The 56,243-nt window shown below is 64.1% G+C and carries 54 protein-coding genes and 2 pseudogenes (3 of these 56 running past the window's edge); 30 read left to right on the top strand and 26 right to left on the bottom strand.

The features are described 5' to 3' along the window. The 9 genes from ACTHN9_RS27215 to ACTHN9_RS27175 form a co-directional block, all read left to right on the top strand. Positions 1–474 carry the 3' end of a thiamine pyrophosphate-requiring protein gene (locus ACTHN9_RS27215; protein ID WP_440539926.1) on the top strand. Its footprint begins 1,323 nt before the window's first position, so 474 of the gene's 1,797 nt are visible here — the last part of the coding sequence; its start codon lies off the left edge, out of view; its stop codon occupies positions 472–474. Positions 475–758: 284 nt separating this feature from the next. After that, the gene (locus ACTHN9_RS27210) at positions 759–2,195 is read left to right on the top strand and encodes a cytochrome ubiquinol oxidase subunit I (protein ID WP_440539925.1); all 1,437 of its coding nucleotides are present in this window, start codon (positions 759–761) and stop codon (positions 2,193–2,195) included. Beyond that, positions 2,182–3,195 carry a cytochrome d ubiquinol oxidase subunit II gene (locus tag ACTHN9_RS27205; protein ID WP_440539924.1) on the top strand — a complete coding sequence of 338 codons (1,014 nt, stop codon included), beginning with the start codon at positions 2,182–2,184 and terminating at the stop codon, positions 3,193–3,195. The genes ACTHN9_RS27210 and ACTHN9_RS27205 overlap by 14 nt, the downstream gene beginning before the upstream one ends. Before the next feature lie 189 nt (positions 3,196–3,384). After that, positions 3,385–3,867 carry a type VI secretion system tube protein TssD gene (gene tssD, locus ACTHN9_RS27200; protein ID WP_440539923.1) on the top strand — a complete coding sequence of 161 codons (483 nt, stop codon included), beginning with the start codon at positions 3,385–3,387 and terminating at the stop codon, positions 3,865–3,867. Between the two features lie 16 nt (positions 3,868–3,883). Beyond that, a complete protein-coding gene (locus ACTHN9_RS27195; protein WP_440539922.1) occupies positions 3,884–4,402 on the top strand; it encodes a DUF2778 domain-containing protein in 519 nt (172 codons plus the stop codon). After that, positions 4,383–4,664 (top strand): hypothetical protein, encoded by a 282-nt coding sequence (locus ACTHN9_RS27190; RefSeq protein ID WP_440539921.1) that lies wholly within the window; start codon positions 4,383–4,385, stop codon positions 4,662–4,664. Before ACTHN9_RS27195 ends, ACTHN9_RS27190 begins: the two co-directional genes overlap by 20 nt. A 352-nt stretch (positions 4,665–5,016) precedes the next feature. Next, positions 5,017–6,009, top strand: coding sequence for an SDR family oxidoreductase (locus tag ACTHN9_RS27185; RefSeq protein WP_440539920.1), 993 nt, complete (start codon positions 5,017–5,019; stop codon positions 6,007–6,009). Continuing rightward, entirely contained in the window at positions 5,975–6,178 is a 204-nt protein-coding gene (locus ACTHN9_RS27180) for a toxin-antitoxin system TumE family protein (protein ID WP_440539919.1), read from the top strand. The genes ACTHN9_RS27185 and ACTHN9_RS27180 overlap by 35 nt, the downstream gene beginning before the upstream one ends. Then, on the top strand, positions 6,175–6,537 hold the full coding sequence (locus ACTHN9_RS27175; protein ID WP_440539918.1) for an HVO_A0114 family putative DNA-binding protein: 363 nt from the start codon (positions 6,175–6,177) through the stop codon (positions 6,535–6,537). Before ACTHN9_RS27180 ends, ACTHN9_RS27175 begins: the two co-directional genes overlap by 4 nt. A 56-nt stretch (positions 6,538–6,593) precedes the next feature. Here the strand turns inward: ACTHN9_RS27175 and ACTHN9_RS27170 are convergent, their stop codons facing one another. The 8 genes from ACTHN9_RS27170 to ACTHN9_RS27135 all read right to left on the bottom strand — a co-directional run bounded on the left by ACTHN9_RS27170 (position 6,594) and on the right by ACTHN9_RS27135 (position 16,224). Next, positions 6,594–7,172, bottom strand: a complete 579-nt coding sequence (locus tag ACTHN9_RS27170) for a DUF3005 domain-containing protein (RefSeq protein ID WP_440539917.1) — start codon at positions 7,170–7,172, stop codon at positions 6,594–6,596. Positions 7,173–7,256: 84 nt separating this feature from the next. Then, positions 7,257–8,900 carry a GMC family oxidoreductase gene (locus ACTHN9_RS27165; protein WP_440539916.1) on the bottom strand — a complete coding sequence of 548 codons (1,644 nt, stop codon included), beginning with the start codon at positions 8,898–8,900 and terminating at the stop codon, positions 7,257–7,259. Beyond that, positions 8,890–9,612 (bottom strand): gluconate 2-dehydrogenase subunit 3 family protein, encoded by a 723-nt coding sequence (locus ACTHN9_RS27160; RefSeq protein WP_440539915.1) that lies wholly within the window; start codon positions 9,610–9,612, stop codon positions 8,890–8,892. Before ACTHN9_RS27160 ends, ACTHN9_RS27165 begins: the two co-directional genes overlap by 11 nt. Then, a complete protein-coding gene (locus ACTHN9_RS27155; protein ID WP_440539914.1) occupies positions 9,609–10,577 on the bottom strand; it encodes a hypothetical protein in 969 nt (322 codons plus the stop codon). The genes ACTHN9_RS27160 and ACTHN9_RS27155 overlap by 4 nt, the downstream gene beginning before the upstream one ends. A gap of 17 nt (positions 10,578–10,594) precedes the next feature. Continuing rightward, positions 10,595–11,731 (bottom strand): enolase C-terminal domain-like protein, encoded by a 1,137-nt coding sequence (locus ACTHN9_RS27150; protein WP_440539944.1) that lies wholly within the window; start codon positions 11,729–11,731, stop codon positions 10,595–10,597. Positions 11,732–11,825: 94 nt separating this feature from the next. After that, complete coding sequence (locus tag ACTHN9_RS27145; protein WP_440539913.1) at positions 11,826–13,460, bottom strand: efflux transporter outer membrane subunit; 1,635 nt, start codon at positions 13,458–13,460, stop codon at positions 11,826–11,828. A 1-nt stretch (position 13,461) separates the two neighbouring features. After that, entirely contained in the window at positions 13,462–15,027 is a 1,566-nt protein-coding gene (locus tag ACTHN9_RS27140) for a DHA2 family efflux MFS transporter permease subunit (protein ID WP_440539912.1), read from the bottom strand. 21 nt (positions 15,028–15,048) lie between these two features. Beyond that, complete coding sequence (locus ACTHN9_RS27135; RefSeq protein ID WP_440539911.1) at positions 15,049–16,224, bottom strand: HlyD family secretion protein; 1,176 nt, start codon at positions 16,222–16,224, stop codon at positions 15,049–15,051. Positions 16,225–16,302: 78 nt separating this feature from the next. Between ACTHN9_RS27135 and ACTHN9_RS27130 the strand changes: the two are divergent. The 7 genes and pseudogenes from ACTHN9_RS27130 to ACTHN9_RS27100 all read left to right on the top strand — a co-directional run. Then, positions 16,303–16,584, top strand: a pseudogene (locus ACTHN9_RS27130) (hypothetical protein); the annotation flags it as partial. A 138-nt stretch (positions 16,585–16,722) separates the two neighbouring features. Beyond that, on the top strand, positions 16,723–17,685 hold the full coding sequence (gene coxB, locus ACTHN9_RS27125) for a cytochrome c oxidase subunit II (RefSeq protein WP_440539910.1): 963 nt from the start codon (positions 16,723–16,725) through the stop codon (positions 17,683–17,685). Between the two features lie 10 nt (positions 17,686–17,695). Beyond that, positions 17,696–19,714 carry a cytochrome c oxidase subunit I gene (gene ctaD, locus ACTHN9_RS27120; protein ID WP_440539909.1) on the top strand — a complete coding sequence of 673 codons (2,019 nt, stop codon included), beginning with the start codon at positions 17,696–17,698 and terminating at the stop codon, positions 19,712–19,714. A 1-nt stretch (position 19,715) separates the two neighbouring features. Then, positions 19,716–20,411, top strand: coding sequence for a cytochrome c oxidase subunit 3 (locus ACTHN9_RS27115; RefSeq protein WP_440539908.1), 696 nt, complete (start codon positions 19,716–19,718; stop codon positions 20,409–20,411). Positions 20,412–20,422: 11 nt separating this feature from the next. Continuing rightward, complete coding sequence (locus tag ACTHN9_RS27110) at positions 20,423–20,839, top strand: hypothetical protein (protein WP_440539907.1); 417 nt, start codon at positions 20,423–20,425, stop codon at positions 20,837–20,839. Positions 20,840–20,865: 26 nt separating this feature from the next. Beyond that, on the top strand, positions 20,866–22,191 hold the full coding sequence (locus ACTHN9_RS27105; protein ID WP_440539906.1) for a c-type cytochrome: 1,326 nt from the start codon (positions 20,866–20,868) through the stop codon (positions 22,189–22,191). 123 nt (positions 22,192–22,314) lie between these two features. Beyond that, positions 22,315–22,647 carry a hypothetical protein gene (locus tag ACTHN9_RS27100; protein ID WP_440539905.1) on the top strand — a complete coding sequence of 111 codons (333 nt, stop codon included), beginning with the start codon at positions 22,315–22,317 and terminating at the stop codon, positions 22,645–22,647. A 98-nt stretch (positions 22,648–22,745) separates the two neighbouring features. On the opposite strand, the gene ACTHN9_RS27095 is transcribed toward ACTHN9_RS27100, so the two are convergent. Beyond that, positions 22,746–23,273, bottom strand: coding sequence for a PRC-barrel domain-containing protein (locus ACTHN9_RS27095; protein ID WP_440539904.1), 528 nt, complete (start codon positions 23,271–23,273; stop codon positions 22,746–22,748). Between the two features lie 142 nt (positions 23,274–23,415). Continuing rightward, positions 23,416–23,622 (bottom strand): hypothetical protein, encoded by a 207-nt coding sequence (locus tag ACTHN9_RS27090; RefSeq protein WP_440539903.1) that lies wholly within the window; start codon positions 23,620–23,622, stop codon positions 23,416–23,418. Between the two features lie 150 nt (positions 23,623–23,772). Between ACTHN9_RS27090 and ACTHN9_RS27085 the strand changes: the two genes are divergently transcribed. Continuing rightward, positions 23,773–24,096, top strand: a complete 324-nt coding sequence (locus tag ACTHN9_RS27085; RefSeq protein ID WP_440539902.1) for a chemotaxis protein — start codon at positions 23,773–23,775, stop codon at positions 24,094–24,096. 61 nt (positions 24,097–24,157) lie between these two features. On the opposite strand, the gene treA is transcribed toward ACTHN9_RS27085, so the two are convergent. From treA to ACTHN9_RS27070, 3 genes are all read right to left on the bottom strand, one after another. Then, on the bottom strand, positions 24,158–25,990 hold the full coding sequence (gene treA / locus ACTHN9_RS27080) for an alpha,alpha-trehalase TreA (protein WP_440539901.1): 1,833 nt from the start codon (positions 25,988–25,990) through the stop codon (positions 24,158–24,160). Positions 25,991–26,346: 356 nt separating this feature from the next. After that, positions 26,347–27,090, bottom strand: coding sequence for an acetoacetyl-CoA reductase (gene phbB / locus ACTHN9_RS27075; protein WP_440539900.1), 744 nt, complete (start codon positions 27,088–27,090; stop codon positions 26,347–26,349). 115 nt (positions 27,091–27,205) lie between these two features. Further along, positions 27,206–27,406, bottom strand: a complete 201-nt coding sequence (locus tag ACTHN9_RS27070) for a hypothetical protein (RefSeq protein ID WP_440539899.1) — start codon at positions 27,404–27,406, stop codon at positions 27,206–27,208. Between the two features lie 692 nt (positions 27,407–28,098). Here ACTHN9_RS27070 and ACTHN9_RS27065 point away from each other — a divergent pair. Next, the gene (locus ACTHN9_RS27065; RefSeq protein ID WP_440539898.1) at positions 28,099–28,269 is read left to right on the top strand and encodes a hypothetical protein; all 171 of its coding nucleotides are present in this window, start codon (positions 28,099–28,101) and stop codon (positions 28,267–28,269) included. A gap of 144 nt (positions 28,270–28,413) precedes the next feature. On the opposite strand, the gene ACTHN9_RS27060 is transcribed toward ACTHN9_RS27065, so the two are convergent. Further along, positions 28,414–28,911, bottom strand: a complete 498-nt coding sequence (locus ACTHN9_RS27060; protein ID WP_440539897.1) for a PRC-barrel domain-containing protein — start codon at positions 28,909–28,911, stop codon at positions 28,414–28,416. A gap of 104 nt (positions 28,912–29,015) precedes the next feature. Next, positions 29,016–29,249 carry a DUF2795 domain-containing protein gene (locus ACTHN9_RS27055; RefSeq protein WP_440539896.1) on the bottom strand — a complete coding sequence of 78 codons (234 nt, stop codon included), beginning with the start codon at positions 29,247–29,249 and terminating at the stop codon, positions 29,016–29,018. 224 nt (positions 29,250–29,473) lie between these two features. Here ACTHN9_RS27055 and tkt point away from each other — a divergent pair, with 224 nt between their 5' ends. Then, positions 29,474–31,567 (top strand): transketolase, encoded by a 2,094-nt coding sequence (tkt, locus tag ACTHN9_RS27050; RefSeq protein ID WP_440539895.1) that lies wholly within the window; start codon positions 29,474–29,476, stop codon positions 31,565–31,567. Positions 31,568–31,715: 148 nt separating this feature from the next. On the opposite strand, the gene ACTHN9_RS27045 is transcribed toward tkt, so the two are convergent. Next, positions 31,716–32,120: a hypothetical protein gene (locus ACTHN9_RS27045; protein WP_440539894.1), complete on the bottom strand. Its 405-nt coding sequence runs from the start codon at positions 32,118–32,120 to the stop codon at positions 31,716–31,718. Positions 32,121–32,325: 205 nt separating this feature from the next. Here ACTHN9_RS27045 and ACTHN9_RS27040 point away from each other — a divergent pair, with 205 nt between their 5' ends. The 3 genes and pseudogenes from ACTHN9_RS27040 to ACTHN9_RS27030 all read left to right on the top strand — a co-directional run. Beyond that, complete coding sequence (locus ACTHN9_RS27040; protein ID WP_440539893.1) at positions 32,326–32,715, top strand: DUF3022 domain-containing protein; 390 nt, start codon at positions 32,326–32,328, stop codon at positions 32,713–32,715. Positions 32,716–32,780: 65 nt separating this feature from the next. Further along, complete coding sequence (locus tag ACTHN9_RS27035) at positions 32,781–35,381, top strand: ATP-binding cassette domain-containing protein (protein ID WP_440539943.1); 2,601 nt, start codon at positions 32,781–32,783, stop codon at positions 35,379–35,381. 1 nt (position 35,382) lies between these two features. Then, positions 35,383–36,168 (top strand): annotated as a pseudogene (locus ACTHN9_RS27030) (zinc-binding dehydrogenase); the annotation flags it as partial. A gap of 106 nt (positions 36,169–36,274) precedes the next feature. Here the strand turns inward: ACTHN9_RS27030 and ACTHN9_RS27025 are convergent. From ACTHN9_RS27025 to ACTHN9_RS26990, 8 genes are all read right to left on the bottom strand, one after another. Further along, the gene (locus ACTHN9_RS27025) at positions 36,275–37,270 is read right to left on the bottom strand and encodes a UDP-glucuronic acid decarboxylase family protein (RefSeq protein WP_440539892.1); all 996 of its coding nucleotides are present in this window, start codon (positions 37,268–37,270) and stop codon (positions 36,275–36,277) included. 38 nt (positions 37,271–37,308) lie between these two features. Further along, a complete protein-coding gene (locus ACTHN9_RS27020) occupies positions 37,309–38,262 on the bottom strand; it encodes a glycosyltransferase family 4 protein (protein ID WP_440539891.1) in 954 nt (317 codons plus the stop codon). Beyond that, complete coding sequence (locus ACTHN9_RS27015) at positions 38,252–39,310, bottom strand: glycosyltransferase family 9 protein (RefSeq protein WP_440539942.1); 1,059 nt, start codon at positions 39,308–39,310, stop codon at positions 38,252–38,254. Before ACTHN9_RS27015 ends, ACTHN9_RS27020 begins: the two co-directional genes overlap by 11 nt. A gap of 122 nt (positions 39,311–39,432) precedes the next feature. Further along, on the bottom strand, positions 39,433–40,410 hold the full coding sequence (locus ACTHN9_RS27010; protein WP_440539941.1) for a glycosyltransferase family 2 protein: 978 nt from the start codon (positions 40,408–40,410) through the stop codon (positions 39,433–39,435). Positions 40,411–40,484: 74 nt separating this feature from the next. Then, positions 40,485–42,239 carry a carbamoyltransferase family protein gene (locus ACTHN9_RS27005; RefSeq protein WP_440539890.1) on the bottom strand — a complete coding sequence of 585 codons (1,755 nt, stop codon included), beginning with the start codon at positions 42,237–42,239 and terminating at the stop codon, positions 40,485–40,487. A gap of 19 nt (positions 42,240–42,258) precedes the next feature. Further along, positions 42,259–43,482 carry a lipopolysaccharide heptosyltransferase II gene (gene waaF / locus ACTHN9_RS27000; protein WP_440539889.1) on the bottom strand — a complete coding sequence of 408 codons (1,224 nt, stop codon included), beginning with the start codon at positions 43,480–43,482 and terminating at the stop codon, positions 42,259–42,261. Further along, on the bottom strand, positions 43,479–44,171 hold the full coding sequence (locus ACTHN9_RS26995; RefSeq protein ID WP_440539888.1) for a D-glycero-alpha-D-manno-heptose-1,7-bisphosphate 7-phosphatase: 693 nt from the start codon (positions 44,169–44,171) through the stop codon (positions 43,479–43,481). Before ACTHN9_RS26995 ends, waaF begins: the two co-directional genes overlap by 4 nt. Before the next feature lie 35 nt (positions 44,172–44,206). After that, entirely contained in the window at positions 44,207–45,526 is a 1,320-nt protein-coding gene (locus ACTHN9_RS26990) for a glycosyltransferase family 4 protein (RefSeq protein ID WP_440539887.1), read from the bottom strand. A gap of 399 nt (positions 45,527–45,925) precedes the next feature. On the opposite strand from ACTHN9_RS26990, the gene ACTHN9_RS26985 reads away from it, so the two are divergent. Beyond that, complete coding sequence (locus tag ACTHN9_RS26985) at positions 45,926–46,840, top strand: glycosyltransferase family 2 protein (RefSeq protein ID WP_440539886.1); 915 nt, start codon at positions 45,926–45,928, stop codon at positions 46,838–46,840. On the opposite strand, the gene ACTHN9_RS26980 is transcribed toward ACTHN9_RS26985, so the two are convergent. Then, complete coding sequence (locus tag ACTHN9_RS26980; protein ID WP_440539885.1) at positions 46,806–47,579, bottom strand: PIG-L family deacetylase; 774 nt, start codon at positions 47,577–47,579, stop codon at positions 46,806–46,808. The two genes, ACTHN9_RS26985 and ACTHN9_RS26980, sit on opposite strands and share 35 nt — an antisense overlap. Before the next feature lie 76 nt (positions 47,580–47,655). Here ACTHN9_RS26980 and ACTHN9_RS26975 point away from each other — a divergent pair, with 76 nt between their 5' ends. Then, entirely contained in the window at positions 47,656–48,117 is a 462-nt protein-coding gene (locus ACTHN9_RS26975) for an Lrp/AsnC family transcriptional regulator (RefSeq protein ID WP_440539884.1), read from the top strand. 111 nt (positions 48,118–48,228) lie between these two features. On the opposite strand, the gene ACTHN9_RS26970 is transcribed toward ACTHN9_RS26975, so the two are convergent. Then, positions 48,229–49,188 (bottom strand): chemotaxis protein CheV, encoded by a 960-nt coding sequence (locus ACTHN9_RS26970; protein ID WP_440539883.1) that lies wholly within the window; start codon positions 49,186–49,188, stop codon positions 48,229–48,231. A 262-nt stretch (positions 49,189–49,450) separates the two neighbouring features. On the opposite strand from ACTHN9_RS26970, the gene ACTHN9_RS26965 reads away from it, so the two are divergent. Next, a complete protein-coding gene (locus tag ACTHN9_RS26965) occupies positions 49,451–50,662 on the top strand; it encodes a sensor domain-containing phosphodiesterase (protein ID WP_440539882.1) in 1,212 nt (403 codons plus the stop codon). Positions 50,663–51,259: 597 nt separating this feature from the next. Continuing rightward, entirely contained in the window at positions 51,260–53,611 is a 2,352-nt protein-coding gene (locus ACTHN9_RS26960) for a type VI secretion system Vgr family protein (protein WP_440539881.1), read from the top strand. Continuing rightward, positions 53,611–54,609 (top strand): DUF4123 domain-containing protein, encoded by a 999-nt coding sequence (locus ACTHN9_RS26955; RefSeq protein ID WP_440539880.1) that lies wholly within the window; start codon positions 53,611–53,613, stop codon positions 54,607–54,609. Before ACTHN9_RS26960 ends, ACTHN9_RS26955 begins: the two co-directional genes overlap by 1 nt. Beyond that, positions 54,593–55,399: a hypothetical protein gene (locus ACTHN9_RS26950; RefSeq protein ID WP_440539879.1), complete on the top strand. Its 807-nt coding sequence runs from the start codon at positions 54,593–54,595 to the stop codon at positions 55,397–55,399. The genes ACTHN9_RS26955 and ACTHN9_RS26950 overlap by 17 nt, the downstream gene beginning before the upstream one ends. A 100-nt stretch (positions 55,400–55,499) precedes the next feature. Further along, a protein-coding gene (locus tag ACTHN9_RS26945) for a hypothetical protein (protein WP_440539878.1) crosses the window boundary here: on the top strand, positions 55,500–56,243 show its 5' portion. 54 nt of this gene lie beyond the right edge of the window; 744 of the gene's 798 nt are visible here — the first part of the coding sequence; its start codon is at positions 55,500–55,502; the stop codon falls past the right edge of the window. After that, positions 56,197–56,243: the start of a hypothetical protein gene (locus ACTHN9_RS26940; protein WP_440539877.1), read on the top strand. The gene runs 2,197 nt beyond the window's last position; 47 of the gene's 2,244 nt are visible here — the first part of the coding sequence; it begins with the start codon at positions 56,197–56,199; its stop codon lies beyond the right edge, outside the window. Before ACTHN9_RS26945 ends, ACTHN9_RS26940 begins: the two co-directional genes overlap by 101 nt.

Below are 56,243 nucleotides of genomic sequence, written 5' to 3'. Positions count from 1 at the left end.
GGCGACGGCGCCATGCAGATGAACAACATGGCCGAACTGATCACGGTGGCCAAGTATTGGCAGCAATGGAAGGACGGGCGCTGGATCTGCATGGTCATGAACAACGAGGATCTGAACCAGGTGACGTGGGAGCAGCGCGTCATGGAGGGCGATCCGAAGTTCGAGGCATCGCAGGATTTGCCGAACGTGCCGTTCCATCGCTTCGCGGAACTGATCGGGCTCAAGGGCATTTACGTCGACACGCCCGAGGCGATCGGCCCGGCATGGGACGAAGCATTGGCCGCGGGCCGGCCGGTGGTGCTGGAAATCAAGACCGATCCCGAGGTGCCGCCGCTGCCGCCGCATATCACGCTGGTGCAGGCGCGCAAGTTTGCGCGAACCCTCATGGAGGGCGACCCCGAAGAGGGCAGCGTGATCGTCAACACGGCCAAGCAGGTGATGGCGTCCGTGCTGCCGGGAAAGAAGGACGATTAGCTGGGTAGCCGCGGACCGCGAGCGTTGGGAACATCGCGCTCGCGGTACCGGGCGGGAAGGCGTTCCTCACCGCAGTTGACGTTGCGTTGCGCGAAATACCGCGAGCAGCCCAACCGCCAGCGCGATTCGCAACGCGGTGACGCGCACCGCGACTTCGCTTCCCGGCTAACGAACCACGCACTGGATGCAGGCGGGGAACCGGATGCGCAAGGTGAGTTCGCGGCCTTGCGAGTGGCGCCCGCATTGCCCGTCACGTGCTGTATTTTCGGTAGGTATCGCCTGTCATGAGCGCTCTTTTGCTGTCCCGCGTGCAATTCGCTTGGGTTATCGCGCTGCACATTTTGCTGCCGGCATTCACGGTGGGCCTTTCCTGCTATATCGCGACTTTGGAGGTGCTCTGGTGGGCCACGGGCCGCGACGTCTACCGGCGGCTTTCGGCGTTTTGGATTCGCATTTTCGCGGTCTCGTTCGGGATGGGGGTGGTGTCGGGCATCGTCATGCCGTTTCAATTCGGAACGAATTGGAGCCGATTCATCGCGGCAACGTCGAGCGTCATCGGTTCGCTGATGGCTTACGAAGTGCTGACCGCCTTTTTCCTCGAATCGGCGTTTCTCGGCGTGCTGCTGTTCGGCCGCAGGCTCGTCCCGCAGTGGGCGCATGTATTGTCGGCGATGCTCGTTGCGCTCGGCACGTTGATGTCGTCGTTCTGGATTCTGGCTGTCAATAGTTGGATGCAGACGCCGAGCGGCTATCGGATCGTGGCCGGCAAGTTCGTGCCGGACAGCATGCTATCGATCATTTTCAATCCCTCGTTTCCGTACCGGTTGGCGCATACGGTGACGGCTTTCCTCGTGACGACGGCTTTTGTCATTCTCGGCGTCGGTGCGCATTACCTGCTTCGCGAGCGTGTACGGGAAGAGGGACGCGTGATGGTGAAGATGGCGCTCTGGTTTCTCGCGATCATGGTGCCGGCTCAAATTGCCATCGGCGACGAGCATGGGCGCAACACGCTCGAATATCAGCCCACCAAGCTCGCGGCGATGGAAGGGCTCTGGGATACGGGCCGGCGCGTACCGGCGAACTTGTTTTCGATTCCCGACGACCGCGAGGAGCGTAACCATTTCGAGGTCTCCATCCCGGTGTTGGGCAGCATCTATTTGACGCATGATCCCAACGGGCTTGTCCATGGGCTCAAGGACTGGCCACGTGCCGATCGGCCGACTGTGCCGATCGTCTTCTTTGCCTTTCACATCATGGTTGGTGTGGCATTGCTCATGCTCGCCGTCGTGATCGGCGGGCTCGTTCTGTGGCCGAAGCGCAGGCTCTATGCGAGCCGACGATGGCTGGCGGTTTGCCGGTGGGCAAGTCCGCTCGGATTCATCGCGGTGCTAGCCGGTTGGACGACGACGGAGGCGGGGCGCCAACCGTGGACCGTATACGGATTGATGAGGACGGCCGATTCGGTCACCCCTTCGCTGACGACGGCGGACGTATCGCTGTCGCTTGCGTTGTATGTGCTCAGCTATGTGTTCATTTTCGGTTCGGGGATCGTGTTGATGGGGCGGCTGCTGCGGCTGGGTCCCGAAGCGGTCGGGACCGTCAAGCCGACGCTGAACCGGCGGGCCGCGCGTCCTTTGTCGGCGGCACAGCATGAGGATGACGACGCGTCGGCGGCGCCGGTAGTTCCGGGGGAAATGGGAGGCAACAATGACGCAGCTTGATTTGGTCCCGCTGTGGGCGGCCATTCTCGGATTCGCCGTGTTGATGTACATCCTATTGGACGGCTTCGATCTGGGTGTCGGCATTCTCTTTTTGCTGCGCAAGAGCGAGGCCGATCGCGATGTGATGATCGCTTCGGCATCGCCTGTTTGGGACTTCAACGAGACTTGGCTCGTGTTGGGCGGCGCGGGGCTGTTGGCTGTTTTCCCGGGGGCGTTCGCGATTATCGTGCCGGCCGTGTACTTTCCGGCGCTGTTGATGTTGTTAGGGCTGATTTTCCGCGGCGTGGCGTTCGAGTTCCGTGGCGTGCCGGGGGCGAACCGGCGAGCGTGGAATGGCGCGTTTGCGTGCGGATCGGTGCTTGCGAGCTTCGCTCAGGGCGTCATTCTCGGCATGTTCATCCAGGGCTTTCGCGAAGCGGGCGGACAGTTCGTCGGAACGAGTTGGGATTGGGTGCGGCCGTTTCCGATTTTCGCGGGCTTTGGGGTGATGGCGGGTTACGCCTTGCAAGGGGCCACGTGGTTGATCATGAAGACCGAGGGGCGTCTTCAGATGTGGGCGCGGCGGGTCGCGCAGCGGGTGATGGTGCTCGTGTTCGTATTCATCGGGGTGGTCAGCGTGGTGACGCCGCTGTTCAGTCCGCGCATTGCGGCGCGTTGGTTCACTTGGCCGAACCTGGCGTTCTTTGCGCCGGTGCCGCTCGTGACGCTCTTGCTGGCCGGGCTGCTCGTTCGCGGGGCGGGGCGCGGGCGCGAGGTGTTGCCGTTCGTCTGTTCGGTGGGCTTGTTCTTTTTGTCGTTCTCGGGGTTGGTGATCAGTCTCTGGCCGATGATCGCGCCGCCGTCCGTGACGCTATGGCAAGCGGCGGCGGCACCGGTGTCGCACGAATTTTTGATGATCGGCACGGCGTTCGTGCTGCCGATCCTGCTGATCTACGTGGTGTGGTCGTATTGGGTATTTCGCGGGAAGGCCGGGGAGCAGGGAGGGTATGGGCACGAGTGAGAAATGCGCGGCGGAATAGGCGGGGACTACCCTGCGGGGGGACCTTGCACCGACTAGACGACTAACGGTCTGAATATTCCGGCGTTTTCTCGTTTGCCTCCGATCGGCATGTACTGTGGCCGCTTAGCAGGTTTTTGCGATCTGCGCCTGCACACCATGGTTAACAAGTCCAGAAGGAGCAACGCCGGCATGCCGATTCCAGCATATATGTGGCTCAAAGACGATGGCGGGGCGGCCATCAGAGGTTCTGTTACCGTCCAGGAGCGCGAAGGCAGTATCGAGGTGGTCGGCTTTAGTCACGGCCTGAATCTGCCGGTGGATAGCCGCTCCGGTCAGATTGTCGGAACGCGCTTGCACGCCCCGATGTGCATCGAGAAGGCGTTCGACGCCTCCAGCCCATACTTCTATAAGGCCGTGGCTACGGGGCAGACGCTGAGATCCGCGGAATTGAAGTGGTACAAGATTAACGATGCAGGTCAGGAGCAGGTGTATTTCATCATGCTGTTGGAAGGGGTGAAAATTGCCGGGATCAATCCAGGAATGACTAACGCAAAGCTGGCTGAAATGTCGGCGCCCAATCACATCGAGTCAATTTCCATTATGTATGAGCGAATCACATGGCATTACACGGATGGAAATGTTAGGTACACCGACTCGTGGGATAACCGATAGCTTCTTGGAGGTACGAATGGCTTTGCAAGGGAAGTTCATTGTAAGCAACGCGCCATTGTCGCCGCTGTCGATATTTGGAATTGGTACATTCATGGCGATCTCCGGCAATGGAATGTATCGAAATCGCGGCGGCTGCACAGCGATCAAGGACAATGGTCCAATACCTGCGGGACGTTACTGGATAGTGGACCGTCCTACAGGGGGGATCGGATCACGCATACAGACCTGGGCGAAGGATGCAGCGAACTCAATAATTGGAACACCCACTAACCATGGGGAGTGGTTTGCGCTCTATCGGGACGATGGCAAGATCGACGATGTCACATGGGTAGACGGCGTCGAGCGGGGCAATTTCCGCCTCCATCCTATCGGCGGAAGAGGGGTGTCACTGGGCTGTATTGCTGTACAAAGCCGCTCGGACTACCAGGCGATTCGACGCGCGTTGTTGCATACCGCCACTGTGCCCGTTCGAAACGGTGATCTCCGCGCATACGGCATGATCGAGGTAATCACCTATGGCAACGCCTGTCCGTAGCTTGCTGATCGGGTTATCCAAGGCGCTGCTTTTTGTCGTCTTGTTCGTATTTTCGATGCGATTCGTCCATACGTATCCGCTGCCGATGCCACCTGACCAGCAGCAAAAATTGTTCTTGATTTCTCAGGAGCTTGAAATTCGCGATCCAGATGACCTCTATCTTTCTGCAGTCGCGATTGTGAATCTGATCGTTGCTTCGATGGAATACGTCTTAATCGCAAAGATCTGGATCTGGATAAAAGTCAAGTGGGGCGTGCGATAGTTTTTCATGCCATTGTCGCGGAACGAAGTGATTGAGAGCGATTGGCGATGACGCAATCGGACTCCATGGTCGTGCAGATATTGCCGGGAATGCGGCATGACAGCTCCCGCGCGCGGGCCGAAACGATGAGGCGTCGTTAAGCCGAAGGTTAGGCCTGCGTTCGACGTGGGCGCGCGTCTTGCGGGGCGTCGAGTCTCCGAGGATCCGGCGCAATGGTACGGAGCCCGTGTTGCTCGACGGCATTGCGATCCTTATGGTTTTGAGGGTCTTGCTGGCGTTCGATGCGATCGCTAGCACGGGCCCCGCTTATGCTCGTCGCGCAGCATGACGGACGATGTGATGGAGCGGAATCATGAAAAAAGTTGTCGTCATTACGGGAGCGGGCGCGGGCGTGGGCCGCGCGTGCGCCGACGAATTCGCCAGGCACGGCTACGATGTCGCATTGCTCTCGCGCGAGCCAGGCCGTTTGCACCGTGCGGCGAACGAAGTGCAAGCGACATACGGCGTGAAAACGCTCGCGCTGCCGACCGACGTTGCCGATGCATCCGCCGTCGAGGCCGCCGCAACGGAGGTCGAGAATAACCTGGGACCGATCGACGTCTGGGTCAATGTAGCCATGGCGACGGTCTTTGCCCCGGTCTCGAAGTTAAGCGCCGAGGAGGTCGAGCGCGGCACCAAGGTGACCTACCTCGGCCAGGTGTACGGAATGATGGCGGCGCTCGCGCGCATGCGGCTTCGGAACCGAGGGACGATCGTCAACGTCGGTTCGGCCTTAGGTTACCGCTCCGTTCCGCTGCAATCGGTCTACTGCGGCGCAAAGTTCGCCATTCGCGGTTTTACCGACGCTCTGCGTTCGGAAATCATTCACGATCGACTCAAAGTCCACTTGACCATGGTCGATTTGCCCGCGGTCAATACCCCTCAGTTCGACTGGGCAGCCAACAAGACGGGCAAGCGGGCGCGTCCCGTGGCGCCCATCTTCCAGCCCGAAGTCGCTGCGCGCGCCATCTACTTTGCGGCGACGCATCGCCGCCGGCAGATTTGGGTCGGCTTTTCCACCGTCAAGGCCATTCTCGCGAACCGCATCGCGCCGGCGCTAATCGATCGGTATCTGGCGCGCAGCGGGTATAGCGGACAGCTCACGAACGAACCGCTCGAAGCCGACGCGCCCAGGAACCTATTCGAGCCGGTACCCGGCGATTTCGGTGCGCACGGTCGATTCGACGACGAGGCCCGCCAACGATGTTGGGAGATGTTTACCGATCGGCATCGAACGCTGCTCTTGGCGATCGTCGGTATCGGCGTGCTGAGTGTTGCTGGGTCGTGGTTGCAAAGGCGAGGCTAGCCCCTTCAGCCGAAGCGTTGAAGACTCACGTATCGTCGGGTACGACAACGAGCGCCCCAAGGGGGATCATCGCCACGTCGACGGAGTCGAGGAGCCTTATTGCTTTACCGGCCCAGAAGATCTGATTAAAGCGTTTCTCGCAGAAGTGACGCGCAGGAGGTCCCCATGAAAACCGCCACCATCCGTATACGCCGCAACACAGCGTCCGCCCTCGCGGAAATGGGCGAACAGTTTGTCAAAGCTTGGCATGAAGGGAAGTCGGACACCGATACGTTCGAGTTCGAGTCGCCCAAGGCGTTGTTCGCCGTGTTGACGCCAAAGCGCTGGGAACTCATCGAGCGGTTGCAGGCACTCGGCGAAAGCAGCCTGCGCGCACTGGCGCGCAACTTGGGCCGCGACGTGAAGCGGGTGCACGAAGATGCTGCCGTATTGCTCGATTGGGGGCTGATCGAGCGGACCGCGAGCGGCAAGCTGCATGTGCCGTACGACAAGATCCATACGGAGTTCGATCTTCTCGCCGCCGCGTGACCGATCACCACGCGGCGGGCACTGCAGCCTCGGTCCATGCCAGCGTTGCCTTGCCGTCACCCGTGCGTGTACCCCTTCGCGGTGCGCTCGAGCGTGAAAACCTGCTCGGCGCGTGTCCCGTTTCGCTCCGGCACGTCCACTGTCCCGTGATACGCCACGCGCCATCCTTCTCGTGTCGCAACGATAGGGACGTTCCCGCCGGGGCGGCTATCCAGGTCGACAAGCCCATCGGGCGGCACGGGAACGTTGTTCTCCAACGTCGCATTCGAGTGGATGACGTTGTCTTGCCACATCGATGCATCGCGTCTGGCTTCCAGCCCTTTGGCATCGGTGTCGACCGTGTCGTCCGACGCGGCCATGCCCGCGTTGTCGACAGAAACGGTCCTGGCGTTCGCGCGTGCAACCGGATCTTCGCTCTCCGCATCCTTCTTCGCACCATGTTCGATCGACGGTAGCACCGCGGGCTCTTTCGCTCCGACCCAACTCGTCGGCGTCTGATGTTTGCCCTTGCCGAACTCGCGCCCTTGCGTCTTCGCGTCGGGCATGTCCCCCGCGGCCGGCGTCTTGGCCGGACTGTTCGCGGCAATTCGATTCTGCTGGGTTTGAGTCGGATTGTTCTGCGCGTTCTCTGCCATCGCTAGCCTCCGAATAGTGAAACCGATTCAGAGTATTCGACGCAACGTCCGTGCCGGATCCCACCGCGCACGGGCGGCCGAGGCTCACAACTCCCCACGCGCACGCAACGCCGCGATCCGATCCGCGGTCCGACACGCAATGGCTTGTATCGTCAACGAGGGATTGACCCCGCCCACCGTCGGAAAGACCGAGCCGTCGCAAATCCAAAGGTTGGGAATGTCCCAACTGCGGCAGTCGGCATCGACCACGCTCGTCTCCCGATCGTCGCCCATCCGTGCAGTGCCGTTGAGGTGGCAGGTGTCGTCTTCTTGACGCCATACCTCTTTGGCGCCCGCGGCTTCCAATGCGGTACTCATAAAATCGAGCGCGTGCTTGACGAGCCGTTTGTCGTTATCGCAAGGCGAGTGGGTGATGCGCGCAATCGGCAATCCGTAGGCATCTTTCTCGTCGGCAAGCGTGACACGGTTCATCTCTTGCGGAAGCGTTTCGCCAACGATCTTCAGCCCCGCTTGATGGTTGTACTTCTCCATTTCGTGATGCAATGCGTCGCCCCACAGGCCTCGGCCGGTTTGCACCGCGGCCCAAGCATTCGGCAGCGGCCCTTGGCTCATGTAGCAGTAGCCGCCGTGAAAGTCCTTGCCTTCGTCCGTATAGTTCCAATGCTCCGTCATAGCAAGCGAAGGCGGGCCCTTGTACCAGCGGATTTCTTCATCCATCAAGCCCCACACGGCCTGGTTCGCTTGCACCATCAGGTTCTTGCCCACGAGCCCCGAGCGGTTCGCGAGGCCATCGGGGAAGCGCGGCGTTGCCGACATCAACAGCAGCCGTGGGGTCTCGATGGCGTAGCCCGCCACCACCACGTTGCGCGCGCGCTGAAACTGCCAGCGGCCTTCGCGGAAATACTCGACGCCCGTCGCTCGGTCGTTTTCGTCGACGGCCACCCTGCCGACCATCGCCAAATCGCGGATTTCCGCTCCCGCTTTTACGGCGCGCGGAATCCAAGTCACTAGCGCGCTTTGCTTCGCGTTGGTCGCACACCCGGCCACGCAAAATCCACGATAGACGCAGGGATGCGCTTTGCCCCGCGGCGCGGAGATCGTGGCCAGCGGCGTCGGGCTCCAAGGGATGCCGAGCGCCTCGCAACCGCGCGCGAGCACGAGTGCCGCCGCATTCAGTTCATGGGCGCGATAGGGGTAACGAGGCCGATGCGGGCCCCAAGGATAATTGACCGGGCCCGAGATCTTCAGCGCATCTTCCACGTAGCTGTAGTAACGCCACATCTCGCGCCAATCGATCGGCCAATCCGCGCCGTAGCCGAGCGCGCTGCGCGACTTGAACCATTCGGGCCGGAAGCGCAGCGAGACCATCGCGAAGTGCACCGTGCTGCCGCCCACCGCTTTACCGCTATTGTTGCTGCCCATCTTGAGCGGTTGCTCGCCGTCGCAAATGCGTTCGTCGGTCCAATAGAGTTTTGCTTGATGCGTCTCGTCGGAAGCGAACTCTTCCAGCGGTCGCCACCATGCGCCGGCATCGAACGCCACGACGCGAAAGCCCTGTTCGGCCAGACGGCAGGCCAGTGTGCCGCCGCCCGCGCCGGTCCCGACAATCGCGAAATCCACCGCTTCGTCTTGCGGATATTCGCGCATCGGTATCCAGCCGCCCACCGTGAATACGTCAGGCGCCCGCCCGTGCTTGCCGCGCGGGGTATGCATGGCATCATCGCGCACGGCGATTCTCCTTGTGTGCGCGTGCTTCGTCTCCGGGATGCGCTTCGGCTGCCTCCCAGGGGTCGCGGCGGTTCGCCTGCATGCGCACGTAGCCGCGCGGGTTCGCCGGGCCGCCGAAGCCGATCTCGTTCCACGAGTGCGGATGCGAGTAGTAAGCGGCGACGATATCGTGCAGCGCGCGCAGTTCGAAGAAGACATCGGACGGCATGCCCTGCCACGCGGCATCTTTCAGTTCGCCGCGCTGCATGCGCTCGACGAGCGCGCGTTGGCACGCTTCGTCGATATCGGCGAAGCCTGTTTGGTGGGCGTTGCGACTTTCGACGTCGAGCGCGGCCAGGCCGATGCACCAGGCGTCGCGCAGCGGCGGCAGGCGTGCGTCGCGGTAGCCGTCGCGGCTATCGTCGGCCAGCGTCGTATCGACCAGCGCCGCGACCGGGACGAGCGGATCGGCCCAGCGCACGTTATCGCCGCCCTGATCCGAGCGCAGCGTGTCGCTGTCCGAAACAGCGTTGCACGAATGCGGCACGAGTACCGCGCATAACGCGCTCAACACACGCCATTGGGCATCGTTGAAAAAGCGCGGCATGTTGCGTTGGGCGAGCCGCGCATCGATGACATCGCGCGTCACGTCGTCCCACGATGGCGTGTCGCGTTTGAGCAGAACGTCGTAGCCGGGATACCGGGAAGCGGAGGACGATGGAGGAGGGCTCATTTCTCGGTGTCTCTCAAACGCAAGGCGGCGAGGCCGGCTGTCGCAAGTGCGGTGAAGCTCGGCGGCGCCGGCAGCGGCGGGCCGCTCAAGACGTTTTGCGACCAATTGCGCCAGCCGCCGCGTTGGCGCGCCACGCCGCGAATGTGGAAGCCGACGCCGATCGCCCCGAGTGCCGCCGTCGCGCGCAGCCAGAGCCGGGTCCACCAGTTCGGCCGGGGCGGGGCGAGCGCGGCGCGTGCAAGCAGGAGCGCCGCGATCGGCGGCACGGTCACGGGCGCGTACATCGCGCGGTGTTGAAACGCACCGCGAAAATGCAGCAAGGCGACCTCGCCGACCGTGCCGGCCATGCCTACGGCCGCAAGCAGCGCCAACGCCTTGCCGGCAGGCATGCCCAGCAACCGGGGATCGTGCGCGGGTTCGTCCCGCAACCGTTCGCCGACAGCCCCTAGCGCGCCCGAGAGCAGCAGCGCTGCCGGTGCGCCGAGGGGCGCGCCGTAAAAAAGGTTGTGCCAACTGAAACGGCCCGGACGTTTCGTCACGTTGTAGAGATGGAAACCGGTGCCGGCGATGCCCACGCCGGCGGCGGCCAGATAGATCGCATTGCGGATGCGATGACGGCTACCGAGATGATCGGCGCCGCCATGAATGCCGGCGGCGAGCGAGAGTGCGCCCACAACGAGCGGCGTGTACATCGCAGGATTTTCGAACGAGCCGCGATAGTGTTCGACAGCGGAATCCGTCAATGCCGACCAGGCGAGCAGCGCCGAGCTGCGATTGAAGGCACGCGCCGCGTGAATGTGCGCATCGACGCGAGCGCCCGGGCCGACGGATCGTAGGGCTCGAGCAGCGAGCGTACGCTTGCTGTCATGAGACGAAGCAGCCTTCAACAAGGCCGCCGCGGCTGCGGCGCCCGCCGCGACGCCCAAGGCTGCGACAATCCCGCTGGCGGTACGATTCGTCGGCATCTGTCTCGCGTCTCCCTTCAAAGTGCGTACGGCCCAGCATCGGCGCGCTTGAACTCGAGTCCACAGCCGGGGCGGGCGAGATCGGGCGCGATGGTGCCGTGCTCCGCTTTCGGCGCGCCGTCGAACAACATCGATTCGATGCGCACGTGATCGTGAAACCATTCGATATGGCGCAGACGCGGTGCTGCCGCGGCCAGATGACGATGCAATGCCGGCGCGCAGTGCGCCGAGAGCGGAATGTGCCAGGCGTCGCATAGCTGCGCCGCTTGCATGAATCCGGTTACGCCGCCGCAGCGTGTGGCGTCGGCTTGCAGCACGTCTACCGCCTGCGCTTCGAGCATTCGGCGAAAATCGTCGCCCGTGTAGGCGTACTCGCCCGCCGCGATATCCATTGTCGGCGGCGCGGCGTCGCGCACGATGCGCATGCCCGCCAAATCGTCGGATGAAACCGGCTCTTCGAACCAGACCACGCCTTGGTCGACAAAGCGCTCGGCGCATTGCAACGCGCCGTTGACCGTGAGGGCGCCGTTCGCATCGACGAATAACGCCGCGTCGCCGATCGCCGATCGGGCCGCTTGCACGCGCTGGGGATCGCGCGCCGGGTCCGCGCCGATTTTCATTTTGACGGCGGTGCAGCCGTCTACATCCACCCAATGCGCGAGCTGATCGCGCAATGTCGCATCGTCGTAGCTCGTGAAGCCGCCGCTCCCGTAGATCGGCACGCGTTCGCGCAACGGGCCGCCGATCAGCCGCACGAGCGGCACGCCGAGCAACTTCGCGTTGAGGTCCCACAGCGCGAAATCGAGTGCGGAAATGGCATTCGCGCATAGCCCGGAGCGGCCGATATTGCGCACGCGCCGCCATAAGCGTTGCGTCAGCGCCGCGAGCGATCCCGCATGTTCGTGCAGTAGGACCGGCGCGAGCGTGTCGCGGATCAGCGCCGTCGCGCTGGCGTCGGTATAGGTGTAGCCGAGCCCCGAGCAGCCGTCGGCTTCGATGTCGACGACGACCAGCGTTGTCGATGTCCATTCGAAAGTGCCGTCCGCTTCGGGCGCATCGGTCGGAATCTTGTAGGCGCGCGCGCGCACCGCCGAAATCGGCGCGGTATCGCGCGCGTCGGGCAGGTGCAAACGAGAGGTGGCAGCGGACGTCATCGTCATGTGCAACGGGTCGGACAGGCTGGGGTGGATGTGGCTTCGCCGGCGAGCGTCATGCCGGCGCCAGGCTCGACAGAGAAATCAGCAAACGCTATGCCGCATCCTGCCAGCCGCCGCCGAGCGCCTTATAGAGTGCGACGAGATCCGTTTCGACCTGCGTCTGCGCTTGTACGAATTGCGCCTGCACTTGCGACAATTGACGTTGCGCGTCCAACACCGCGATGAAGCTTACGAAACCCTTGGCGTAGCGTTCGCGTGCAAGCTCGAACGCACTGCGTTGCGTCGTGACAGCTGTGGATAGCGCATCGCGATGCGAGAGATCGGTGCGATAGACGGCGAGCGCGTTGTCGACATCGCGCAGTGCGACGAGCACTGCCTGGCGATACGCGAGCGCGGCTTGCGCTTGACGCGCGTTCGCCATGTGCAGATTCGCGACGAGCGCGCCGCCTTGGAAGATCGGCAATGAAATGGCCGGTCCGAACGAGTAGAACAAGTGCGACCACCGCGTAAGGTCGGAAGCGTTCGACGCCCGCGTGCCGATCTGTCCCGTCAACGTCAGGTCGGGATAGAACTGCGCCACGGCCACCCCCACGCCAGCCGTCGCCGCATGCAGTTGGGCTTCGGCCTGACGTACGTCGGGCCGCCTGCGCGCGAGCGTCGATGGCAGGCCCACGGCGATGCTTGGGGGCAAGGCCGGCAACGGTTCATGCTGCATGAGTTGCGCGTCGAGCGCGCCGGGCTCGGCGCCCACGAGCAGCGCGAGCGCGTTGCCGGCCTGGACGATTTGACCGTCGAACGGCGCGACGTTGGCCTGTGCCTGCGCGAGCGCGGCCGCCGCTTGCTTGACATCGAGCGCGCTTGCCAGCCCGACGCTCGCTTGGCTTTTCGTCAACGCGAGCGTATCGCGGGCATCGTCGACAAGATGCTCGGCGATATCGCGCGAAGCTTGCGCCCCGCGCAATTGCAGGTATGTTTGCGCGACTTCGGCTTCGAGCGACAGCAAGGCATCGTTGCGGCTCTCGCGCGCCGCATCGACGTTAGCGGCAGCCGCTTCGACGGAGCGGCGCACGCGCCCGAACAGATCGAGTTCCCAGGAGGCGTCGAAACCGGCTTGCCAAAGGTTGATCGGCGAGGTGATGCGGTCTAACAGATCGTCGGCTTGCTTTTGCACGGCGGGACCCGACCCGGGCGCAATCGCATCGATCGGCGAGTTGGGCGCGCCTAGCCGATCGACCTGACCATACACGCCGTTCGATTGCAACATGCCTTTCAGCCCGAGTTGCTCGCGGCGATAGCTCGCGCTGGCGCGCAGATTCGGCAAGCCTTTCGCAGCGGTCGATTGCAGTTGCAAGCGGGCCTCGACGATGCGCAAGACGGCTTGCTGCAAGTCGAGATTGCCGGCGCGAGCCTGCGCGATCAGCGTGTCGAGCGTCGTGTCGTGAAAGGCACGCCACCATCGCGGATCGGGATCGCTATCGACGACGACGGCAGGCGCGGATGCGCCTTGCGTGGGGTTCGCCGCGCTTGCTGCGTCAGAGCGCGGATCCGCTGGCCGATCGAGATCGTGCCAAGTCTGCGGCACATGGGCTTGCGGCGGATGATAATCGGGACCGACAGTGCAAGCGGCCAACGCGCATGACAGCAGCACCGGGCCGAGCGACTTGACGAGGCGTTGCGGTGCGCGCCGCTGTCCATTCGCTGGAAGCGAAGAAGCCCGGGTCGGCATGTCAATGCCCTCCCGCGCCGCCCGCGGCTTTCACGGGCGAGAAGAAAAACATGAGCGGCACGCAACACGCGCACAGCACGGCGAGCATCGCGAAGACGTCGATATAGGCGAGGATCGTCGCTTGCGAGACGAACGTTTGGTACATCATGCCGTTCGCCGTCTTCAGCGCCTGTGCCTGCGGTTGTCCCATCGTCGACGCGATCGTCTCGGCGCGGGCATTCAGTGCGTCGGTGAAATTGCTCGAGAGCGGCGTCATATGCGAGGCCAGATGCGCCATGCGCGCTTGGGCACGCTCGCGGACCAAGGCCGTGGAGACCGAGATGCCGATCGACCCCGCGACATTGCGAAACATCGTGAAGAGTGCCGACGCGTCGTTGTTCAGGTCTCTCGGCACGCTCAAATAGGCGAGTGCTGTCGTCGGCACGAATAGGCACCCGATCGCGAACGATTGCGCACTGCGCATCATCGTCAAGGTCGTATAGTCGATGTCGGGCGTGAGGGTGTGCGCGTACGCGAGCGCCGCGGCCAGCAAGGCGAACCCTAGGCCGATGAAGAACCGCGTTTCGATGTGCGGCATCATCTTGCCGATGATCGGGATTTCGAGCGTGATGAGCAACGCCCCCGGCGACAGGACTAAACCCGCTAGCGTCGCGGTATAGCCGAGCCGCGTCTGTGCCAGCTGCGGGATCAGCACGGCGCTGCCATACAGCACCATCGCGAACGCGCCGATCGCCACGCAGCCCAGCGCGAAGTTGCGGTCCCGTAGCGGCGCGAGGCGAACCACCGGCTTGCTCGTATAGGTCAGCCATACGGCCGCGCCCGCGAGCCCGACTGCCGCCAGCGCCGCAAACACGCGGATGAAAGGCGAGCCGAACCAGTCTGCGTCTTCGCCGCGATCGAGCATGACTTGCAGGCTGCCGAGGCCGACGGCGAGTAAGCCGATACCGATGTAGTCGATCGACAGTTTCTCGTTCTTCGTTCGCGCCCACGGCGGATCGTCGACGAGTTGCAGGACACCGAGCGTCGTGACGATTCCGACCGGGACGTTGAGCAAGAACACCCATCGCCAGGAGAAATGGTCGGTGATCCATCCGCCAAGCGTCGGGCCGAGCACGGGCGCGACGACGATCGCTACCGCGGAGATCGAAAACGCGCGCGAGCGTTGCGCGGGCGGAAAAGTGTCGAGGATGATCGATTGCTGATTCGGTTGCAGGCCGCCGCCGAAAAAACCTTGAAGGATCCGGAACACGATGAGTTCGCCCAGATTCGTGGCGATGCCGCACAGGAACGAACAGACGGTGAACGCGCCGATGCACAGCAAGAAGTAGCGTTTGCGGCCGAGCAGTCGAGCGAAAAACGCCGAGATCGGCAAGACGATGCCGTTGGCGACGAGGTAGGACGTGAGCGTCCACGTGGCTTGATCGTAGCTGGCCGACATCGTGCCGGCGATATGCGGCAGCGCGACGTTGACGATCGTCGTATCGAGCACTTCCATGAAGGCAGCCAGCGTCACGACGACGGCGATCAGCCAGGGATTCGCGCGGGGGTGCCAGTTTTCGTTCGCCATGGATCGATCGATGCGCTTGCGTTACTTGAGGTACACGGTCGGCTCGACGGACAGACCGAGCGGCAGCGGATGATCGGTCGGCATGCCGCTGTCGATGACGATCTTGACGGGCACACGCTGCACGATCTTGACGAAATTACCGGTTGCGTTCTCGGCCGGGAACGCCGAGAAGCGCGAGCCGCTGCCTTGCTGAATGCTGTCGACGTGGCCATGCAATGTCAGGTTGGGGTAAGCATCGACATCGATCGACACGTTGTCGCCGGGGCGGATTCGGTCGAGCTGCGATTCCTTGTAGTTCGCCGTCACCCACATTTGCGGCGTCACGATCGAGAACAGCGACGCCCCGGGCTGTAGGTAGGTGCCGAGTTGCACGTTGCGGCGCGTGATCCAACCGTCGGCGGGCGCGCGCACCTCGCACCAGGCGAGATTCAATTGCGCTTGCTCCAGTTTGGCGCGCGCCTGATCGACCTGCTGCCGGCGCTCCTCGACGGCGGCGGACGCTTGTCGAATCTGCTGTTGAACGAGCGAAGCGGTGGCGAGCTGCGCCTGCGCTTGTTTGACGGACGCGCGGGCGGACGCTTCTTTCGCGTCGGCCGCGTCGATGCTTTGTTGCGACGTGGCACGCGCATCGACGTGGTGTTCGCGATCGTATGAAGCCTGCGCCTGCCGCAGATCGGCGCGAGCGGACGATGTCTGCGCTTGGGCCTGTCGATATTCGGCCGGGTAGCGGATGCGCGCGATATCGAGTTGGATCTGAGCGGTTTGTAATTGCGCCAAGGCGAGCCCGAGTTGTGCGCGCGCATCGTCGACTTGTGCGCGATACTCGCGCGGGTCGATTTCGACAAGTACATCGCCCCGATGGACGTAAATATTGTCGTTGACGCCGAGCTTGACGACATAGCCCGCCACCTTTGGCGCAATCGTAATGGCGTTACCGTCGGTATAGGCGTCGTCGGTGCTTTCTTGATTGCGCGTCATAAACCACCAGACCGATGCCACGATCGCGAGCAGGACGATGACGATGGCCAAGACGATCAACGGCTTCTTGCTGCGCGATTTGCGATTGCCTTGGCTTTCGGCAATGCCATTGCCATTGCCATTGCTGTCGTGCGCTTCATGACGTTGGTCGCCATCGCTGCGATCGCGGCGTCGATCTTCAGGCTTGTCTTCGTGTGCGGAGGGAGGGGATTCGGACATAAGAGGTCGCCATCACGAACTATGGGACCGGTTCGCAAACCGCATACCCGACGCTCGGCATTCGAAGCTCGCTTGTAAATCCGATACGTCCCCGGCCGCAAAACCGCTGATTCGCCCGCGGTGCGGACCGGGCATAGCCTTTGCGCCGCAACGCTCGTTTTCAAGCTCGATGCAAGGGGGATACCCATGACGAATGCAAGCGGTCAACCACCTAGCGAAAAGAACCACGAAGAAGAGCGGATCGATCACGGCGTGGACGAGACCTTTCCCGCGAGCGATCCACCGGCAGTGGGCGGGGCGACGCGGATCGACCCGGATCGACCCAACCCGGATCGGCCCCACAAGCCGGGCGAAGGCGGGTCGAGCGAGGACGGCGGCGGCAGCGACGATACGCCAAGCCAAGGCTCGAAGGGCAGCGGGCGGAACCCGACGGGAGAAAGCGACAACGGCTTGAGCGGCATTGCAGGCTAAGCGCGTGACGCAGAACGACACGGCACCATGAGCGCCGCCCCGCTTCAATATCTGGTGCACGCGGCCGGGCCGGCTTCGGCGCCGGCCTATCGGCTCGGCTGGGCACTGATCGCGCTCGTGGTCACGGTCATGGTCGTCATCGCGCTCTTGCTCGTCGGGGCCTTGATTCGGCGCCGGCCTGCCTTGCCGAGCGCCGCGCAGGGCAAGCTCCCTGCCGACGCGGGCGGGCTGAATTGGCTCGTGATCGGCACCGGCGTCTCGTCGGTCGCGCTGTTTGCCGCGCTGGTCTACGCGATGACCACGCTTCAGTCCGTCGCGTCTGCTCCCCGCGAGCCGCCATTGACGATCGACGTGACCTCGTACGACTGGTGGTGGAAGATCGACTATCCCGACGCGGCGGATCCGTCGCGCGAATTCGTGACCGCGAACGAGATTCATATTCCGACCGGCGTACCCGTGCGCGTCGAGCTGCGCAGTGCGGATGTCATTCATACATTTTGGGCCCCGCAACTGGCCGGCAAAACCGAAATGATCCCGGGCCAGACGAATGTGCAATGGATCGAGGCGGACACCCCGGGTGTCTATCGCGGGCAGTGCTCTCAGTTTTGCGGCGCGCAGCATGCGCACATGGCATTCGAGGTGGTGGCTGAGCCGCAAGCGCAATTCGAGGCGTGGCGCGAAGCGCAACGGCGCGGTGCGCAACCTTTGAGCACGCCCGATGCGCGCGCGGGCCAGCGTCTCTTCGAAGAGCGATGCGCCGGCTGCCATTCGGTGCGCGGAACGTCGGCGGCGGGGATGCAGGCGCCCGATCTGACCCATCTCGCGTCCCGGCGCTTGATCGCGGCGGGGCAGATGACGAACACCGCCGAGCACCGGCTCGATTGGATCGAGCACGCTCAGCGTATCAAGCCCGATTCGTTGATGCCGTCGATTGCGTTGTCCGCCTCCGAGGCGGCGTCGCTCTCGGCGTACCTGTCCACTTTGCAGTGAGCGAGGAACGATGTCAGAGACGCCCGTATCCGCCTTGCCCGGCGATCCGCCGGGGACCGTGAGGCTTGCGCGCCCCTTGCGACGCGGCATGCTCGACGAGAACGGCAAGGCCCGGCTGCATGAACTGTGGGAGACGCGCCCCGGTTGGCGCGGCTGGCTCTCGACGGTCGATCACAAGACGATCGGCCTGCGCTATCTCGTGACGGCCTTCCTGTTCTTGCTGATCGGCGGGATCGAGGCGCTCATCATGCGCGTGCAACTTGCGCGTCCGAACGCGGCCGTTTTGACACCGGAGCAATACGATCAGCTCTTCACGATGCACGGCGTGACGATGATCTTCCTTTACGCGCTGCCCGTGCTGTCCGGATTTTCGAACTACTTGTGGCCGCTCGTGCTGGGCGGCCGCGATATGGCGTTTCCCCGCCTCAATGCATTTTCGTACTGGGTGTTCTTGTTCGCGGGGCTCTTTCTCTATGCGAGTTTTCCCCTGGGCCAAGGCGCGGATGCCGGCTGGTTCAATTACGTGCCGTTGTCGAGCCTCACCTACGATCCCGGCCCGAACATCGACGTCTATGCATTGGGGATGATCTTGCTCGGCGTATCGACGACGGTCGGCGCCGCCAATTTCGTGGTCACGCTGCTGCGCATGCGCGCCGCGGGCATGTCGATCGACCGCATTCCGGTGCTCGTATGGGGCACGCTCACGATTTCGGTCGGTAATCTATTTGCGGTGCCGTCGGTGAGCTTGGCGTTCCTCATGCTGTGGCTCGATCGGCGGATCGGCACGCACTTCTTCGACGTAACGGGGGGCGGGGGACGTGCGCTGCTTTGGCAGCATTTGTTCTGGGTCTTCGCGCATCCGTGGGTCTATGTCGTCGTGTTGCCGGCCATGGGGATCGTCTCGGATGCGCTGCCCGTGTTTTGTCGGCGTCCGCTAGTCGGCTATGGGCCGGTCGCGATTTCGACGGTGGCGACGATGGTCATCGGCTTCGTCGTGTGGATTCACCATATGTTCGCGACAGGCATTCCCCCGTTGGCGTTGGCGTTCTTCGGCTCGGCCAGCATGATCATTTCGATTCCGAGCGCGGTCGCGACCTTCGCGTGGATCGCGACGATTTGGCTCGGGCGGCCCGTGTTCCGAGCGCCGTTCTTGTTCTTCGCGGGCTTCGTGTTGCTGTTCGTGATCGGGGGCGTATCGGGCGTCATGACGGCCGCTGTTCCGCTCGATTGGCAACTGACGGATACGTACTTCGTCGTGGCGCATCTGCACTACGTCTTGATCGGCATCAACGTGTTTCCGGTCGTGGGCGGCATCTACTTCTGGTTTCCGAAATTCACCGGACGCATGATGAGCGAACGGCTGGGCAAGATCGCGTTCTGGCTCATGTTCGTGGGCTTTAACCTCGGTTTCTTCCCGATGCATATCGCGGGATTGCTCGGGATGCCGCGCCGCATCTATACGTATGCGCCGGACATGGGCTGGAACACGGTCAATATGCTCTCGTCGATCGGCTCGTTCGTGTTCGCGTTCGGGATACTCGTGTTTCTCGTCGATGTTTGCTACAGCCTCAAACGTGGGCCGGCGGCCGGCAGCAACCCTTGGGATGCGCCGTCGCTCGAATGGTCGGTGCCTTCGCCGCCGCCGCCCTATAACTTCGCAGTCCTACCGATCGTCGCCAGTCGGCATCCGCTTTGGGAAGCGCGCATGGAGGAAGAGGCCGACAAGCCGGTGGGCGCGCGTTCCCACCTCGACGAAGGCTACCTCCTCGGCCAGGGGCGCGAAGCGTTGGGCACGACCGCATTGAGCGGCAAGCCGTACGTGATCTTGAAAATGCCCGAGGATTCGTACGCGCCGTTCTTGCTGGGCGTGTTCTCGGCGCTCTTTTTCGCCGCGCTCGCGATGCAATGGTGGGGTGCCGCGCTGGCGACGATCGCGGCCTGCGGCGTGTCGATCGCCGTCTGGTTATGGCCGAAGCGTGCGTTGGTGCAGCGCGAACCCAGTACACCGGTGCCGATGGAGGAAGGTTGAGATGCCCCGTCTCCCACGCTCGCCTCACGCGCTGCCTCCCGATCCGGCGCTCGATGCGCTCGGCGGCGGTGCCGGGCACGCCGAGCGCGAAGATGCGCAAGCGGTCTTGCTGCATCCCGCCGATGCACTGCCGGTGGGCAGCGCGGGCGAACGCGCCAGCGGGCTGCTCGGCTGTCTCATGTTGATCGCGACCGAGGCGTCGCTGTTCGGTTACCTGATTTTTTCGTATCTGTACCTGGCCGTGCAGCAGACGCATCACTGGCCGCCCGAAGGTTTGCCTAGGCTCGGGCTGTCGTCCGTCAATACCGCGATTCTCGTGTCGAGCAGCGTCTTCGCGTGGCTTTGCGAACGGTTCGTACGCCGCGCCCGCAAGCGGTGGGCGGCGGCGTCGATGGCCGTGGCGGTCGTGCTCGGCGTCGTCTTCGTCGGCATTCAATTGCACGAGTGGCACGACCATCCTTACGGCATGACGTCGCACCTGTACGGATCGCTGTATTTCACGATCACGGGGTTTCACTTAGCCCACGTGCTCGTGGGCATCGTCGTGCTCGTGCTGCTCGGCTGGTGGACGGCGCTCGGCTACTTCGACGAACGGCGTCACGCGGCGCTCACGATCGGCAGCTTGTATTGGCACTTCGTGGACGTCGTGTGGCTGTTCATCTTTACGACACTGTATTTGACGCCTTATTGGTTATAGGGGCTGCGTAGATGCAAGCGAATCGCGCCGGCCGCGGCGAACCCGTTTCGGTTTTGATGTTGACGATCGGCGTGTTGGCCGCGCCGGCCGCTTGGCTGCTGCAGATCTGCGCGGGCGAAACCATCGTTGCCCATACGTGCTTTCCGCACGATATGCCGCTGCGCGTACCGCTGTCGTCGGCGATCGGCTGGAGCGTCGTCGGCGTGAGCGGGATGACGCTGATCGTCGGTGCGCTCGGTACTTGGCTCGCGTGGCGTAACTGGCGTCGCTTGAATCGAGCGGGGCACCGCCAAACGCCCGCAACCGTCGATACGAAAGTCGAGGGCGAAGCATTCGTTGCCCGGGTCGGCTTGATGGCGAGCGGGTTGTTTTTGTTCGCGCTGGTCGCGACCGATGTGGCGACCGGGCTCGTGTCGGCATGCATGTGAAACCTTGAATCGATGACGAGGCGCTTATGGTCTTCGGCTTGCGCGTTCGATGGCTTCGGTGGGGTATCGCGACGTGCGCATTCGTGTGCGCTAGCGCGTGGCCGCTGTCGAGCCGAGCCGACGGCGCGGCCGACGCGGCGCTCGTCGCGCGCGGTGCTTATCTGGCGAAGCTGGCCGATTGCGCGGGATGCCACACGAATGCGCCGACTGGCCAGCCGCCTAAGCCTCAAGCGCCGTTCGCGGGCGGGCTGCCGATGGGCTCGCCGTTCGGCACGATATGGACGAGCAACATCACGCCGGACCCGGTGTTCGGCATTGGCCGCTACACCTACGACGACTTCGAACGAGCGGTGCGAGAAGGGGTCGCGCCGGGCGGCAAGCGGTTGTACCCGGCCATGCCGTTTCCTTCGTTCTCGAAGATCAGCGACGACGACATGCACGCGCTTTACGCGTATTTCATGCATGGCGTTAAGCCCGTTGCCTCGCGGGTGCCCGAAACGAAGCTGCCGTTTCCGTTCGATCAACGCTGGGGGCTGGCCGTTTGGGACGAGCTGTTCGCCCCTCACGAGCGCTTCGGCCCACGGACCGATCGCAGCGCCGAGTGGAATCGCGGGGCCTATCTCGTGCAGGGGCTGGGCCATTGCGGTGCGTGCCATACGCCGCGCGGTCCGGCCTACGAGGAGCGGGGCTTGAGCGACGGCGATCCGCTCTACCTAACGGGTGGCACGAACGACCATTGGTATGCGCCGAATTTGACCGGCGATCCCGATTCGGGGTTAGGCGGATTGTCCGCGGACGATATCGCCGCGTTCCTCGCGCACGGTCATGGCCGCGGTTTATCGGCGTTCGGCAGCATGGTAGAGGTGATCGAAGACAGCGGGCAATACATGAGCGCCGACGATCTGCGCGCGATTGCAACGTACTTGAAGACACTGCCTGCGCGCGCCAAAAGCGGCCACGTCGATACCGATCCGGCCCGCAACGCCGCGACTGTCGATGTCCTGCGCACGGGCTCGATCGAGTATCCGGGGGCGGGTATCTACAACGCGTATTGCGCGCGTTGCCACCAGGCAGACGGACGGGGGCAGCCCGGGAAGTACCCGCGCCTGGCCGGGAACCCGATCGTCGTTGCACCGCAAGCGACTTCGCTCATTCGCCTGCTGCTCGACGGCAGCCGCAGCGCCGAGACGCAGGGCGGCCCCAAACCGCAGCGTATGCCGTCGTTCGTCGGCAAGCTGGACAGCACCGAGATGGCGCGCGTCCTGACGTTTATCCGAAACGCTTGGGGTAACGAGGCGAAGCCCGTGGCACCCGTGCAAGTGGAAAGGATGCGCGAGACGCTGCATCGATAGAGGCGGTGGCATGGCCGTTGCGGGCAGAAGGACTCGCGCGCCGATGATGGCTTGGGTGCGCATGGCCCAGCCAGGGCGTGAGCAATGTCACACATGGACCTTTATTTTGAAGGAGGTGATTCGATGAAGATTCGTATCGTGCGCCGGACGCTTTGCGCGTCGGCGATGTCGGCGGCCCTTGCCTTGTTCGGTGCACCGTCGTTCGCGCAGCAATCGAGCACAGGCGCAAACGCCTCCGGTATGGCGCAAACCCCGGGCAGCGAGGGCGCCGCGGGTACCGCCGGTGCGTCGGCGACGCCGGCGGGCACGACCGCCTCGCCCGCGCCCGAGGGCGCATCGAGCCCGACGGCCTCGCACGGACGGCATGCCCACAAGAAGCATCATCGCCGCTCGCGCCATCATCGCGCCTCGACCGCGGCTAGCCAACCGGAGGCAGCGTCTTCGACGAAACCATAGCCGGGCGAGGGCGACGCCGCGACGGCGGCGGCGCCGAAGATCGTGGTGAAAACGGCGGACGCAGCGCATCGGCACGGTCCGCCGTTGCGTCGTGTGCGTCAGAGCTTGACCCCTCCGGCTTCGGGCGCGTCGGGATCGAGATCGTCCCGCGCGACATCGTAGTCCGCTTCGTATTCGTCGTCGGCCCCTAGACTGCGCCAGTAGGGCTCGCGGCCATAGTACTGATGCACGGACGTGGCCCAGGTGGCGTCGGCCATCGAAGGCCAATGCTGCTTGTCGAAGCCAGGCGCGTTCTTGATCCGCTCGGCCGAGAGTGCGACGAGGAAGCACTTGCGTGTCGTATCGAGCGTCAGTGCGTTCCAGGGGATCGCGAGCAGCTTATCGCCGATCCCAAGGAAGCCGCCGCACGACATCACGACATAGGCAATGCGTCCGGCGTGGACGTCGAGCATGATTTCCTTGACCTTGCCCACTTCCTCGCCGTCGGTGCTGAGGATCTTGTCGCCGTCGAGCGTGCTGGCGGCCATGACATCGGGACCGGGGCCCGATACGTCTTCGTTGCCTTTGCCGACGATGCGCGCGCCTTGCGCGACGTCCGTTCTGCTCGTGGTGCTGTGGGTACGCATAGCGTTTCTCCTATTGAATGCGTGAAGCGATGGTGCGCGAGGCGCGCGAAGCGGTGCCAGCGAGCGAACGCGCTGCGCGAGGCCGTCGCCTATACGCAGGCTAGTGGCAAGCAACGGCTGTTCCACCGAGCCCCGCGGTGGGTCAGCGGCTTTTGCCGCCTCCATCCATGCCCGTGCCGGTGCGCCAGGCGCGTTTGCCTGCCTCGGACAGTTCGCCGCTGCTGTGCGTCTCGTCGGCTTGCGTCCCATCGACGGCCATGTCGCCGCCGGGCGGCTCCAACGAACGTTGTTTTTGCTGCTTGCGAGCGGCGACCCGCTCGTCCTGCGATCTGCCGCTATGGATCGTCATCGTGGTTCTCCTTGCGAGAGTCCGGGTGCAGGGTTGGGCACGCATCGCGCGTGCCGGACATCGGCGTATGCAGCACCGCAACGTCGCTCGCCGGGATAGGCGCGACCGTTGCTGGACCGATATCGATCGACATTCATCGAGGAGATCGAGATGAGCACATTGGATCCGGACAACTTTCCGCCGGGGAGCAACCCCGAGCCGAGCGGCCGGGAAACGGGGGCGCTCGGGCCGAGCGATTCTTCCGACAGCGGCAGCGACATCGCCGGTGCAAAGCGCCATGAATTCGATCGGGACACCGAATTGGACGAGCATGCGCTCGAGACGGGCGACGCCGAACTCGCGAGCGACACCGACCGGGCCGGCACGGGCGAGCGCTCGTCGGCGGACGGCGATTCGACCTTGATCGACGACGCCGATATCGAGCCCGATCGCATCGACCATCCGGGTGCGCCGGAGCAAGGGATGGAGCCGTAACGCCGCTTGTGGATGCAGGGGCGGGCGCCGGCGTCCCCTCTCGGGCGGTTGGTCTGCGCGGCTAGTTTGCTCGATTCGCGGCGCGTGTCGCGGCCGGGGAGGGTGCCGCGCGCAACGTACGTTCCGATCCAGCGCCGACCGTCGCCGGTGACGAAGGCACCGCCTGCGCGCTGGCCGAACCCGCGGGAATCGCATGTTCGATATCGACAGCATGGGGATACAGCAGCAACAGCGCGCGCAGTACGCCGTTGGTCCAGCCGAAGCCGTCTTGCAGCGGATATTCGCCGCCGCCTGCCGATGCGTGCCCCGCGTTGCGGCCGATGTCGTACTTTTCGACAAGCTTGCCGGTACGCGCGTAGTAGTCGACGTTGGTGCGGATCCATCGCGTGGCGATCGTATGGGCGAGCGCTGGGTCGCCATAGCGACGCAGGCCGATTACCGCAAGGTATTGCAGCGGCGCCCAGCCGTTGGGTTCGTCCCACTGTTGGCCGCTCGCGGCTTGCGTCGTCGCCATGCCGCCGGGGCGCAGCAAGCCGCGCTTGACCGACTGCGCCACCGCATCCGCCTGCTGGCGCGACGCCACGCCGGCGAATAAGGGGTAGACCGTGGCCGCCGTCAGCCGGTCGAGCGGGGCGCGGCGAACCAGATCGTAATCGGCGAAGGCTCCGATGCGAGCATTCCAAAGCCATCGGCGGATCCCTTCCGCCCGCGCGCTGGCGCGCGCCTCGAAGTTTTCGGCGCGCGAAGCGTCGCCCTGCATCCGATACGCTTTCGCCAGCGTGCGCTCGAGCCCGTATAGCAGCGCATTGAGATCGACAGGCACGAGCGAGGTGACGTCGATCGTGGCCAGCGTGCGGTTATCGGCGAACCAGCGCGAGCTGAAATCCCATCCCGTCTCGCTGCCCGCGCGCAAGTTGCGCCATAGGTCGTCGGCGTTGCGCTGCGGCATCGCGTGCGCCGTTTCGACATCCTCGCGATAGGACTCGTCGCGGGGCGCGGCGCGTTCGTCCCAATACCGATTGAGCACGGTGCCGTCCGCGAGCCGCACGACATGCCGCTTGGCTTCGCCAGGCCCGAGCGTTGCCGCGCCCTCCATCCAGTACGCGTACTCCGTCTTCAGCTCCGGCAGGTATTGCAAATAGACGCTGTCGCCGTCGTGCCCAGCGAGCAGCCCCACCATCTGCGAGAAAAACGGCGGCTGCGACCGGCTCAAGTAATAGGTTCGATTGCCGTTCGGGATGTGTCCGTAACGATCGATGAGCGCGGCGAAGTTCTTCAGCTCGTCTTGCGCGAGATCGTAACGGCCGCTGGCGACGAGGCCCAGCATGATGAAGTACGAATCCCAGTAGTAGATTTCGTCGAAACGTCCGCCCGGCACGACGTACGGCGCGGGTAACGGCAGCAGCGACGACCACGGGCTGGCGACGGGATCGGGGTCGCGGCGCAGGACGTCCCATAACGCATCGATGTGTTGCACTACTGTTTGCTTGGGATCGGATACATAGGGGTGCGCGTCGCGCGATGGCGCATCGAAGTGCGCGTCGACGAACTTGCGTAGATCGAAGCCTGCTTGACCCCGCGCAGCGCGGTAGGCGGCGAGGATTTGCGACGGCGCTTGCCGGGGAATCATGTCGGCGAACGTCTTGCTGTCGGGAAACAGATGCGCGAGTTCGACGTCCCGGTAAAGCTCGCCGAGACTTTCGGACGGCGGGACCGGAACGACCGGAGAGGACTCGCCTAGCGGACTCGATGCGGCGGCGCTCGGCGGGACCGCCTCGGCGACAGCTACGGTCGCGCGCGTAGGCCGGTGGACGGCGGCAGGCTCGGCGGCAAAGCACGCGGCGGCGCAACACAAAGCGGCAGCGAGCGCCGGGCGCGCGAAGGCGAAGTGCATGGAGCGGATCCTCTCGTAGTTCGTCGGGGGCCGATGCCCAGCGGCGGGATGCGCGCCCCGCATATTGGATTCGATGCATCGGCGCCGGCCGACGACGCAAGGTCCGTGCCGAGCGGCGCGCTAATTGGCGCCTTCGGTTGAAGAGGGGAACGATGCTTCGCACGAGTGTGGCCGGCGGCATCGCGCGATGCGTGCCGCCGGATCGCATGTCAGGACGCCGCGTGCCGTTTGCGACACGGTTCGGCACGCAGCGGGGGACAGGGGCCGGTTGCAACGCGAGAGGCGCGCCGGGCCCAGTGCGGGGGAACGCGACCTCGACCTGTCGTTCCGAGGCCAGTCAGGCGAGCAAGCGCCTGTTACTGCAGATGCTGCCCGCCGTTGATCGAGATGTTGGCACCGGTAACGAAGGCGGCTTCGTGCGAGCACAAATAGGCGACGAGCGCCGCCACTTCTTCCGGCTGACCGAGACGGCCGACGGGAATCTCCGGCAGGATCTTCGACTGCATGATTTCGTCGGGGACGGCGGTGACCATCCGCGTCGCGATGAATCCCGGCGAGACGGTATTCACGGTCACGCCCTTGCGCGCCACTTCGAGCGCGAGCGATTTCGTAAAACCGTGCATGCCCGCCTTGGCAGCCGCGTAATTCGTCTGACCGAAGCCGCCCTTGCAGCCGATGACGGACGAAATGTTGACGATGCGTCCCCAACCGCGAGCGGTCATGTCCTCGTACCACTGCTTCGTCATGTTGAAGACCGAATCGAGGTTCGTGCGCAGCACGGCATCCCAGCTGTCTTTCTCGAGCTTCTTGAAGCTCGCGTCCCGCGTGATGCCGGCGTTGTTCACGAGGATGTCGATGGGCCCGATTTCTGCCTTGATCTGGGCGGCGCAGCGTTCGCACGAGGCGAAATCGGCCACGTCGACGGGGTACGCGCGGAACTGCCGGCCCGACGCTTCCATGCGGGCGAGCCAATCGTCGGCGCCGGTATTGCTCGGCGAATAGGTGACGACGACGGCATGACCGACATCGTGCAACCTAATGCTGATCGCTTCGCCGATGCCACCCATGCCGCCCGTTACGAGCGCAATTCTCCTTGTCATCTTCGGTTCTCCTGTGACGAGCGTTTGACGAAGTGAAACCTAAATTCGAACGGCGCGACGAGCCGCAACGACCGCCACGGCGATCGCACCGCGTTTGCGCGACCTGCGCGTGCCGTTATCGCAAGCGCGAACAGGCTTGAAGAATCGAGTTGCCGTTTTCCGTGATGCGAGGCCGAGGCACGCCGAAATCTTCGGACGGAGCCTCGAGCGCAATCAGGTGACGCTCGAGCAAGGTGCTCAGCTCGGCGCGGTCGCCGATCTGCTCGGGCGCATCCTTGACCAACATCAGCGTGGCGAGTTCGTGTGGGCTCAGCATGCTGCTCTCCAATGAAGCTAAGATAGTCGATTCGATCGGGATGATCGGAGTGGGCCGGTGCGGGTTGCACCAAGTTGCCCAACGCATCAATGACTTCGTCGACGAAAAGCGCTGAGTAAAGCCGGAAAGCATTCCGGGTGATAACTAAAAATCGAGAGGCGATAAGAATGGCTATTCATACGATGCTATGAAACGTTTTCGATGTTTTATTGTGGTCAAGCGTAGGAGGTATTAATTACCCGCCGTAGGCACGCATCCTGCGGCGATACGGTAATTGTTTCGGCTGCCCGGCTGGTTGGGTGGGGCCGGGCGTCATTCGTTGGTTGCGCAATACTAATCCCGTCTTGCGCGATTCGCAATATGGAAGAGCGAGCTTTGTCTATTACCCCATTTGTTCTGATGGGTACTACTACTTGAAGCGCAGGTTCCGTATTGGCTTTCGAAAATATTTGCTTACGAACAATGCATATCGATTTAATTCGCGCGTCACAATCGCCTTGTCTCTGCCAGATCCGGAAGGCGGTATTTTCGTACGGGCCCTCTTTTCGAGCCGGCCCAAGTTGCCGGCATACGCCACCGTCGCGCGGCGATACCGTGGAAACGCACCACCCGCGTCGCGGTCCGCTAATTGCTGCTCCCGACCATGACGGCAGCGCGGATGAGCCGCGGCCGCTTACCGGAGGACACTGCCCATGCAAGAAGCCCAGGAACCGAAGAACCCCGGAGACGAAGCGCCGCCGGACGCACCGGGTGTCGGCGAAAGCCCGTGCCGCGTCTGTCGGGGCACCGGCATGGTGGAAGGACAGCCTTGCACGATCTGCGGGGGCACGGGCCGCGTGCTGCAGGGGATTGGCGGGGGGTAAGCCACTGCCTGCATTCGGATCGCAGGCCGGCGGGCACAAGCGAGCCCTCCGTCTCGCGGCCGCGCCGCTCCGATCGAGTTGAGCCGTGTTGCGCCCGCGCATCGATCGCCGATGCGCGGGCGCATTGCATTATTTCGGCTCGACTCAGTGGTGATCGCGTCGGGTCGTGGCGGTACCCGATGCGACGCCGGTGGTTTCCACGCGCTCCATATTCGAATCCCAGTAGGGCGCGCTGCCGTAATAGTTGTGGAGTTCGCTGGCCCAGGCGACATCGGCCATCGCGGGCCAGTGGTCCTTATCGAAGCCCGGCGCGTTCTTGACGGTGTCGGCCGTGGCCGTCAGCAGGAAGCACTTGCGATCGGTGTCGAGCGTCAAGGCGCTCCATGGAATCGCGAGCAGCTTGTCGCCGATACCGAGGAAACCGCCGCTCGACATCACCGCATAGGCGATGCGCCCGGTGTAGACATCCAGCATGATCTCTTTGATCTTGCCGACGTCTTCCCCGTCGGAACTCATGACCTTGTCGCCGTCGAGCGTACTCGCGGCCATGACATAGGGGCCGGGGCCTTCGGCGGTCGCACTGCCTTTACCGACGATGCGCGTTTCTCCGCTGCTGCCGATGGGATCGGGGGAAATGCTCATGGGAAGCTCCTTTCGTGATGAACGGATGGCGCCGGTACGTCGTTGCCGTATGCCGGGCGTCTGTCCTGAACGGCGGATTGCCGAATCGTCATTGCGTCATTGCGTCATTGCACCTGCGCGATCGCTTTCGAAACGGCGGCGGGACTGTCGTAGTTCTTATCCGGCAGCCGGTCCAGCAGATCGACGATCTCGCGGTCCGCGTGATGGGACCGCGCCGTCTCGGCAAGGTGCTCGCGCGTCGTGGGATAGTCGACGCCCGCCAGCGCCTTTTGGACGGCGACCGGCGAGGGCTGTCCGGGGTGTCGGTGATCCTGAGAGTGGGCCGGATGCTGGGCCATCGATGCCTCCTTCGGCGAAGTGGAACACGTCTTAGTTTGAGCAACGGTCGTTCCTCGTCGTCGCGGCCTGCGCACGGGCGAGGCGGGACGCGCAACACGCGACGCTCAAAAAAGGGCGCCTGTAAAAGCTGCACCGTCGGTGCAGGGTTTGCGATGGGTATGAGCATTGCTCGACCGAGGTATCCAGCCGTTTCCGTTGCAACCCTCGACGAGGACGCTTCGCCATGCGCTCAGACCCCGCACTCGACAAGCTTTGCATCGACACGATCCGCACGTTGTCGATGGACGCCGTGCAAAAGGCCAATTCGGGCCACGCGGGTGCGCCGATGGCGCTCGCCCCCGTGATCTATCAACTTTGGCAGCGGCACCTGCGCTACGACCCTAGCGAGCCGCTGTGGCGCAATCGAGATCGGTTCGTGCTCTCCGTGGGACACGCGTCGATGCTGCTGTATGCCGTGCTGCACTTGGCCGGCGTCAAAGCGGTGGACGACGAGGGCCGCGCCACGCCGGACCCGGCGGTATCGCTCGACGACATCCGACACTTTCGCCAACTCGACAGCAAGACGCCGGGACACCCCGAATACCGTATGACGACGGGTGTCGAGACGACCACGGGCCCGCTCGGGCAAGGGCTCGGCAACAGTGTGGGCATGGCGATCGCCTCGCGTTGGTATGCGGCGCGGTACAACCGAGACGAGTTCGATTTGTTCGACTATCGCGTCTACGCGCTCGCGGGCGACGGCGATCTCATGGAAGGCATTTCGCACGAGGCCGCCTCGTTGGCCGGCCATTTGCGGTTGTCGAACCTGACGTGGATCTACGACAGCAACCGGGTGACGATCGAAGGGCATACCGATCTGGCATACAGCGACGATGTGCAAACCCGCTTTCGCGGCTACGGCTGGCACACGCTGACTGTCCACGACGCGAACGATACGTCCGCGCTCGAGGCTGCCCTGAATGAAGCCGAACGCACGACCGACGCACCCACGCTGATCGTCGTCGAAAGCGTGATCGGATGGGGCGCGCCGCACAAACAAGGTACGGCCGCGGCGCACAGCGACGCGCTTGGCGAGGAAGAGGTGGCGCTCGCGAAGCGCGCGTACGGATGGCCCGAGAACAAGTCGTTCTATGTGCCGCCGCAGGTGCCCGAGCGATTCGCCGAAGGCGTCGGTGCGCGAGGCGCGCACACGCGCGAGGCGTGGCAGTCGCGCTTCGAGGCCTACGCGCAGCGCTATCCCGAACTCGCTCGCGAACTCGAATTGATCGAGGCGCATCGCTTGCCTGACGGATGGGATGCCGATGTGCCTTCGTTCGACTCCGATGCGAAAGGCGAGGCGACGCGGGCTTCGTCGGGCGCCGTCCTCAATGCGATCGCGCCGCGCGTGCCCTGGATGCTCGGCGGCGCGGCCGACTTGGCTCCGTCGACCAAGACGCTGCTGAAGTTCGACGGCGCCGGCAGCTTCTCCGCCGACGACCCGGCGGGCCGCAACCTGCACTTCGGCGTACGCGAGCACGCGATGGGGGCGGTGGCCAACGGTCTTGCCTTGTCGAATCTGCGGCCCTACACGGGCACGTTTCTCATCTTCAGCGACTACATGAAGCCGCCGATCCGTCTGGCGGCGCTCATGGAGATCCCCGTCGTATTCGTCTTTACGCACGATTCGATCGGCCTCGGCGAGGATGGGCCGACGCACCAGCCCGTCGAACAACTGGCCTCGTTACGTGCGGTTCCGGGATTGACGGTGCTGCGTCCCGCCGACGCGAACGAGGTTAGCGAAGCATGGCGGCTCGCGTTGGCGGCCACGCGGCGTCCCACTGCACTGGTGCTGTCTCGGCAGCCGCTGCCGACGCTCGATCGCACGCGCTACGCTGGAGCCGATGGTCTGCGCCACGGTGCCTATGTATTGGCCGATCCGCCGGACGGGGCAGCGCCGGCCGTCCTACTGCTCGCGACGGGCAGCGAAGTGCATGTGTGTCTGCGCGCGTACGAGCGGCTGACCGAAGAGGGGATTGCAGCGCGGGTGGTGTCGATGCCTTCCTGGGATATCTTCGAGCGGCAGGACGACGCGTATAAGGACGCGGTACTGCCGCCCGAGATCGACGCGCGCGTTGCCGTCGAGCAAGCCGCTACGCTCGGCTGGGACCGTTATGTCGGCCGCACTGGAGAAAAGATCGTCATGCATACGTTCGGCGCGTCCGCGCCGATGCGCGATCTGCAAGGGAAGTTCGGGTTCACGCCCGATCGTGTCTACGAAGCCGCGAAGCGGCAAATCGCGCGCGTCGTGGCGGCTTCGGGGTTGCCGGGCGGCAATTGAACGCGGGGGCGCAAAGCGAGGAAGTGGGCAAGCGGACCGAGCCGATGTGGTCCGGCCCGCGAGCCAACGGTACCGTAGATCCACAGGGCCCGCGAGGCGGCGATCGTGCCCGCCCGCGGCTTACCCTGCGCACAGTTACGCGCTTACGTTATTGCTGCCCCTGTCCGTGGTACGTCTGCCCTTCCTGTTGCGGGGAGTAACCGCCCGTCGAATCCGACGGGTTTTCGTCGTTCATCCCTGGGGAGACCGTCGAGCGCCCAGAACGGGAACCCGTGGTGCCTGGGCTGCCGTAGCCGCCGGTACTGTTGCTGTTGCCCATACCGGGCTGAACGCCGGGCTGTTCGAGCGTATTGCCCGACGGCGCGGCGCCTCCGCGTGTCCCGCCGCCGGCTCCGCCGGCACCGCCCGCCGCTCCGCCGGCGCCAGCACCCGCCGAGCCGCCCGCCGAACCGCCTCCCGGTCCGCCCGCGCCTTGCGCATAAGCACCCCCTGCGCAGGCAAGTGCGATGACCGAAATCGTGGAAGCGAGCAGCGTCTTCGTCGATGCTTTCATCTGTTCCTCCGTCCAAAAAAGGTTGCGTGATGCGCGTCCAATTTCAACTTCGCACGCACACCATCACTGCTGCAAAGGCCATGCCGCGCACGCCATGGGGCAAAGCGAAGCGAGGGCTGGAACGAGCATTGCGACCATCTTGCAAGGGCCACGCGCGATGTCCGTGCGCGGCCCTTGTGCCCCGGGCCGGAAGAAAGGAGTGCCGATGACTGTCTCGCTCGATGCGCGGCAAAGTCTTGCCGAAATCGAACATGCCTTGTTCAAAAGTTTTCCGTTTCCTTCCACGTCGATCACCCACGTGACGAACTCGGACGGTGTGGTGACGATTCAAGTGTCGTGGGTCGCCTCGGCGGGCAGCATGAGTATTCTCGATTCGCGTTGCGCGATGAGTCTCGTCATGGAGCCCGCCGTGCTCGAACGGTATCGCGCACTGCCGGGGGCCAAACGGCTCCGGGTACGGGAGGCGTTGCGTGCCCACGCCGAGGATGCACTGCGCCGTCATTTGCCCGCGGGCGGCGTCGATCTCGCCGAGTGCAACGTCATGGTGGGTGTGGACGAATCGGTTCTCGCCGATGCCGAGCGAGGGCGCGCGTGAAGCGGATCGAACGACGGATCCGCGCAAGGGTGAAGGGGCGCATTGCGGCCGACATAGGGCATGCGATGTGGCGCTATCGGACGCAAACGTTCGGTGCGGCGAGCTTGATGATCGTGGCGAAACTGGCCGGCGTGTCCGTGCCGCTCGTGCTGCGCGCGATCATCGACGATCTGGGTCACCGCACCGCGCTGGCCTTGTTTCCGGTCTTTCTCGTCCTGGCGTACGCGCTGTTGCGGTTTATCGGCGACGCGCTCGGAGAAGCGCGGGACGTCGTCTTCAGTACGGTCACGCAGCATACGGTGGCCGGGCTCGCCGAACGTACGTTTGCACGCTTGCATCGGCTCGGCGCGCGCTACCACTCGCAGCGCGAAACGGGATCGATCGTGCGCGACGTGCAAAAGGGCACGGACGGCGTCGGCTATCTGCTCAGCGTCGGGTTGTTCACGATCTTGCCCGCCATCATCGAAATCGGCACCGTGATCGGCATTATCGCGAGCAATTTCAATGTCACGTTCAGTTGGATCATTGCGGCGACGCTGGTGGCGTACGCCACCTACACGGTTATCTTTACGCGGCGACGCATGCTCGTGCAGCGCGAGGTCAATCGGCTCGAAGCGGCCTCCGATAGCCGGCTCGTCGACAGCATGCTCAACTACGACACGGTGAAGTATTTCGCCGCCGAAGACATCGAGACTGCCCGTTATCGCGGCGTGCTGTCCCGCTGGATCGTGGCCCGCCTCGCCAATCAGCGAGCGCTGACCGCGTTGCATCTGGGGCAGAGCGCGATCGTCTGTTTCGGTATCGCGGCCATGATGCTGCTGGCGGTGCAGTATGTCGTCGGGGGGCGCATGACGCTCGGCGATCTGGTGCTCGTGAACGCGTATATCGTGCAGGTGTGCATGCCGCTCAACACGCTCGGATTCGTGTTTCGCGAGACGAACGATGCGCTCGCGAACGTCGAGCGCATGTTCATCGTCTTGGCAGCGGACAGTCTCGAAGGCGGCGATGCCACGGCCGACGAGGACCGCGACGCGCCCGGCGCGACGCCGTTGATCGTGACGGAAGGCGAGATTGCATTCGAACAGGTGGACTTCGGCTACGACCCGGCCCGGCAGATCCTGCACGAAGTGGATTTCCGTGCGAAGGCCGGCACGACGCTGGCTGTCGTCGGCGGCAGCGGATCGGGGAAGTCGACGCTCGTGAGGCTGCTGTTTCGGCTCTATGCGCCGACGCGCGGGCAGGTGACCATCGACGGGCAGGATTTGCAACGCGTCACGCGCTATTCGCTGCGCCGGGCGATCGGCATCGTGCCGCAGGACACCGTGCTCTTTAACGAGACGATCGCCTACAACATCGGCTACGGGCATCCAAACGCGACGCGTGCCGATATCGTGCGCGCGGCGCGCGCCGCGCAACTCGACGGGTTCGTCGAACGATTGCCCGACCATTACGACACGCGTGTCGGCGAGCGCGGAGTGCGTCTATCGGGCGGCGAGCGCCAACGGATCGCCATTGCTCGCGCGTTCCTGAAGGATCCGCCGATTATCGTCTTCGACGAAGCGACATCGGCGCTCGATACGCGTTCCGAACGCGCGATCCAAAACGAATTCCGACGATTGGCGGAAGGCCGGACATCGATCGTGATTGCGCATCGGCTATCGACGATTGTCGACGCGGACCGGATCCTCGTCATGGAGCAGGGCCGCATCGTCGAACAAGGCCGGCATGACGAACTCTTGGTCCGGCCGGGGGGCGTGTACGCCCGCATGTGGGCGCTGCAACTCGAACAGGGCGAATTGGAACATACGCAGCGCAAGCTGGCGGCGCAACCGATGCGCGTGGGCGACCTCGTCGCGGCGATCGCGGCGCGCGTTGCGACCGAGGCCGTCGAGCAAGGCGTCGATTTCGGTGTGCGCGTCACCGATCCCGAACTGCCGGTGACAGGAGAGACCGAGCAGATCCAGCGCGTGGTGGCGATGCTCTGCGCCAACGAGATCGAGCAGGCGGCGCCGGGCGAGCGCGTCGAGTTGCGGGCACAGCGCGACGGCAACATGGCGTGGCTCGCCGTAGTGGGGGCGCAGGCCGAGCCGGCCCCGCTCTCCGACGAGCAAGCGGCCGAGGCCGAGCACATCGTGGGCGTGGCCGGCGGCGCGTTCCGGCCGATGGCGGTCGATGGGCGCGTGGCCTATGTCGCTTCGTTGCCGTTGTTGCCGGTGGTCGGGGCCGACGGTACGGTGGCACCCACGGTGCAGCAAGGCGCGGCGAGACTCGACGGCATCAACGTTCTGGCGATCGACGACGACGAGGAAGCGCGCGATGCGCTGGAAGCGGCGCTCGTGGCGACGGGGGCGCGAGTCGAACTGGCGGCGTCGGGCGACGATGCCTTGCGGCGCCTGCTCGACGCGACGCCGGCGCATTGGCCGGGCATCGTGCTGTGCGACATCTCGCTCGGCGACGAGGATGGCTGCGAGGTCTTGCAGAAAATCCGCGCGATGGCGAGCCAGTACGACGGCAGCTCATTGCCGCCGGCCATTGCGCTTACGGGACATAACGATGCCGCGATCCGCGAGCGCACAGCGCGAGCGGGCTTCGGGGCGCATTTCGTTAAACCCGTGCCGATCGATGCACTGGCGGGGGAGATTCGGCGGCTGGCGGTGCATGGGTGAGAGCCTCGTGAAGCTGCCCGACGATATCGATGACGACCGTGCCATCCTCATGTCCGATATCTTCCCGACTGGCTGGTTCGGCGCACAGCTCGCTCGCATCCGCATGGGCGATACGGTGGCCGTCTTCGGCGCTGGGCCGGTCGGGCAATTTGCCATTGCGAGCGCGAGGCTCATGGGCGCGGGCCGCATCTTCGTCGTAGATCGGCTCGAATCGCGGCTCACGATGGCGCGCGCACAAGGGGCGGAGCCGATCGACTTCGATCGAGAGGATCCCGTCGAAGCAATCCGAACGCTGACGGGCGGAATCGGCGTGGACCGCGTGATCGACGCCGTGGGCGTGGATGCCGAGCGTGCCGACCGAGGGCCCGCCGCCGACGGACAGCAGAGCGAAATGTTCGATAGGGAGGTAAAGGAAGTCGCGCCGGAGCAAGCAGCCAGCGCGCATGGCGCCGACGGCCAATGGAAACCGGGCAGCGGCCCGACGCAGGCGCTTCAATGGGCGGTGAAATCCGTCGCGAAGGCAGGCACGATCGGTGTTATCGGCGTGTACCCGCCGAGCCTCGCCAGATTTCCGCTCGGCGAGGCAATGAATCGCAATTTGCAGATCCACATGGGCAACTGCAACCACCGGGCGATTTTGCCGAAGCTCGTCGAATTAGTGCGCAATAGTTCGATCGATCCGATCGGAATTCTCACGCAGCGCGAACCGATCTTGAATGCGATCGATGCCTATAAGGCATTCGATAAGCGTCAGCCGGGATGGATGAAGGTGAAGCTCGAGCCTTAGGCCGATCGAACGACACGGCGAGCACCTGCAGCCGTAGCCGTAGCCCTACGGAAAAGTCCAACGCACGCGACGTCCGGCCGTGGGACCGGCGCCCCGTTATACGGTATCAGCGCGATACGCCCGCGGCTCGTGCCCCGCCGGCCAGCGGGCGCGCTTCGAGCCGTGCGCGAAAGTGCTCGGCCGTCGTGCGCAAGCCTTCGTCGAGCGTCGTTTTCGGCGACCATCCCAGCAGCGCATGCGCCTTTGAAATATCGGGTTGCCGATGCCAAGGATCGTCGATCGGCAAGGGGCGAAAGACGATCTCGCTCGACGAGTGCGTGGCGGCTCGAACGTGCTCGGCGAGTTCGAGCATCGTGATCTCGTGCGGATTGCCGAGATTGACGGGATCGCAACTGCCGTCGGGCGCATCCATCAAGCGGATAAAGGCATCGATCATATCCTCCACATAGCACAGCGACCGCGTTTGCGCGCCGTCGCCGTAGACGGTCAACGGCTGGCCCGATAGCGCCTGCACCATGAAGTTCGACACCACGCGGCCATCGGCCGGGTGCATGCGCGGCCCATACGTATTGAAGATGCGGGCGATGCGCACCTGCACGCCGTATTGGCGCCGATAGTCGGCAAACAACGTTTCGGCGCAGCGCTTGCCTTCGTCGTAACACGAGCGCGGCCCGATCGGATTGACGTGCCCCCAGTAGTCTTCCTTCTGCGGATGCACGCGCGCATCGCCGTACACCTCGCTCGTCGATGCTTGAAAAATTTTCGCCCGCACACGCTTGGCGAGGCCGAGCATATTGATGGCGCCATGCACGCTCGTCTTGGTCGTCTGCACGGGATCGTACTGATAGTGAATCGGCGATGCCGGGCAAGCAAGGTTGTAGATTTCGTCGACTTCCACATAAAGCGGAAACGTCACGTCGTGCCGCATCAGTTCGAAGTTGCTTCGTCCGAGCAAATGCGCGACGTTCTCGCGCGTGCCCGTAAAAAAATTGTCGACGCACAGCACGTCGTGTCCCGCATCCACGAGCCGTTCGCATAGATGCGAGCCCAAAAATCCCGCACCGCCCGTCACTAGAATTCGCTTTCGATCGAGTTCCTTCATCCTCGTTGGCTCCGTTTATGGCTCACACTATCGAACGCTCACATCGCGACTTCGCACAGTAGGTCGTGCCAGTCGCGCGCGAATCGCTCGATCCCGAACCGTTCGAGCGCGGTGCGTCGCGCGTTCTGTCCGAGGCGGCGCGCTTCGCTCGGATCCGCGAGCAGTGCGCGCATTCGCTCGACGAGGCTGTCGACATCGGTTGCGACATACCCGTTCTCGCCGTCGGCGATGACCGTCGATAGCTCGGTGGTCGCCAAGCCGATGATAGGCATGCCGATCGTCATGGCTTCGATGATCGCGAGGCCGAGGCTTGTCCAGCGAATCGGATTGAAGAAGAATCGATAGCGCGCCGTGAACGCTGCCAGATCGAGGTTGCCGATTTCGCCGAGGCCGCCCGCTTGTTGCGCATTCATTCCCACCAGGTCGAGCGGGACGCGCCCGGCGGCCGATGCATAGATGTCCGCGCCGAGCCGCCGGCCGCGCGTGGCCAGGTTGTTGATGACGACGACGCCTCGTTCGAGTTCGCCCGAGTAGCGCACGCCCTCCGGGACGAGCACCCCGTGTTCGATCACGCGCGTGGGAACCGCGTCGCAATCCCACATCAAGCGATTGAAGTGCGTGACATGCACGAGCAACGTGGCCGGATCCGTCACCCAATGCCGCTCGGCGAACGGGTTGTTTTGCGGCGGATCGTGTTCGAGGTAAACCGACGGCAGCTTGCGCTGCGCTTCCGACAGCACCATGAGCCGATCGTGCTCCCAATGCTCCCGATGCTGATACAGCACGACATCGAAGTCGCGTTGCGCGACGACGGCCGCATCGACTTCATGCACGTTATTGCCCCACGGCAGCACGCCCGAGCGGCCGGCATACCCCGGCGGATGGCCCGGCCGAGTGACGAGCCAAAAATCGTGCTGCGCTTGCGTGAGGTAGTACAAGTAATTGCCGTGAACGTGCCAGGTCAGCACGCGCAAGCGCCGGTTACGTGGCATGGCCGCGCTCCTGCTCTCGGTGGTGGGCACGCGCGTGCAGCACACTTGCTCCCGCAGGATGGGCGCGCGCGCGATGGGAAAGCTGCTCGAGCGCCGCCGCGACAACATGCGACACGCTCACGTTCAGCGCGCAAGTGTGACCGAACGGGCAATCGCGGAAAGCGCAGGGGCGGCACGGGGGATAATCGGCCAGAACGCGGTGGCGCGCGCGATCGAGCGGTGCCCAGCGGCGCGTGTCGCTGCCGGAAGCGATGACGGTGCTCGGCGTGCGCATCGCGGCGGCGACGTGCGAGATGCCCGTGTCGTTGCAGACGACGAGCCGCGCGCGCGCCACGAGCGCCGCGAGCCCGCCGAGCGTCGTCGCGCCGGTCAGATGCAAAGCAGGCGCGGCCATCGCGCCGAGCACGGCCGCGGTGATCGCCGCTTCGTTGGCCGTGCCGGTGATCGCGATTTGCCAGCCGCGAGCGGACAGGGCGTCGGCGACCTCGGCGAAACGCGCGGGCGGCCAGCGCCGCGACGGCAACTGGGCGCCCGGATGCAGCAGGATCAACCGCTCGGGTTCGATGCCGTGGCGCGCTTCCAAGGCCTCGTACTCGCAGCGATCGTGCAGCGAAAGCGGAAACCACAGCGTGTCGTCTTGCGCATCGATGCCGAGTGCGCGCACGAGCGTCAAGTATCGGTGCGGCTCGGGCAGGTCGTCGGGCCAGGCGATGAAGCCCGGCTCGCGCGCTTCGTGCGGTTGGTGAAACCCCGCGCACGCGCGCGCGCCGAAGCGCTTGACGATCTCATTGGCCGGGCCGCCGCTGCCGTGCATTTGCAAGGCAAGATCGAAGTGCCGCGCGCGCATGGCCGCATAGAACGCCGGCAGACCGGCATCGGTCTCCTCTTGTTCGGGAAAGCCGCGCGCACCGGGGAAAACGACCCATTCATCGATCAGGGTCGAGAACCGTTCGACGAACCGCACCGCCCACGGCAAGCCGATCAGCGTGATGTGCGCGTCGGGCCACGCGCGACGCAGGGCGCGCAAGGCGGGCACCGCGCAGAGCATGTCGCCGAGTTGGAGCGCGCGAAAGATGGCCACGCGTTCGGGCGGCGGCAGCGGGGATCGAGCGCGCGAAGCGGGCGACGGGGACGCACTGGACGCGCAGGATTCAGAGGAAGGCAATCGCATCAAAGGAACCATGTTCGATAGCGGCATGCACCGCGCAAGCGCCAATAGATCGAAAGGAAAGGAATGACCGCGGAAGTGACCGCCATTTCGGCGACGTGGCGCCACGCACGGCTGCGCCCGCGCATCCGCCGCGCGAAAAATCGTAGCGCCAGGGCGATCCAAACGAGCGCGCCGACGCCCGCGACGGCCGGCGCTTGCACCGCCGCGCCTGCCACAGCGGCGAACGCCGCTGCCACTTGCACGTAGTAGTCGATCGGCGGCCGGCTCGCGATACGTTGGCGATAGAGATCGGGATGCTTGCGGTACAGCAGCGCCTCGAACGCGCTCTTGCGTTGCTGGGCGAGGCTCACCCCCCAACGTGCGGGCCGCACGGGATGGATGACGCGGGCATCGGGCGCCTTGACGATGCGCCCGCCTGCGCCCAGCAACGCAAATTGCAAGTCGGAATCCTCGCGCCATGCCGAGGTGAAGCGTTCGTCGAAACCGCCGACGGCAGCGAGCGCGGCGCGTTTGACGAACACGTTCGCCGTGGCGAATTCCGCCCGTTCGAGCCCGCTCGCATCGGCCTCGTAATCGGTCGGATCCGCCGGCAACGGCACGGCGATCGCGCCCGATGCGGCGCACGCGCCATCGGCCAAGGCGGCGAGCCCGGCTTCGAGCCAGCGCTCGTCGGGAATCGTATCGTCGTCGGTAAACGCGATCGTTTCGGCTCGCGCTTCGCGCCACCCGGCATTGCGCGCCCCCGCCGGTCCTTGCGTCGCCGCGATCGGCAAGTATCGAATGCTCAATCCACGCGCGCGGTGCGCATCGGCGATGCGTTCGACGAGTGCGCGCGTGGTCTCGTCGGGCCCGTCGTCGCATACGACGATCTCATAGCGCGGGGGCGGCAGCGTTTGACGCACGAGCGCTTCGAGGCATCGCTCGAGCAGGGCCGGCCGACGCCAGGTGGGGATCACGACCGATAGGTCCGGGCGCAGGCCGGCTGCCGTGGCGCGCTCGCGCGACGCACCGTCGTCGTGCTGAGATTGAGTGCGAGCCGACACGGAGGTATTCACGCCGCGCCTCCTTGCTGCTTGACGATGAGAAACGGTCCGATCACCAGCGCATCGAGCGGCGAGGTCCAAAACGATTCGAGCGCATCGCGCGGCGAATTGACCATCGGTTCGCCGCGCGTATTGAACGACGTGTTGACGAGGATCGGCACGCCGGTGCGCGCATGGAAAGCCGCCAGCAAATCGTAGTAGAGGGGATGCTGGGATCGGTTGATGGTTTGCACGCGCGCGGTACCGTCGACGTGGCGCACGGCTGGGATCCGGTGCGCGACCTCGGGGCGCACATCGAAGATGAACAGCATGAAGGGCGCGCGGCGCGCGTCCACGAACCAAGCATCGGCGTGTTCTTCCATGACCACCGGTGCGACGGGCCGGAAGTCCTCGCGGTCCTTGATCTCGTTGAGCTTGGCCTGCATGCCGGGATCGATCGGCGAGGCGAGGATCGAGCGCGCGCCGAGCGCTCTCGGCCCGAACTCCGTGCGGCCCTGATACCAGCCGATGACGTTGCCGGCCGCAAGCAAATCGGCCGTTTCGCCGGCCACGTCGTCGAGCCGCTTAAACGGCACCTTCGACCAGCGCAAGAACGCTTCGATTTCGGCGTCGGCGTACGAGGGCCCGAGGTAGGCATGCTCCATCGTCCAGCGCCGTGCACGGTCGCCGGTCAGGCCGCGCTCGCGCCAGTCGATCCAAAGCGCGGCGCCCAGCGCGGTGCCCGCATCGCCGGCGGCGGGCTGGACCCATACGTCCTCGAAGGGACCTTCGTCTCTCACGCGCGCATTCATGACGCAGTTCAGCGCCACGCCGCCTGCCATGCAAAGCCGCGCGAGGCCGGTCCGTTCATGAAGCCAGCGTGCGAGTTCGAGCACGGTCTCCTCGAGCACGGTTTGCAGCGAGCTGGCGACATCGTAGTGATGCTGCTCCAGCGGTCCGCCTCGCTCGCGCGCCGGCCCGAATCGCTCGACGAGCGACGGCTCCTCGACCGTATAGCTGCCGTTGCCGCGATAGCGGACGATCTCGCGAAAGACGTCCGCATACACGGGGCGGCCGAAAGCGGCGAGCGCCATCACCTTGTATTCGTCGGACGAGTGCAGGAAGCCGAGCCAGCTCGTGACGGCCTCATAGAGCAGGCCGAGCGAATGCGGTAGCTCGACTTGCTTGATGCGTTTGTACTGGCCGTCGACGAACTGGCCGAGGCTCGTCGTGACGCCTTCGCCGCGGCCGTCCATCGTGAGCACGGCCGTATCGCCGAGCGGGGCCGCCAAAAACGCACTTGCCTCGTGCGCGAGGTGATGTTCGACATAGTGCCAGCCGAAGCGGTGGCCACCTTCGGGCGCGCGAAAGCGCTTCGCGAGATGGTGCGGTGCGCCGTCGATGAGTTGTGCCCGCGCGTTGACGATGTAACTGATAAAGAGCGGGTCCCACGGCGATGCGCTCGGATGCGACGGACGTTGCAAGGCCGGTTCGAGCGGCAGGGCGATTGTGGCGGCGCCGTGCGCCGGGTCGGGCATCGAGGGCAATAGGCTCGGGTTGTAGGAGTAGGCAACGTGGTCGATATCGGCCAGCGTGATGCCGGCTTCCTTCAAGCAGTAGTCGATCGCATCGAACGGCATCTGCCACGTCGAAAACGGCACGGGGCGCTTGGCATGCTTGACGTGCGTGAAGCGCTCGTCCTCGGCGGCGGCAATCACGACACCGTCCTTCACGAGCGCCGCGGCGCTGTCGTGGTAAACGGCATTGACTCCGAGTGTGTACATGGCGATAGTCCGGCGGTAGTCAGGAAGTGATCGGGGTGCTGGCGCAGGCGGTGTCCGTGTTCGAACACCCAAGCTCGGGGGCGTTCGGCTCAAGCCGGACGCCGCATTCGGCCGCGAGTTCGAGCGCGGCCGCGGCCACCTCGGCGGGCGGAACGCCGGTCAGGCAACCGTGGTGGCCGGCCGGGCACTCGCTCCGATAGCACCAGCGGCATTCGACGTCGCGAAACAAGACGCGCTGCGCCGTCTGCCAAGGCGTGTGCTGGGGGTTGGTCAAGGCATACAAGTCGACGACGGGGGTGGACAAGGCGGACGCAAGGTGAACGGGGCCGCTGTTGTTCGTGACGAGCACGGCCGTGCGTTCGATCAGGGCGACGAATTCGCCCATGTTCAGCAGCCCCGAGCAATCGTGAAGACGCGCGCGGATAGAGGCATCGGCGGCGTCGATCGCCTCGCGCACGAGCGGCGCTTCATCCGAGCTTCCCGTCAGCAAGATGGGCCATGAACTCGCGCGCGCCAAATGTGTCGCCACTTCGCCGAAACGATAGGCCGGATAGCGGCGCGAGGTGGCGCTGGCGCCGGGATGGATCACGAACCACGGGCCCCGCGGCGCGAGGCCGCGCGCGGCGAGGCGAGCCGAGAGGGTGCGCCGCGCGTCGGCGTCGACGCTCAAGCGCATGCGCGTGTCGGTACAGGTGGCGCCCACTTTACGCACCAGCGCCAATTGGCGTTCCACCTCGTGTCGAACGCCGTCGTGCGGCTCCGTTTCATAGACCCAATCCGTTAGGAGTCCGTAGGGATTTTCTCGGCAGTGCGCGAGCCGCCGGGGAATGCCGGCCAGATAGCAAAGCATCGCGGCCGGCAATGCGCTCTGGCTGTAGACGGTGAAGAGGGCGGCGGCGTCGAATCGACGTGTTTCCAGCATGCGCTGCATGTCGAGATCGGCAGATGGCGAGGTCGACGGCGAGAGCCCGTGCCAGGGTGCGTTATAGGCGATCACGTCGTCGACGTCGCTCAGATAGGGGGCCGCTTGTGCGCCGACGCTAGACGTCAGCAACGTGATGTGCCGGCCGGGGAACGCGGTACGCAGCGCATGGATCGCGGGCGTCGTCATCAAGATGTCGCCGAGCCGATCGAGCCGCACGCACAGAATGCGTTTGACGTCCGCGCCCCAATGCGAGACAGGGGTCTCTCGTTCGCGTGCTTGCGACAGCGTGGGCGTGATCGCAAAGGGCAGCGCACTCATCGTTCGCTCCCCTTGGCTGCGCTCGATGGCGCACGAGGCGACGAGGCCGCCATGACGTCAAGGCCGGACGCGAGGGCGCGAGGATCGTCGCGACGATCATCATCGCCGCGCGGCGAGCCGATCGCCCGATCGTGCTCGCGGATGATCGCGAGCGCGGCGCGCAATAGATCGGGCTCGCGCAACGTCGGGACGCGTGCGGGGCCGGGCTCCCATAGCGTCTCGTGACCGTTATCGATCAGCACGGTTCGGCAGCCGGCTCGCGTGCCGGCCTCGATGTCGTCCAGGATGTCGCCGACGAACCAGCTTTGCCGCAGATCGATCCCATGCTCGCGCGCCGCCTGTAAGAGCAATCCGGGTTCAGGCTTGCGGCAGGTGCAGCGAGCGGCGTAGCGCGCCACGATGCCGTCGGGATGATGCGGGCACCAATAGGCGCCCTCGAGCGTGACGCCGCACGTCTCGAACATCCGCGTCAGGTGCGCTTGCATGTTGGCGAGCGCCGCGTAAGGGAAGCGGCCCAGCGCAACGCCGCTTTGGTTGCTGATCACGAATAGCCGGAAGCCGTGCGCGGCGAGGATGGCGAGCGCCTCGCCGGCCCCCGGCGCAAAGCGCATGAGGGCGGGGTCGACGTTGTAGGGGACGTCGTCGAGCAGTGTCCCGTCTTTGTCGAACAGCACGGCGGCAGACGTCATGGCGAGTGCGCTCGTAGGCAAAGGCGACGCGGGACTCAAGCGCGGCCCGCCGCGGCCTGCGCACGTTCGGCGTGCGCGAGGCGCGCGTCTCGCGTGTCGCGTTCGCCGGCGAGACCGCGTTCGTCGGCCTGCGCGCGTGCAACGCCGCGATAGACGTCTTCGAGCATGCGCGCCACGCGCGTCCACGTAAAGCTCGTGTGCACGCGTTCGAGGCCGGCTGCGCCCATCCGTTCGGCGAGTGCCGGGTCGCGTGCGAGGCGCGACAAACGCTCGGCCAGCGCATCGGGATCGCGAGGCGGCACGAGAAATCCCGTCTTGCCGTCGACGACGGTATAACGGATCCCGCCGACATCCGATCCGATGACGGGGCGCGCGCACGCCATCGCTTCGATTGGCGTGATGCCGAACGGCTCGTACCACGGTGTCGTGACGAATACGTCCGCCGCGCCGTAGAACTCGCGTAGCTGTGCGCGTCCGCGGCGGCCGACGAAGGTCACGTGCTCGGCCACGCCGCATCCGGCTGCTACGCCGCGCAGGCGCGCGATTTCGGGCGTGGCGATTTCATTCGGCAAATCGGCGTTGCCGCCGACAACGTATAGATGGGCATCGACGCCGGCCCGTTCCCTGAACCTCGCGAGTGCACGCACGACCGTATCGATGCCTTTGCGCGGGACGAGACGCCCTAGCTGAAGGACGGCGAACTGCTCGCGCGGCCAGCCGAGGGCGGCGCGGGCGGCGGCGCGGTCCATACGGTCGAACTCGGCCGTGTCGAACCCGCACGGCACGATTTCGACGCGCGACGGATCCGAGCCGTAATGCTCATGCAGATCGGCCGCATCTTGCGGGCACTCGGCGATGACGACGTCCGATTCGCGCACGAGGTCGTCTTCGATCGCGAAGCGCGCGTCGGGGAAGCCGTCGTCCGCGCCTTGATGGATCCGGCGCACTTTACCCAGCGCATGAAATGTCGTCACAAGCGGGGTGCCGAGCACCCTCTTGACCTTGAGCGCGGCCAGGCCCGACATGAAAAAGTTCGCGTGCATGACGTCGTACGGGGTGCGCTCGCGGCGGCAGAACCCCACTAGAAAATCCGCGAACGCCGGCATATAGGGCAGCAGCGCTTCCTTGGGCAATTGAGTCGGCGGCCCGGCCGGAACATGAATGACACGCACGCCGTCCATGTCGGACACGGCTGGCAACAGCGCGCGATCGCGCCGCGTGAACACGTCGACTTGGTGGCCCAGACGGTGCAACTGCCGCGCGACGTGGGCGACGTAGATGTTCTGGCCGCCGCTGTCGACGCCACCCGCCACGGCGAGGGGCGACGCGTGTTCACTGACGAGTGCGATTTTCATGAGTAGTCCTTGATATTGAAGACCTACCGAGCAGGTGCGCCGCACTTTGGTATCCATGGGCGCGAGGTGCTCGCGTCCTGTCGAGCACGCGGTGTGCCCATCGTCTCGGGCAACCGGTCAAACGTGCACAAGCGTTGCATCGGATAGAAACGCTGCTGTGATCTTTACCCGGTCTATCCGGTGTGACGCCTTCGTTACAGAGTCGATGTAATTACGCGGCACCGCGCGGTTAGGCGTCCGACGCCGCTTGCGGGTCCGCGCATCGCAAAAGGAGTGGTTTTTGCTGCCGTTGATTTCAATGGGCCGATCGGCTCGGGGGAACGAATGTTCCGAACGTTTCGAACGTTCCGAACGCCGAGGGGCGAACGGGCATTGGACGCTCACGTAAGCACGCAAGAAATGAATAGGCGCATATCGGTAGTCGTACTCACGCATAACCGGTTGGCTCAAGTGTCGCGAACGGTCGAGCGGTTGCTCGCGTTGCCCGAACGCCCGGCCGTGATCGTTGTCGACAACGGTTCGACCGACGGCACCCCGCCAGCGTTACGGCGCCGGTTTCCGAGCGTGTGCGTGATCGAATGCCGCGAGAACCTCGGGGCGGCGGGGCGCAATCGCGGCGTGGAAGCGGCGGCGACCGACTACGTGGCCTTCAGCGACGACGATACCGATTGGGCGCCGGGTTCGCTCGATCGGGCGGTGCGCATGCTCGACGAGGCGCCGCGTGTCGCGGTGTTGTCCGCCCGCGTGGTGGTCGGCGAAGCGGCGCGGCTCGATCCGACTTGCGCGCGCATGCAGGCCAGTCCCCTTGCGGGTAAAGCATTGCCGGGTCCGGCGCTCGTCGGGTACATGGCCGGCGCGTGCGTGTTTCGCACTTCGGCCTTTCGCGAAGTCGGCGGTTACGAGCCCCGGTTATTCATCGGCGGCGAGGAATCGCTCGTGTCGCTCGACCTGCTCGATCGCGGCTATGCCATGGTGTATTGCGATGCGCTGACGGTCGCCCACTACCCTTGCTCCGCGCGCGATGCGTCCCTGCGCCGACGGATGCTGGCGCGCAACGCCGCGCTCGTCGCGTGGTTGCGTCTTCCGCTTGCCGAAGCGCTAGCCGCCTCGGCGCGCGCGTTGACCGTTTATGCGAAGGAGGGGGCGTTCGTGCGAGACACCGCCGCGCTCGCGGCCGGTATCGGCTGGGCGCTGCGGCGCCGGCGCATCGTCGGCGCGCCGGTCCTGCGCATGCGCGCGCGTGTGCGCGATGCGGAGCGAAATTGGGCCGACGCGCCGCCTATGGCCGTTGCGCCGGCGGAGCCCGATCGATGACGACGTAGCGTTCCGGTTCGACGAGGTCGTTCGGATGGGCGTCGGCAAGCGCACGCAACTGGCTTCGATAGCGGTGCGCGGCCCGCCATTTCGCATTGGCCGCGTTCGGCGCGCGCAACGATGCCAACGGTGCGGCGAGCGCTTGCGCATTGAGCGGCGACCACACGTAGCCTTCGTCTCGAAGGGTGTCGTATCGCCCGCGGGCTGCGCCGCGAATGGTGCGATAGAGCGCGTCTTCGTAAAGGATCGCGCGCGCGATCCGCTGCCCGCGCACGAGCGCACGGCACGCATCGGCCACCAGCACGTGATCGGAGTGATACAGCCCGAGCGGGGCGACCAGGCGGCACGAACCCGCGGCCCGCCATGCGTCCCCCAGCGCTGCCGCCAGATCGGCGATGGCGGGTGTCGCGCCATACTGACTGTCCAAAAACGGCAGACGAATGGCGCGCGCGCCTAAGAGGGCGAGCGCCTGCTCGTCTTCGGCGATGCGGGCGCGCAGGGCCTCGTCCGAGTCGCGGTGGCCCGCGCTCCGGTCCCACTCCGTACGCTGCGGCGGGACCGGCTTGCCGCAAAACACCGTGCAGACGAACGAACCCGGATGGCGGGCGAGCAGCATGCCGCAGCTGAAGACCGCATCGTCCAGGTGAGGCGAGACGACGAAGAGCGGTGCGACACGGCGCGATCCGCCCAGGATGGGCGATGAGGGTAGTGCGGGCGTTGTGGGCAACAAGGGGCGCATGACGCGACAGCCGAGCAAGGGCGATGCCCGCGCTTGCGCTACCATCGCAGATCCGCCAACCGACGAACGACGACGCATGACTCTGGACAAGACCGACCGCGCCATCCTCATGGCAATCCAAGCGGATGGGCGCATGACGAACGCCAGCCTGGCCGAGGCGGTGGGCTTGACCGAGACGCCCTGTGCGCGGCGCCTGAAGCGGCTCGAGACCGACGGCTACATCGAAGGCTATCGCGCCGTACTCTCCAAGCGGGCGCTGCAGATCGGCGTGACGGCCTTCGCGCTCGTGCGCTTCGGGGTGCACGATCGGCGCCTGGCCGACGAATTCGAGCGGCAAATTCAGGGCTTGCCCCGGATCGTGTCGTGCCACAACGTCTCGGGCAGCGCCGACTATCTCGTTCACGTCGTCGCCCGCGATCTCGAAGACTACGGCGCGTTCATGCGCGACGTGCTGCGCGCATTGCCCGGCGTCACTTCCGTGGAATCGGTGCTGTCGTTACGGGAGGTCAAACGCGATGCGGGCCTGCCGCTGCTGTGAGGGGCAGGCCCGGACGAGGGCGCTGAGCGGCGTCGCGGCGAGCCGCTGGCGCATTTCCGAACGGTTGTCCGGAAGTTGTCGTATACGGACAGGCCGGCGGCGCGGGCCTTCTCAGGCGGCGAGCGCTTGGCGAATGGCCTCGGCGAGATCGCCGGCGGCGAACTTCGCCACATAGCCGGTCGCCCCCGCGTTCTTGACGTGCGCTTCGTTGGCCGTGCCGGTCAGCGAGGAGTGGATGATGACGGGGATGTCGCGCAGCCGGTCGTCGGCTTTGATCTGGCGCGTCAACATGAAGCCGTCCATCTCGGGCATCTCGAGGTCGGTCAGCACGAGCGCGACTTTATCGCGGGCCCGCACGCCTTCCTTTTGCGCATCGGCGGCGATTTTTGTGAGCGTATCCCAGGCCTCTTGGCCAGTCTTCGTGATGATGTATTCGGCGCCGAGCGCGGACAGGCTTTGCTCGATGAGCTTGCGGGCAAACCCGGAGTCGTCGGCCGCTAGAATTTTCGCGCCGCCGCTTATCTTGACCGAGGTTCCGACATCGGCCTTTTCGACGCTTGGATGTTGTGCCGGGAACACGTCGCGCAGCACCTGCTCGACGTCCACCACTTGCGCTAGACGCGAATCGCCGGTGTTGCCGTCGATACGCGCAATGCTCGTCACGGAGTTCCCGCCGGCCGATCCCTCGGCCGAGAGCACCTGGTTCCACTCCAAGCGGACGATATCGTCGACTTCCTCCACGGCAAACGCTTGCGTCGAGCGGGCGAACTCGGTCACCAGCAAGATGTTCAGGCCGCGCGTGGGTTGGCAGCCCATGAGCTTCGGCAGGTCGATGACGGGGATGATTTGCCCGCGGATGTCCACGGCGCCGATCATGTGCTCCGACGCGCCCGCGATCGGTGTGATCGCCGGCATCGTCATGATTTCGCGGACCTTGAAGACATTGATGCCGTACAACTCGTGCGAGTCGTCGTTTCCGGGGGCGGCACCGAGCCGAAACAGCAAAAGCTCGAACTTGTTCGAACTCGTCAGGTTGGTGCGTTCGTCGATCGAGTGATGATCAGCGGCCATCGAAATATTCCTCTTGGGTTGCGCCTGGGCGTCGCGGTTGCACCCGGGAGCGAGCGGGTGTCGCTGCCGATGCTCGGGCTATACCGCTGATAACGGCGCGCCGCCGGGAAAATTGATACGAGTTGGCGTTTCTCCTAAGAAAACTGTTAAGTTCGTCGAACCATCTGACGTTATAGGGCATGAGGGGCCTATCGTGCGACGGATGGGTCTGACTACAATCGCCACGTCGGCTTTCGACCCCAACGACGCGCCTTTACATTCCATGATCGATGCTCAAGCGCTTGGCCTGCCGCAGATAGAGAGCGCCTTCCAGCCCGTGTTGTCGCTGGCCCACGGCGCCGCCGTCGGGTACGAGGCGCTGCTGCGCGCGAAGCATGGCGGCATGCCATGTTCGCCGGACGAGGCGTTCGCCCTGGTGCGGCGGGCCGGACGCTACGGCGAGTACGAGCGCGCGTGCACGCTGCATCACGTGCGACGATTCATGCGATTCGCGGATGAAGACAGTGCCCTGTTCCTGAACCTCCATCCCGACGTCTTGGCCGATCCGATCCACGGGCCTGCGCTTGCCGACGACTTGCTCGAAAGCGGGGTCACGCCGGGGCGAGTGGTCATCGAGGTGCTGGAGGCGAGACAGGATACGCCGCAGGCCCTCGTCGACGCCGTGGATCGCCTGCGGGGCTATGGCTTTCTGATCGCGCTGGACGATTTCGGCGCGGGGCTCACGAATTTGGGCCGGGTCTGGGATCTGCGGCCCGATGTGGTCAAGCTCGATCGCGAATTGATCTGTAAGGCGGTGTCCAGCTATCGAAATGCGCGCAGCTTGCTGCGCCTCGTCGATTTATTGCATGACATCGGTACCTTCATCGTGGTCGAGGGAATCGAAACCGAGGAGCAAGCGAGGCTCAGTAGGGACTGCGATGCCGATTTCGTGCAGGGCTACTATTTCGGCAGGCCGACGATCGAGGTCGACGCGGGCGTGCCGCTGACCGCAGTGCCGATGTTGGACCTGGATGCGCAGCTCATGGATGCGCGCAAGCTGCGTCGGGTGGGCGACTTGGACGAGTTGGCGCCGTATCGCCGCGCATTCGGGCAGTTCCGCGATGCCTGGTGTCGGGGTGAGGGGATCGAACGGGCGGCGCGGCATTTTCTCGAGTGCGAATGGGCGCTGCGCGTGTTCGTGCTCGACGATACGGGCAGGCAGGTGGGCGAGAACATCGAATCGGACCGGCACGACCCGTGGCGCCGGGCGACCTTCCCTTTGTTGGCGCGCAGCGCCGGGGCGAACTGGTCGAAGCGTACGTACTTTCGCGATGCGCTCGTTCGACCGGGCGAGACGATCGTCAGCGAGCCTTACATGTCGTCGAGTTCGAAGAACCTTTGCGTGACGTTGTCCGTGCTCGTGCAGGTGGGCGGGCAGGGGTTCGTGCTCGGGGCCGATATCTTGTTCGAGGGGTTGTGCCGGACGTTGGCGTGAGCGTGTAGCGGCAGGACCGCATCGGCGAGATCGAACGATTCCGACGCCGAACGTGTTGCTGCCGGAGCGCCGCGCTCCGTGTCGGGCATCGATCGGCGTGCGAACGGCACTGCGTGCCGTATTGCCGATTGCATCAGCGCAAATCTGGGCGATGAATCCCCATTCGTATAAACGAATGAGGGGTTTCCGTAGGTGAAGGAACGGCATTGTGATCGATTTCAATCTAAGACGATGAGATTGATGTCTGCATTTCATAATGCATAGAGATTATGAGATGGCCGGGTGAAGACGGCTAAGCGAAAATGACGATAAAAAAAGTCGCGCGGGTGCCGCTGCCTTATGGTATGAGGCTTTCCGCGGTGTGGCCAATCCTTGATTCTGCCGTTGCCTGAAAATCGAATCGATCCCGTCTCGAAATAGGGCTTATTGACGGATCTGGGTATCGTGTCGCGGCTTTGCAACGTGCTGCGAAGCTTTGGCGTCGTGTGGGTAAGCTAGGTTAATCAACCAGTGTGATTGTGGCGAATGAACGGGGATCGTTTCACGAGACTCCGGTGGCGTCATTCGTCCTTCCAGCCCGCACAACGGAGTGCCCGTATGTCGTCGATTCTGCCTACACAGGCTTACGAGTTAAAGCTGGCGCCGCATCCGGCGCCGATGTCCGTCCTCAGGTTCGCGGGCAGGGATGCCGTCAGCGAACTGTACCGGTACGACATCGAATTTACGAGCCCGGTCGCCGGCATTCCGATGAGCCAAGTCATCGGCCGGCCCGCGAGATTCGTCGTCTCGCCGGTGGACCCGGATATGGGGTATCTGCGCAAAATGTTCGGGGAGAACGCCGAACAGTTCAGCAAGATGCCGCCAGCTTATACGATCCACGGCGTCATCACGGAGTTCGACGAGTTCGCAACGTCGGCTGACCAGACGCACTACCGCGTCCGGCTCGAGCCGAAGCTCGCCGATCTAAACCGGGGCGTGACGAGCCGGCTGTTCCAGATGCAGTCGGTCGAGGAAATCGTGACCAGCACGCTGCGACATTTCGGATACCAGGCAGGCGTCGATTTCGCGTTCAAACTGCGCCATGCCTACAAACGGCACGAGTATGTGACGCAGTACCACGAGACCACCTTCGCCTTCATCCAGCGTCTTTGCGCGCAAGAGGGGATCTGGTTTCGCTGGGAGCAAAAGAAGCATCGATCGGTGATCGTGTTCGGCGATGACCTGGACGCATACGCGCGCAAGCAGCGCACGGTGCCGTACCGGCGCGATTCGGGCCTCGACAGTGCCGGTATGGACGCGATCAAAACGCTCGAGAAGCGGACGCGGCGTGTGCCGAAGGCCGTGCGGCTTCACGACTACAACCACCGCGAGGCGAGCGTATCGCTGCTGGTCGAGGAAAACGCCGCCCGCGCCGACAAGACGACGGACGGGATCGACTACCGTTGGGGCGAGCACTACGCGTCGATCGACGAAGGCAAGCGCATCGCCCGTTTGCGCCACGAGCAGTATCTGGCGAATCAAATCGTCTTTAAAGGAACCGGCAACCCGTTCTGGCTCGAGGCGGGCGAAGTCATGCGGGTGGACCCGACCCAGACCGATGCGAAACACGGGATCTTTATCACGTCGGTCGAATCGAGCGGGAGCCGAGCCCAGGCGTATTGGCTGAGCTTCGAGGGAATTGCGTCGGACCGGGTCTGGCGCCCATCGATGGCTGCGACCCCGCGACCGACCATCGACGGCATCTTACCGGCGCGCGTGACGTCGCCGGGTAACTATAAATATGCCTATCTGACAGAGCAGGGGTGGTACGTCATCAAGCTGCCGTTCGATCTGGACACATGGAGTCCAGGCGGCACGAGCCGACCGGTACGGTTTGCAAAGCCCTATAGCGGCAGGCACTACGGCCATCACTTCCCACTGATCGACGGGGCGGAAGTCGCCGTTGTCTTTACCGATGGGCATCCCGATCGGCCCGTCATTATCGGGGCGATGCACGACGAGCAGCATCCGGATCTCATCAACAACCTGAGTCACACGCGCAACATCATTCGTACGGCGGCGCGCAACGAAATGCGGATGGAGGACAAGGAGAATGTCGAGCATATTCACCTGACGACGCCTTATCAGACCAGCGAGCTGAACCTCGGGCATATGGTCGATCCGCAACGCAAGGCGCGTGGACAGGGGGCGGAGCTGCGCACCGACGGGCACCTGGCGGCACGCGGGCCGCGCGGCATGCTGCTGACCGCGGAAGCTCAGATCGGCGCATCCGGCGATCAACTCGAGATGAACGGCGCCAAAGCACAGTTGGAGCGGGCGATCGAGCGCATGGAGTCGCTGACGGCGGCTGTGGAGGCGGCGGAAGCCACCGTCGCCGAGTTGAAGCACCAGAAGGCGCTCTATGCCGACGCGCTGGACGGCCTCAAGCGCGCGGCAATTCTCGTGAGCGCGCCGTCCGGGATCGGGCTGACCTCAGGCGAACATTTGCACCTCAATGCCGATCGGAATCTCATTGCGACTGCCGGCGGCAACTTCGACGTCGGAACCATGCGCAATTTCACGGTCGCGGCGGCCCGCCAGGTTTCGCTGTTTGCGCAGGCGCAGGGGATGAGGCTGATCGCCGCGAAGCAAGACGTGACCGTTCAAGCGCGCACCGGTGCGATGGCGCTGGCGGCATCGAAAGACCTGCATTTGAGCAGCGTCGACGGATCGATCGTGGCCGCTTCCCGCGGTGCACTGGCGCTGACGTGCGCAGGGGCCTATCTCAAGATGGAAGGGGGCAACATCGAGATGGGGTGTCCCGGCAACATCGTGCTCAAAGGTGGGCAGTTTCAATGGCGCGGCGCGAACAGCTTGTCCGTTCCCTTACCGGCGATGCCGATCGGAACGTGCAAGGAGTGTCTGCTGGATGCGCTGCGCGGCGTGGAAGCAATGACGGAGGTGGCGTGATGGCCGGCTCTGTCGGGATGGCGAAGATGTCGAGCGTCGAGTCTGCTTGGGAGCAGTGGCGCGAGCGCTTGCTGTCGAGGTTCGAGGTTTCCTGCGAAGACGAACCGCGGGCAGGGCTATACGTTCTTGTCGATTCTCGCGCGCGACCTGGCCTGGACAAGCTTTTGCCCGAGGTGCCGAGCCTTGGCTGGGTCTCGCTTTGGCGGGAATCGGTGCTGGAGTCCTATACGGACATCGCGCCGTATCTGATTCAGATCGATCGGCTTGCATTTAACAATCCGCGCGACTTGCAGAGCCGGCTCGTTCGACGCCTTTGGAGAGAAGGACGCGAACAGCACATGCTCACGTGGCTCTGGTCGCCGTTGGCGCTCGAAGCGTTGAGTTCGCATTTTGGGCGCTACAGCCGATACGCGACACCGGACAAGCGTGCATTCATGTTGCACTTCTACGATAACCGCATCCTGGAGCGATTGCGCGCGGTGTGGACCGAGGAGGAGGCGGCTTCATTTCTTTCGCCTTGCGCGGAGATTTGGTATCGCGAGCGAGATTTCGAAGAAGCGGTCTGGAAAAATCCTGGCCGTCCTGTGGCTTGCGCGATTGATAACGAGCAGATGCTTTCGGACGATCAGCATAAGAAGCTGCTGTGGCTGGGGCGGGCCGATAAGTTGGCGATGCAGTTGCGCGAGATGTACGGCTCGGTGCTCGATGGGGAGTCGGACGTATCGCTGTTACGGCGTATATCGGAGCAGCTCGAGCGCGCAGCGCGGTACCGCATTAAGTGCGATGACGATCTGTTGAACTACGTGTCGAAAGGGATCGTCATCGCGACGCGGTTCGATGAGCATCCTGTCATGCAGGAGCGGCTAAGAGGCGCGATGCGAGCCGACACGACTTACCGCGAGGCATTGAGCGAGATCGATGGCGAGGTGCTGAGCCAGGCGTCCCAGATGAACGACGTGCCGGATTCGAAAGGGGGGCGGCATGATGTTCGCGGCTAAAAGGGTCCTCGTTTTTGCGTCGATTGCGTTGGTACTCGCGGGCTGCGATGCTTTTTCTTCGGAGCCGGTTTATCGCGGGATTAGCGTGTCCGGAATGAACTACATGCCGTTCAATCTGAGTCGCTTCACGATTCGGGACAAGTATGGCAACACTGCGGGTGGGGGAGGTGACCTACCGCCGGGGTCGGGCGCGGGTAGTGTGAGTTGTTGCTACACACTGAAGGGTACGGAGTTTACGGTTAACTGGGACGATTATGATGCTGACGAAGCCCAGAAAGCGATCATTGCTCATAAGCCTATCGAGAAGGTTCGTAAAGTCGCGCAGGTGCATTTTCCAGCGACGGAAATATCCAGTGAGCCGGGAGCCGTGATGCTAGCGGTGCACTTCTATCCTGACGATCATGTCGAATTCGAATTTCGGGACGATCTGAGTGGTAGTCGGATTGACTACGCAGAGGTGGACTATTGGTTTCAATCCACGTACGGAAATGCGGCCAATCCTGATGATCTTGATGAGTTTGCTGCATTTAGGAGGACAACACGGGTCGCGGCGCAGGGTTGGCGAAAACACCGGCTAACGGATTCGGTCGACTTGGAACAGTACGTCTACTACACGTTGCTCGTGAACCCTAGGTTCGATGAACATCCGGCTGTGCAACGCATTCTCTGGGAAACGGTGGGAAGGTCCGGTGCGTTTGGTGAGGCCATGCAGAAGTTGCCAAAAGCCGTTGTTCGGGAAATCAAAACCAATCGTTTTGACTCTCTACGAACAGGAGCCGAACCCGGCTAGCAAGGCTCGGCGTCGCGCGTCCGATCGGGTCGATCGGGGGGGGGGCGATGTCAGTGTCTTCCCGTGTCCAATAATTTTCCAATTCGGATGGTGCTAGGCAATGATGCTGAAGATTCAACGATGGTTCATATTAGTAGCCACCGCGGTTGCGGTGATGGGATGCGATTCGTTCGCGTCGGAGCCGGTTTATCGCGGGATTAGCGTCTCGGGGATGAACTACATGCCGTTCAATCTGAGTCGTTTTACGATTCGGGACAAGTATGGCAACACAGCGGGTGGAGGAGGCGATCTACCGCCAGGGTCGGGCGAAGGTAGCGTGAGTTGTTGCTACACGTTGAAGGGGACAGAGTTCACAGTCGATTGGGAGGTTTACGACATCGACGAGATCACGGACATCTACGCACCGCTGCGAAAAATCCATAAAACAGCGAAAGTGTACTTCCCAGAGGAAAAGATACCAGGCGGCGCCGGGGAGGTAATGCTAGCGGCGCACTTTTATCCTGACGATCACGTCGAATTTGAATTTCGGGAGGATCTGAGTGGTAGTCGAATTGACTATGCAGAGGTGGACTATTGGTTTCAATCCACGTATGGAAATGCGGCCAATCCTGATGATCTTGACGAGTTTGCTGCATTTAGGAGGACAACACGAGTCGCGGCGCAAGGGTGGCGAAAACACCGGCTAACGGATTCCGTCGACCTCGAACAATACGTCTACTACACGTTGCTGGTGAACCCTAGGTTCGATGAGCATCCGGCCGTGCAACGCATTCTCCGCGAAGCAGTGGGAAAGGCTGGTGCGTTTGGTGAGGCCATGCAGAAGTTGCCCGATGTCGTTTTTCGG

The organism is Trinickia sp., from assembly GCF_051953405.1.
GTDB lineage: Bacteria > Pseudomonadota > Gammaproteobacteria > Burkholderiales > Burkholderiaceae > Trinickia.
Note: the sequence above shows the minus strand (reverse complement) of the source record. Positions and strands in the feature narration are given on the sequence as shown.

Coding starts and splice junctions, on each gene's coding strand:
- ACTHN9_RS27210 (WP_440539925.1), top strand. CDS start 759: ATGAGCGCTCTTTTGCTGTCCCGCGTGCAATTCGCTTGGGTTATCGCG.
- ACTHN9_RS27205 (WP_440539924.1), top strand. CDS start 2,182: ATGACGCAGCTTGATTTGGTCCCGCTGTGGGCGGCCATTCTCGGATTC.
- tssD (WP_440539923.1), top strand. CDS start 3,385: ATGCCGATTCCAGCATATATGTGGCTCAAAGACGATGGCGGGGCGGCC.
- ACTHN9_RS27195 (WP_440539922.1), top strand. CDS start 3,884: ATGGCTTTGCAAGGGAAGTTCATTGTAAGCAACGCGCCATTGTCGCCG.
- ACTHN9_RS27190 (WP_440539921.1), top strand. CDS start 4,383: ATGGCAACGCCTGTCCGTAGCTTGCTGATCGGGTTATCCAAGGCGCTG.
- ACTHN9_RS27185 (WP_440539920.1), top strand. CDS start 5,017: ATGAAAAAAGTTGTCGTCATTACGGGAGCGGGCGCGGGCGTGGGCCGC.
- ACTHN9_RS27175 (WP_440539918.1), top strand. CDS start 6,175: ATGAAAACCGCCACCATCCGTATACGCCGCAACACAGCGTCCGCCCTC.
- ACTHN9_RS27170 (WP_440539917.1), bottom strand. CDS start 7,172: ATGGCAGAGAACGCGCAGAACAATCCGACTCAAACCCAGCAGAATCGA.
- ACTHN9_RS27160 (WP_440539915.1), bottom strand. CDS start 9,612: ATGAGCCCTCCTCCATCGTCCTCCGCTTCCCGGTATCCCGGCTACGAC.
- ACTHN9_RS27155 (WP_440539914.1), bottom strand. CDS start 10,577: ATGCCGACGAATCGTACCGCCAGCGGGATTGTCGCAGCCTTGGGCGTC.
- ACTHN9_RS27150 (WP_440539944.1), bottom strand. CDS start 11,731: ATGACGTCCGCTGCCACCTCTCGTTTGCACCTGCCCGACGCGCGCGAT.
- ACTHN9_RS27145 (WP_440539913.1), bottom strand. CDS start 13,460: ATGCCGACCCGGGCTTCTTCGCTTCCAGCGAATGGACAGCGGCGCGCA.
- ACTHN9_RS27140 (WP_440539912.1), bottom strand. CDS start 15,027: ATGGCGAACGAAAACTGGCACCCCCGCGCGAATCCCTGGCTGATCGCC.
- ACTHN9_RS27135 (WP_440539911.1), bottom strand. CDS start 16,224: ATGTCCGAATCCCCTCCCTCCGCACACGAAGACAAGCCTGAAGATCGA.
- coxB (WP_440539910.1), top strand. CDS start 16,723: ATGAGCGCCGCCCCGCTTCAATATCTGGTGCACGCGGCCGGGCCGGCT.
- ctaD (WP_440539909.1), top strand. CDS start 17,696: ATGTCAGAGACGCCCGTATCCGCCTTGCCCGGCGATCCGCCGGGGACC.
- ACTHN9_RS27115 (WP_440539908.1), top strand. CDS start 19,716: ATGCCCCGTCTCCCACGCTCGCCTCACGCGCTGCCTCCCGATCCGGCG.
- ACTHN9_RS27110 (WP_440539907.1), top strand. CDS start 20,423: ATGCAAGCGAATCGCGCCGGCCGCGGCGAACCCGTTTCGGTTTTGATG.
- ACTHN9_RS27105 (WP_440539906.1), top strand. CDS start 20,866: ATGGTCTTCGGCTTGCGCGTTCGATGGCTTCGGTGGGGTATCGCGACG.
- ACTHN9_RS27100 (WP_440539905.1), top strand. CDS start 22,315: ATGAAGATTCGTATCGTGCGCCGGACGCTTTGCGCGTCGGCGATGTCG.
- ACTHN9_RS27095 (WP_440539904.1), bottom strand. CDS start 23,273: ATGCGTACCCACAGCACCACGAGCAGAACGGACGTCGCGCAAGGCGCG.
- ACTHN9_RS27090 (WP_440539903.1), bottom strand. CDS start 23,622: ATGACGATCCATAGCGGCAGATCGCAGGACGAGCGGGTCGCCGCTCGC.
- ACTHN9_RS27085 (WP_440539902.1), top strand. CDS start 23,773: ATGAGCACATTGGATCCGGACAACTTTCCGCCGGGGAGCAACCCCGAG.
- treA (WP_440539901.1), bottom strand. CDS start 25,990: ATGCACTTCGCCTTCGCGCGCCCGGCGCTCGCTGCCGCTTTGTGTTGC.
- phbB (WP_440539900.1), bottom strand. CDS start 27,090: ATGACAAGGAGAATTGCGCTCGTAACGGGCGGCATGGGTGGCATCGGC.
- ACTHN9_RS27070 (WP_440539899.1), bottom strand. CDS start 27,406: ATGCTGAGCCCACACGAACTCGCCACGCTGATGTTGGTCAAGGATGCG.
- ACTHN9_RS27065 (WP_440539898.1), top strand. CDS start 28,099: ATGCAAGAAGCCCAGGAACCGAAGAACCCCGGAGACGAAGCGCCGCCG.
- ACTHN9_RS27060 (WP_440539897.1), bottom strand. CDS start 28,911: ATGAGCATTTCCCCCGATCCCATCGGCAGCAGCGGAGAAACGCGCATC.
- ACTHN9_RS27055 (WP_440539896.1), bottom strand. CDS start 29,249: ATGGCCCAGCATCCGGCCCACTCTCAGGATCACCGACACCCCGGACAG.
- tkt (WP_440539895.1), top strand. CDS start 29,474: ATGCGCTCAGACCCCGCACTCGACAAGCTTTGCATCGACACGATCCGC.
- ACTHN9_RS27045 (WP_440539894.1), bottom strand. CDS start 32,120: ATGAAAGCATCGACGAAGACGCTGCTCGCTTCCACGATTTCGGTCATC.
- ACTHN9_RS27040 (WP_440539893.1), top strand. CDS start 32,326: ATGACTGTCTCGCTCGATGCGCGGCAAAGTCTTGCCGAAATCGAACAT.
- ACTHN9_RS27035 (WP_440539943.1), top strand. CDS start 32,781: ATGTGGCGCTATCGGACGCAAACGTTCGGTGCGGCGAGCTTGATGATC.
- ACTHN9_RS27025 (WP_440539892.1), bottom strand. CDS start 37,270: ATGAAGGAACTCGATCGAAAGCGAATTCTAGTGACGGGCGGTGCGGGA.
- ACTHN9_RS27020 (WP_440539891.1), bottom strand. CDS start 38,262: ATGCCACGTAACCGGCGCTTGCGCGTGCTGACCTGGCACGTTCACGGC.
- ACTHN9_RS27015 (WP_440539942.1), bottom strand. CDS start 39,310: ATGCTCTGCGCGGTGCCCGCCTTGCGCGCCCTGCGTCGCGCGTGGCCC.
- ACTHN9_RS27005 (WP_440539890.1), bottom strand. CDS start 42,239: ATGTACACACTCGGAGTCAATGCCGTTTACCACGACAGCGCCGCGGCG.
- waaF (WP_440539889.1), bottom strand. CDS start 43,482: ATGAGTGCGCTGCCCTTTGCGATCACGCCCACGCTGTCGCAAGCACGC.
- ACTHN9_RS26995 (WP_440539888.1), bottom strand. CDS start 44,171: ATGACGTCTGCCGCCGTGCTGTTCGACAAAGACGGGACACTGCTCGAC.
- ACTHN9_RS26990 (WP_440539887.1), bottom strand. CDS start 45,526: ATGAAAATCGCACTCGTCAGTGAACACGCGTCGCCCCTCGCCGTGGCG.
- ACTHN9_RS26985 (WP_440539886.1), top strand. CDS start 45,926: ATGAATAGGCGCATATCGGTAGTCGTACTCACGCATAACCGGTTGGCT.
- ACTHN9_RS26980 (WP_440539885.1), bottom strand. CDS start 47,579: ATGCGCCCCTTGTTGCCCACAACGCCCGCACTACCCTCATCGCCCATC.
- ACTHN9_RS26975 (WP_440539884.1), top strand. CDS start 47,656: ATGACTCTGGACAAGACCGACCGCGCCATCCTCATGGCAATCCAAGCG.
- ACTHN9_RS26970 (WP_440539883.1), bottom strand. CDS start 49,188: ATGGCCGCTGATCATCACTCGATCGACGAACGCACCAACCTGACGAGT.
- ACTHN9_RS26965 (WP_440539882.1), top strand. CDS start 49,451: ATGATCGATGCTCAAGCGCTTGGCCTGCCGCAGATAGAGAGCGCCTTC.
- ACTHN9_RS26960 (WP_440539881.1), top strand. CDS start 51,260: ATGTCGTCGATTCTGCCTACACAGGCTTACGAGTTAAAGCTGGCGCCG.
- ACTHN9_RS26955 (WP_440539880.1), top strand. CDS start 53,611: ATGGCCGGCTCTGTCGGGATGGCGAAGATGTCGAGCGTCGAGTCTGCT.
- ACTHN9_RS26950 (WP_440539879.1), top strand. CDS start 54,593: ATGATGTTCGCGGCTAAAAGGGTCCTCGTTTTTGCGTCGATTGCGTTG.